Source organism: Parasphingopyxis sp., from assembly GCF_052168275.1.
In the GTDB taxonomy this organism is placed as follows: domain Bacteria; phylum Pseudomonadota; class Alphaproteobacteria; order Sphingomonadales; family Sphingomonadaceae; genus Parasphingopyxis.
In genome coordinates this window covers 1-40,678 of the sequence record NZ_JBQLZM010000110.1, presented here as the reverse complement: position 1 = coordinate 40,678, position 40,678 = coordinate 1, and the positions used below count along the sequence as shown (strand labels likewise).

Sequence of the window (40,678 nt, the reverse complement as noted above, 5' to 3'; positions counted from 1 at the left end):
CCGGAGGTTCGAATCCTCTCTCCCCGACCATTTTTTCGTTCAAGAACGAAAACGCCGCCCGCGCGAACGTTCTACCCTCCCTTTTGCGGGCAAATCAGGAATTTCTCGCCGGTCGTCTTGGCGTAATAGCGTTTGACGATATCGGACTGCAGCGCTTCGGCGAGCGATATTTCGTCCGTGTAATGGCTGGCGAATGTCGTCGTGAGTTCGTCGACGACGCGTTTGCGCAGCCGGTCGGCGACCTCCGGACCGGCCTTGGCGAGGAAATTGGGCAGCAGCCAGCCGCCCACGCCCCAGGCCATGCCATAGCCGCGCGTCAATATGGTCGGCGAGACGTCGAGCCCGCCATACAGATAGACCTGCTTGTGGGCGACGGAGCCGTAGATGCTGTACGCGCCCGGCGTGCGCGCGGCCGCCGCTTCCATGGCAGTCAATATCCTGGACGCAAGATCGCCGCCGCCGGTTGCGTCGAAGGCGAGGGTGGCGCCGGTTTCGTGCACCGCGTTGGTCAGCTCGGCGGCGAAATTCTCGCTGCTGGAGTTGCAAACATGTTTTGCGCCCATGGCGCGAAGCATGTCGGCCTGTTCTTCGCGGCGCACGATATTGACCAGTTCCACGCCGTCGTCCTGGCATATCCGGTTCAGCATCTGGCCGAGATTCGACGCCGCTGCCGTATGCACGAGCGCGGTGTGGCCTTCCATCCGCATCGTTTCGAGCATCGACAGGGCGGTGAGCGGATTGACGAAGCTGGAGGCGCCGTCCCTGGCCGTATGCTCCGGTTTCAGCGGCAGGCACATCGCGGCAGGCAGGCAGCGATAATGGGCGTACATCCCTCCGCCCATGACGGCGACCACCTTGCCGAGCAGCGCCTGTGCGCCCGCACCGTTGCCGGCGGCGACGACGGTTCCGGCGCCCTCGTTCCCGACCGGCAACGACTGGCCGATCCGGGCTTTCATGACCGCCATTCCCTGCGGCGATACGGGCGCGGTGAGAACGGTGTCATCTCCTTCGCCCGTCGAGCTGCACTCGGCCATATTGGCCCAGCCAAACATGACGCCGTGATCCGACGGGTTGATGGGCGTGGCCTCGATCTCGACGACGACCTCGTCCTCGCCGGGTGTCGGCATCGGGCGCTCCGTCAATTCCAGGCGGAGTTCCGCGTCCTCGGAAACGGTGGACAGCATCTGGCGGTAGGTCTGCGGCAGCGACATGAGATTCTCCTGGATGAGCCGGTCGGCGATACCGGTCCCGACATACAGCTTTCCGCCCTGCGCGCCACGGTCGATTCCGGAGCATCGTTCAACGGCCGGTTGACCCAAGTGTATTATAATAGTAACACACTGGGGCATCTCAAGCATGTGCCGATGCGCAGAGTGCCGATCGAGAAGAAGGAAAACCGTCCATGGAATCCGCCGAAGCGCTTCATACCGGGACCATCGGGCGGTTCGTCGGCTGGTCGCTGATCGGGACGATCGTCATCGGTATCGTCACCGCGCAGTTCTTGGGATCGGATATCAACATCAACCTCTCGGCCGATGTCGCCGCGGTCGCCGAAAGCATGCTCGAGGCGGAGCAGCGTTTGCGGGCCAGGGCCTGGATTGCCGCCCTGGCGTTCGCGCTGGAGGCCCTTGCCAGCGTTGGTTTCTTCCTCCTTCTTCGCAGATTCGGGCCGTTGCTGGCCGGCTGGAGCCTGTTCGTCGGCCTTGCCGCATCGCTGCTCATGCTGCTCGGCGCGGTATTCGCGCTCAACGCTGCCGAGATTGCCGGCGATTCTGCCTATGGCGCGATGGGCGGCGAAACCCGAACAATGCTCGCAAGCTTGCAGGCGACGTCGGATTACACGTCATTCCATCTGGGGTTGGTCCTTTCCGCGACGGCGAAAGCGGGGTTTTTCGCGCTGTTCCTCAAATCGAACCTGATCCCGAAGATCATCGCGGGCTGGGGCTTGTTTGCCTCGCTGTTCGTGGCCGTGACGATCGTCGCGCGCGATTTCATTCCGATGCTTGGACATGGCACGATCACCATGGCGTTCATGCTTTCGAACCTGATCGCGCTGGTCTCCACCGGGCTCTATCTGGGCATACGCGGTGTCCGGACCGGCTGAGCGGGCCCGCGTCAAAGGCTCGCCAGTCTCGCCCGCCAGTCTCTCGCCGGATGCGCCGCCTCGAATTCCGCGGCCAGCGTGTCGACCAGATCGGCCACGGGCATCACGGCGTCGATCAGCCCGACGCTCTGCCCGGCGCTCCAGATGTCCAGCCACGGCATGACGCCTTCGGGCATCTCGGTGCGTTCCTGCGGCAGCGTTTTGGGGTCGAGGCCGACGCGTTCGATCGAGGCGCGCATCCAGTTGGCGGGCACCCCGTTCATCGCCGCCGAGACGACGATTTCGTCGATCCCGGATTCCGGAATCATCGTGCGATGGCCGTCCGGCACGCCCGATTCCGGCGTCGCGATGAAGCGTGTGCCCATGCAGGCGATGTCGGCGCCGAGCGCCAGCGCGCCGGCGATGCCGTATCCGTCAGCGATGCCGCCGGCGACGATCAGCGGGCCGTCGAATATCCGCCGCACGGCCGGCACGAAGGCGAAGGGCGTGATGAAACCCGTATGCCCGCCGGCGCCCGAACAGGTCAGCATCAACCCGTCGGCGCCGACGTCGAGCGCCTTTTTCGCGTGGCGCATCGTCGTCACGTCCTGGATCACCTTGCCGCCCCAGCCATGTGCGCGCTCGATCACCGCGCTGGGATCGCCGAGGCTCGACAGGATCAGCGGCGCGCGATGCTTTTCCAGCAGGTCGAGCTTGGCCGGGCCGGTCGGTTCGGTCGCGATCCGGGCGGGCAGGTTGACGATCGGCGATGCGCCGTCGACGCCGTCGAGCGCGTCTAGATAGGCCTCGAACTCGTCCATCGGCGTATAGGTGCCGCCCTGCCATCCGCCGAGCACGCCGGCCTTGCAGCATGCAACGGCGAGCGGCACGGCGCTGGCGATGGACATCGGCGCGCACATGAGCGGCAGGCGGAGATTGTCGAACAGGCCGGACTGGGTCATGCAAATCCTTGGGACGAGGGCGGAAGGTGTCCGCGCGATTGCGCGGGGTGCGGACAAGTGGCGGTCGGGGCTATCCCTGCTGCGCGGCGATCCAGCGCCGCATTTCGGATTCGAGCGTGCTGAGCGGGACCGAGCCGAGCGCGAGAATCGCGTCGTGGAAGGTCCGCCGGTCAAAATCCTCGCCCAGCGCCTCCTCCGCCTCGCCGCGCAGCCGGCGGATCGTCAGTTCGCCCAGCTTGTAGGCCAGCGCTTGGCCGGGCCAGCTGATATAGCGGTCGATCTCGGTCCCGACTTCATGATCGGACAGCGCGGTGTTGGACGCCAGATAGTCGATCGCCTGCTGGCGGGACCAGCCATAATGATGGAGGCCGGTATCGATGACGAGCCGCGCCGCGCGCCACATCTCGTAGGTCAGCCGCCCGAAATTCTCGTAGGGCGTGCGGTAGATGCCCATCTCGATGCCGAGATATTCGGTATAGAGCCCCCACCCTTCGCCATAGCCCGAGAAATAGGTGTAGCGGCGGAATTCGGGACCCGATTCCCGCTCTTCGGCGAGCGCCGCCTGCATCGAGTGGCCTGGCGCGCATTCGTGCAGGGTCAGCGCGGGGAGGTTGTAGAGCGGGCGGCTGGGCAGGTTGTAGGTGTTCATCAGGCAGCTTTCGAGCCCGCCGCGCCCGGCTGTGTAGAAGGGCGCGATCTCGTCCGGCACCGGCAGGATCGTGAAGCGCCGGCGGGGGAGCAGGCCGATCACGTCGCCCAAGGTCGCATTGGCCCGCACCGCGACATAGGCGGAAAACATCATCAGCTCTTCGGGCGTCTGGGCATAGAATTGCGGATCGGTGCGCAGGAAGGTCAGGAATTCCTCGAACGATCCCTCGAAACCGGTTTCGGCGATCGTCGCGTCCATCTCGGCGCGGATGCGGGCGACTTCGTCGAGGCCGATCTGGTGGATTTCCTCGGCCGACAGGTCGAGCGTCGTATATTCGCGGATCTGCGCGGCATAATAGGCCGGGCCGTCGGGCAGGCTGCTCGCGCCGGTTTCCGTCCGCGCGCCCGGATAATAATCCTCGCGATAGAAGCGCAGCAGATCGGCGAAGGCCGGGGCGACCGCATCGCGGATCACGGTCCGCGCTTCCGCCCGAAACGCCTCCTGCTGGTCCGCCGGGATCGTCACCGGCATCTCGGCGAAGCGCGCGAAGAAGGGATTGGCCTCCGGATCGGTCTCGGCATAGGGCGCGATCGCCGCGTCGCGGCCGGCGAGCGTCACCTGCGGGACGGTAAATCCGCGCGCCAGGCCGGCCCGCATATTGGCGATATTCTCGGCGAAGTAGCGCGGAAGGTCGCGGAGCCGGCCCAGGAACCGGCGATAGTCGGCTGCCGTCGTCAGCTGGCCCGGCCGCGGGTTGAGGCCCGTCCAGAAGGCGCTGTCGCTGTTGAGCGGCATTTCCCATTCGCGATATTCGGCATCGGCGATGGCGATCTCCAGATTGGTCCGGAACACCGAGGCGTTGATCCGTTCGGCATCGGACAGCGCCTCCACGGGAATCGCGTCCAGCCGGGCCAGCATGTCGCGGCGATGGACGAGGCGGCGCTGCTGGGTCTCGGGATCGGCGGCGGGCAGCCGGTCGCCGCGGACGAGCTCGCCATCTTCGTCGCGAACCTGCGCGAACTCCTCCATCCGCCATGCCCAGTCCGCCTCGTAGAGCGCGCGGAGTTGCGCGTCAGCGCTGGCCGGGGGGGCTTCCGTCTGGGCGGCTGTCGCGCCCCCGGTCGGTACGGCGAGCAGGGCGCAGCAGAGAGCGATGGCGAACGGCGAATGGTGGGCGGTCATGTCGGGATATCCTCGCGCAGTGGTGGGCGGGATGGGCTTAGCGCGTCGTTTCGAGTGTATCAAACCGGTCGCGCGTCATCACATAGCGCAACCCCGCCATGTCCCGATGGCCGAACTCGCCTTCCGCGGCGGCGCGTTCGACGGGGCCAGCGCAGGAGAAGCCGAGACCTTCCAGGAGCCGTATCGACGCCAGATTGTCCTCGACGGTGTCGGCGTTGAGCCGTTGGATCCCGAAATTGCCGAACAGATAGTCTATCAGCGCGCGCATGGCGTCGGCGGCGTGACCGCGACCCTGCGCTTCGGGCAGCAGGGTGACGAATACTTCCAGCGTGCCGTTGCCCGAATCGGCCGCACCGGCGGCCCCGAGATAGGCGTCGGTATCCGGATCGGCGATCGTCAGCGAGAATACCGGTTCTTCCGTCGCATAGCTGTCGATCACGGCCTCCATCATCGCCGCCGCGCCGTCCGGAGTCTTCTGTTCGGCGGTGAATCCCATATAGCGGGTCGCCTCGGGGTCGGTAACGAACGCCTCGAATGCGGGCAGGTCGGACGGCCGATGGGGACGCAGACAGACGCCGTTGCCGTGGATGACGGCGGGTATCCTCAGCATGATGGCGTCCCAGCATGGACAATCCGTACCGGCGTCCACGGGACGGAACACATCCTCGATCCGGGCCGCGAAAACGCGGGCGATATCGAACGCCAGCGGCAGGCTCGGATCATAGCGGCCATTTTCGATCGCGTTGACGGTTTGCCGCGAAACGCCGAGCAGTGCGGCCAGATCCTGCTGGGTGAGGCCACGTGTCTTGCGGAGCGTGCGGACGCGGTTTTCGATTCGATTGCGATCGTCATCCAACGCCGACCTCCGGACTCTCGCGTACGCCGGTCCCGGCGCTGCCTTCTCCATAGCCCAGGTGGCGCATGGCATTTCCCCTCAAACAGTCCGCAGAACGCGTTATGCCGTTGGGTCAAATTTGTAAAGGAAGCTTTCCATTTTGCGGCCACAGCCCGGATTTGCGGTCTGGACGCGTCCCCATGGCCACGTTACGCCTCCGTAAAGTCTCCGGACGAAAATATGGGATGCAGCGATGGGCGAGAAAGCGATCAGCGCCGAGGGCGTGGCCGAGAAGGACCGGCTGAACGAGGACAATCTCGAGGCCTGGATGCGCGAGCATGTCGACGGTTTCGCCGGGCTCGCCGCTTATACGAAATTTCCCGGCGGCCAATCCAACCCGACCTACCGGATCGAAGACGAGGCGGGGCGCGCCTATGTGCTGCGTCGCAAGCCGTTCGGCCCGATCCTGCCCTCGGCCCATGCGGTCGACCGGGAATTCCGGGTGATCTCCGGTCTCCATCCGGCGGGCTTTCCGGTCGCGCGGCCCTATGCGCTGTGCGAGGATGACGCCGTCATCGGCGCGGCCTTCTACATCATGGAGATGGTCGAGGGCCGGACCTTCTGGGACGGGATGCTGCCCGAACTCGAGCCGACCGAGCGGACCTCCGTCTACCGTTCGATGATCGGCACGCTCGCGCGCCTGCACAACCTGGATCATGTCGAGCTCGGCCTCGAGAATCACGGCAAGACCGGCAATTATTTCGAACGCCAGATCAACACCTGGACCAAACAGTATCGCCGCGCCGAGACCGAGACGATCGAAGAAGTCGAGAAGCTGATCGAATGGCTGCCCGAAACGGTGCCCGAGCAGACGCGCACCTCGGTCATCCATGGCGACTATCGCATCGACAACATGATTTACGCGCCCGACCGGCCCGAGGTCGTCGCGGTGCTCGACTGGGAACTCTCGACGCTCGGCGATCCGCTGGCCGATTTCACCTATCTCGCAATGAACTGGGTGATGGAGGGCACGGGCACCGCGTCGCTCGGCGGGCAGGATCTCGAGGGAACGGGCATCCCGACCTTGGAAGAGGCGACGGCGCTTTATTGCGAGCTCACGAACCGCGACGCGGTGCCCGATCTCAACTGGTATTTCGCCTATAACCTGTTCCGGCTGACCGGCATCCTGCAGGGGATCAAGAAGCGCTGGCTAGACGGCACGGCCTCCTCCGCCGAAGCGGAGGAGCGGTCGAAGCGCGTGCCCGAACTGGCGGCGGCGGCCTGGGGCTTCGCCCGCGCCGCCGGCGCTCCGGAATAGGAGGAGGAAACCATGTCGCTCTTCGATCTGGACGGCAAGGTCGCGATCATCACCGGTTCCTCGCGCGGCATCGGCAAGGCCACGGCGGCGGAGATGGCGGCCAATGGCGGCCGGGTCGTCATCTCGAGCCGGAAGGCGGCGCCCTGCGAGGAGGTCGCCGCCGCGATCAATGCCGAGCATGGCGAGGGGACGGCGATCGCCGTCCCGGCCAATATCTCCTCCAAAGAGGATCTGCAGACTCTCGTCGACGAAACGCGCAAGGCCTTCGGCCGGATCGACATCCTGGTCTGCAACGCGGCGACCAATCCGCATTTCGGGCCGATGGCGACGATCGAGGACGCGCAGTTCCGCAAGATTCTCGACAACAATATCCTCTCCAACCACTGGCTGATCCAGATGGTCGCGCCCGAGATGCGCGAGCGCAGGGAAGGCTCGATCATCATCGTCTCCTCGATCGGCGGTTTGCGGGGCTCGGTCGACATCGGCACCTATTGCATCTCGAAGGCCGCCGACATGCAGCTGGCGCGCAATCTCGCGCACGAATTCGGGGACGACAATATCCGCGTCAACTGCATCGCACCCGGGCTGATCCGCACCGACATGGCGCGCGCGCTGTGGGAAAACCCCGAAATCGAGAAGCATGTGACGTCGACGACGCCGCTGCACCGCATCGGCGAACCGCACGAGATTGCAGGCGCCGCCGTCTATCTCGCCTCTTCCGCTTCGACCTATACGACCGGACAGGTCATCGTCGTCGATGGCGGCCGCACGATCTAGCCCAAAGGAAATGCAATGAACCGCTTCGAAGGAAAATCGATTATCGTCACGGGCGCGGGCTCCGGCATCGGACGCGCGACGGCCAGGCGTTTCGCGGCGGAAGGCGGCAAGGTCGTGTGCGCCGACAAGATGCCGACCGTGCACGAGACGGTGGAAGAGATCGCGGCCGATGGCGGCACGGCGATCGGCGTCGAGATGGACGCCGGCAGCGAGAGCGAGGTGCAGGCGCTGGTCGAGCGGGCGGTCGGCGAGTTCGGCGGGCTCGATATCCTGTTCGCCAATGCCGGGATCACCGGCGGCCTGCAGGGCGGCCTGTTCGACAGCGATGCGGACAGCTGGGCCGAGGTGCTGCGCGTCAACCTGATCGGCCCGTTCCTCGCGATCAAATATGGCGCGCCGGAGATCGAGAAGCGCGGCGGCGGCGCGATCATCTGCACGGCGTCTGTCGCCGGCATCCGCTCGGGAGCGGGGCCGAGCAGCTATTCGGCGTCGAAGGCGGGCGTCATCAACCTGGTGAAGACGGCCGCGCAGCAGATGACCGGCAGCAACGTCCGGATCAACGCGGTCTGCCCCGGCATCATCGAGACCGGGATGACCAAGCCGGTCTACGACTATGCGCGCGAAAAGGGCGTCGAGGGCAAGATCGGCCAACTCAACCCGCTGAAGCGCGGCGGGCAGCCGGAGGAACTGGCGGGCGCCGTCACCTTCCTCGCCTCGGACGACGCCAGCTATGTCAACGGCCAGGCGCTCGCGGTCGATGGCGGGCTGTCCTCCTCGCACCCGGTCACGCGGCAGATGCCGAAACAGGCGGCGGTCTGATGGCGGGCGATTTCTTCGACGGGAAGGTAGCGATCGTCACCGGCGGCAGCCGGGGCATCGGCGCCGCCACGGTGGAGAAGCTCGCCGGGCGCGGCGCGAAGGTCGCGATCAACTATTCGTCGAGCAGGGACGAGGCCGAGGCGATGGCCGCCGGGATCGGCGACCATGCTATCGCCGTGCATGCCGATCTGGCGGCGGGCGAGGCGGGCAAGCTCGCCGAGGCGACGCTTGCCGAATGGGGCCGGATCGACCTGCTCGTCAACAATGCCGGCACGACCAAATTCGCCAATCACGAGGATCTCGACGCGCTGTCGGCCGAGGATTTCACGGACATCTACCGGCTCAACGTCGTCGCGGCCTATGAGATGATTCGCGCCTGCGCGCCCGCGATGCGCGAGGCAGGGCCCGGGTCGGTCGTCAATGTCGCGTCGATTGCCGGGACGCACGGGATCGGTTCGTCGGTCGCCTATGCCGCGTCCAAGGGGGCCATGGTCACCATGACCAAGTCGCTGGCCCGCGCCCTGGCGCCGGATATCCGCGTGAATGCAGTATGCCCCGGCTATGTCGGAACCGGCTGGTTCGCGGACCGGCTCGGCGAGGACGGGCTCAAGGCGATGAACGAGATGGTCGCGAGCAAGGTGCCGCTGGCAAGGGCCGGGCAGGCCGAGGACGTTGCGGACGGCATCCTGATGTTCCTCGACGATGCGACGCGGCTGGTGACGGGCGAGACGCTGCTGCTCGATGCGGGCTCGCATCTCGACCTCCGGCTTTCGCGGCGGCCCGGGCAGGAGATTTGATCGCATGAAATATCGCAAACTTGGATCGAGCGATCTCGAAGTTTCGGAAATCTCGCTGGGCACCTGGCTGACCACCGGCGTCGGAATCGAGAAGGAAACGGCGATCGCCTGCATCGACCGCGCGTTCGATCTCGGGATCAATTTCATCGACACCGCCAACGCCTATGGCCGGGGCGCCTCGGAGCGGGTGATCGGCGCGGCGCTGAATGACCGGCCGCGCGACAGCTATGTGCTCGCTACCAAGGTCTATTTCCCGATGTCCGACACCGATCGCGGGCTCTCGCGCGAACAGATATTGAAGCAGGTCGACGCCTCGCTCGAGCGGCTGCAGACCGATCATGTCGATCTCTACCAGTGCCACCGCTATGATGAGGACACGCCGCTCGAAGAGACGATGACGGCGCTGACCGATATCGTGAAGGCGGGCAAGGTCCGCTATATCGGCTTTTCCGAGTGGGAGCCCGATCATATCCGCGCGGCGCTGGACATGGTGCCCGAAGTCGAGAAGTTCGTTTCGAGCCAGCCGCAATATTCGCTGCTCTGGCGGCGCCCCGAAAAGGCCGTGATCCCGCTCTGCGCGGCAAACGGCATTTCGCAGATCGTCTGGTCGCCGCTGGGCCAGGGCGTGCTGACCGGAAAATATGACGCCGACCGCCCGCCGCCCGAGGACAGCCGCGCGGCGAGCGACGATATGGGCGGCTTCATGGAGCGGTTGATGAAGCCCGAAGTCATTCGCGGTGTCGAGCGGATCAGGCCGCTGGCCGAACAGGCGGGCTGCACAATGGCCCAGTTCGCGCTCGCCTGGGTGCTGCGCGAGCCCAATGTCGCCTCTGCGATCGTGGGTGCGAGCCGGCCCGACCAGCTCGACGACAATGCGGCCGCGAGCGGGCTGGAGATCGATCCGGCCCTCTTCGCGGAAGCCGAAAAAATCGTCGCCGCCATTCCCCGGGATTGAGCGGCCTGTCTAGTCTCAAAACACGTTAGTCCTGAGCTTGTCGAAGGACGTCTATCGGCGGAGAAGCGCCCTTCGACAGGCTAGGGCTAACGGACTCTTTGTAAAACGAAGATATGCAAATGAACCTACAGCAAATTCTAAAAAGCTTCTCGCCGACCGGCGAAGGCCATAGCGTCGAAATCCCCTTGACCTGGATGCAGGGGCGGACGGCCTATGGCGGGCTCAGCGCCGCGCTCGGCCTGCACGCCGCGCAGCAGTCGGAGGAGGGCCTGCCGCCGCTTCGCTCGGCGCAGATATCCTTTATCGGCCCGCTGGCGGGCGCGGTGACGATCACCACCAAGCTGCTCCGGCGCGGGCGGACGGCCGCCTTCATCCAGTCCGATATCCATTCGGAAAAGGGACTGGGGCTGCGCGCGATCTACGTCTTCATGCAGGCGCTCGAATCCGAGGTCGATTATGCGCATCACGACGCACCCGATATCGGCCCGCCGCCGCCCGACGAGGAATTGCGCTCGGGCCCGCCCGAATTCTTCACTCATCATTTCCAGTATCGCGAGAGCCGCCACCCCGACGCGGACGGCAAGCCGCGCTTCACCCGCTGGATGCGGCTCGCCGAGCGCGGCGGGATCGATCCGATGGTCGAACTGATCCTGATGGGCGATTCCCTGCCGCCGGCGGCCGTCGCGCTGCAATCGCGGGGCGCGCCGGTCAGTTCGATCAACTGGTTCGCCAATATCCTCGAGCCGGCGCCGGTGACGGACAGCGGCTGGTGGCTCGTGCGCAGCGAATCCGATCTCGCGCGGCACGGCAACAGCAGCCAGCAGATGGGACTCTGGTCGACCGACGGCACGGCGGTGCTCGCCGGGATGCAGAGCGTCGCGCTGTTCAGCTAGGCGCGTCTATTCGGCGTAGAGCGGCTCGAAGCCGAAGACCCAGGGCGTCTCGGTATCGACCGTGACGCGGACCGCGCGGATCTGCGGCGCGCCGTAGACCTGGAGCCGGGTGATATTGTCATAGAGCGGCGCTTCGCCTTCCCCGCGTTCGATCATGAACGGTCGGTCGATCACGAACTCGTGGAAATCGCCGTTGATCAGCAGGACGGGCTTGCCGAAGTGCGCCGCATAGTCGCGGACGGCGAAGACGATCCAGCCATAGGGCCCGGCCTCGCCGCCGCGGATCGCGGACCCGGTCAGGTTGCCGCCCTCGCCGTCGACGAACATGCCGGCGTGCAGCGCGATGACGACCGCGGGCGCGTCCTGCTCCTCGGCCCGTTCGAAGGTTTCCCGGAGCCAGGCGATATTCGCCCGGTTGCGCTGCGCGGCGGCCCGGAAGCGCGCTTCGTCGTTGATCCGGAAATCGGCATCGGAACCGGGCATATGGACGGTCGCGAAGACGACGCCGTCCCGTTCCCATCGCGCATTCTCGACCATCTCGGAGAATTCGCCGCCGCCATCCGACTGGCGCATCAGCGGCATGGGATCCGCGCCCAGGCTTTGCGGCGCGGCGAAGAATACCGAGCGCAAGGTGGAGAGCGCGGCGAGCACATCGACATAGCTGGAATTGGCGAAAGCGTTTTCGAACCGATAGGCCTCGGCCAGCGCCTGCCGGTCGTCCTCGCTGCCGATCCCGGCGAAGGCGCGCAGGATTTCGACGCGGCGGCAATCGGTCCACTCATTGTCGCCGGGCGTATAGACGACCGGGTGGTCGTAGCGGCCGAACCAGCCCAGCGCGTCGCGATAGCTGTCTTCGGTGCAGGGGCGGGCGCCCCAGATATCGCCGACATGGATGGTGAAGGCTGGATCGGCGGCGTTTATGGTCTGGATCAGCCGGTCGTAGCGCGGCAGGTCGTCGGGCAGGTTGTACGCCGTATCGCCGAGCGCGACGAAGCTGAACCGTTCGGCCGCCGCGGGCGCGGCGAGCAGCGCCAGACCCGCGACCAGCCATCGCACCGGATTGATGAACCGCCCCCTCATGCTCCGCTCCTTCTGTCTACGCGATCGCTTCCTCTTTCTCGTCGACGCCGAAATAGAGGTTCGGCAGATCCTTTTTGAGGATCTTGCCATTGGCGTTGCGCGGCAGCGTGTCCTCAACGAACACGATCTTGACCGGTACCTTGAACTTGGCGAGCCGCTCCGCGACCCAGGCCTGCAGCTCCGCTTCGCTGACCGCGTGCCCGGGCGCCAGATGGACGACGGCGGCCGGTTCCTCGCCGAGTTGCTTGTGCGGAATGCCGACCAGCGCCGCATCGGTCACGGCCGGATGATCGTACAGCACGTTTTCGACCTCCGACGAATAGATATTCTCGCCGCCGCGGATGATCATGTCCTTGGCGCGGTCGCAAATATAGCAGAACCCTTCCTCGTCGAGCTTGGCGAGATCGCCGGTGCGGATCCAGCCGTCGACGAAGGTTTCCGCATTAGCTTCCGGCTTGTTCCAATATTCGCGGACGACCATCGCGCCATAGGCCCAAAGCTCGCCGATCTCGCCGGTCGGCAATTCGCGCGTGCCGTCCTCGGACATGATCTTGAGCTTGGCGACCGGAACGGGCGGGCCGCAGCTGTCGGGTCGGTTGAGATAGTCTTCCGCGCTGTGACCGGTCACGGTTCCGGAGGTTTCGGTCATCCCCCAGCCCATGGCGGGCGAGGATTTGAATTCGCTCTTGATCTTCCGAACCAGGTCCGGCGAGGCGGGCGCGCCGCCATAGGTGATGCTGTTGAGGCTCGACAGATCATATTTGTCGCGATCCGGGTGTTCGAGAATCTGCCAGGCGATCGTCGGAACGCCGCCGGTCAGCGTGACCTTTTCGCGCTCGATGATCTCCATCGCGCGAACCGTGTCCCATTTCCGCATCATGACCAGTTTCGATCCGCCGGCCATGATCGGGCCCATCATCGCCGTGCATCCGGTCACGTGGAACAGCGGGATGACGAGGAGCACGCACATCGGCTCGGGCAATGTGCCGGGCGGCGGCAGCTCTTCGCCCCGCCGCAATGCGCCGCGCGTCGTCGCGAAGGCCGACGAGAGCAGATTGGTCAGCGAGTTGCGATGCGTGGCGACCGCGCCTTTCGGCTGGCCCGTCGTGCCGCTGGTATAGAGGATGGAGGCGTCGGTCTCGGGGCCGATGTCCGCCTGGGGAAAGTCGGTATCGGGCAGATCGGGCCATTCATGGCTCGTGCCGATCAGGTCGGCCAACGCGACGATGCCGTCGTCCAGCTCTCCGCCCGGCCGCGTCACGATGATCGTCTCGATGGCGGGCAGGTTTTCGAGATGCGGTTTTATCCGCTCGTAAAGCTGGCCATCGGCGATCAGCGCCTTCGCGCCGGAATCCTGCAGGCCATATTCGAGTTCGCCGCCCGTCCACCAGCCGTTGAGCGGCACCGCGATCGCGCCCAGCGAGAGCGTCGCGAAATAGGTCACCGGCCATTCGGGCAGGTTGCGCGCCGCAAGCGCGACCCGGTCGCCCTTCTCGACGCCCAGCTCGCGCAGCTTGTGCGCCAGGGTGGCCGCTGCCTTGAACCAGGCGTCGTAGGTTACCCGCTCGTCTTCGAAGACGATGAATTCGCGTTCGCCGAAGGCCGCGCGGGCGAGCCGGGCGAAATCGGCGAAGGTGGGCGGAATGCTCTTCCACACGGTCGTCGGACGGCCGTTGATCTCGACCTCTTCGGTGGCGAACGGACTGCCCTCGGACGTCAGGATCGCGTTCGCCTGGGCAAGCGACATGACCGGCCAGTCGGGATGGTCGGGATTCAGGTTGATTTCCGTCACGTAAACTCTCTCCACAGGAATAGGCCGGTAGATTCGCGAATCCCCGGCTTCTGGCTTTTGTTCTAGCTATGGCGCGCAGGGACTAATCTCAAGGGCGCAGGCAGGTTTCCGCAACGACAGCCTTGCCAGCGCCCCGGGCGATGCGCGACAAGCGAAAGAAAAAACCCTGCAGGAGTCTCCTCCATGTCCGTGATCACCACCGAACGTCATGGCGACGTGTTCGTCATCATCTCCAACAACCCGCCGGTCAACGCCTTGGGTCAGGCCGTCCGGGCCGGGCTGGCGGAAGGCATCGAGGAGGCACTGGGCGACGACGGCGTCCAGGCGGTGGTCATCCGCTGCGACGGACGGACCTTTTTCGCCGGCGCCGACATCACCGAATTCGGCAAGCCGCCTCAGGGCCCCGGCCTGGGCGAGGTGCTCGACAGGATCGAGGCGAGCGACAAGCCGGTCGTCGCCGCGATCCACGGCACCGCGCTCGGCGGCGGCTGCGAGGTTGCGCTGGCCTGCCACTATCGGGTGGCGGTGCCCTCGGCGAAGCTCGGCCTGCCGGAGGTCAAGCTCGGGCTGATACCGGGCGCCGCGGGAACGCAGCGCCTGCCGCGCATCGTCGGCGCCGAAGCGGCGCTGCCGATGGTCGTGGTCGGCGACCCGATTCCGGCGAAGAAAGCCGAAAGCATCGGTCTCGTCGATGCGATCGTCGGCGAGGACAGCCTGGCCGAGGATGCGATCCGCTTCGCCCGCGGCCAGATCGGCAAGCCCGTCCCGCGCTCGAGCGAGGGCACCGCGAATCGCGACGGCGTCGAAAACCCCGCGATCTTCGACGAATTCCGCGCCAGGCACGGCCGCAGGCTCCGCGGCTTCGACGCGCCCGAGGCGGGAATCCAGGCGGTCAAGGCGGCCGGCGAAATGTCGTACGAGGACGGCGTCGCCAGGGAACGCGAACTCTTTATGGGCCTGATGGCCGGCACCCAATCGGCGGCCATGCGCCACTATTTCTTCGCCGAGCGCGCCGCGAACAAGATCGAGGGAATCGCCAAGGATATCGAACTGATCCCGATCCGGAAGGTCGGCGTGATCGGCGCGGGCACGATGGGCGGCGGCATTTCGATGAACTTCCTCTCGGCCGGCATCCCGATCACCATTCTCGAAATGGAGCAGGAAGCGCTCGATCGCGGCACGGGCGTGATGCGCAAGAATTACGAGCGCACGGCCAAGCGCGGCCGGATGACCGGCGAGCAGGTCGAGCAGGCGATGGGCCTGCTCACGCCGACGCTCGACTATGCCGATCTCGCCGATTGCGATCTCGTGATCGAGGCCGTGTTCGAGAATATGGATGTGAAGAAACAGGTGTTCGCGAAGCTCGACGCGACCGTGAAGCAGGGCGCGATCCTCGCCTCCAACACGTCGTATCTCAACGTCGACGAGATCGCGACGGCGACGCAGCGGCCCGAAGCCGTTCTCGGCCTGCACTTCTTCTCGCCCGCCAATGTCATGAAGCTGCTCGAGGTGGTGCGCGGCGACAAGACCTCCGACCAGGTCCTGGCGACCTGCATGAAGCTGGCGAAGAAGATCGGCAAGATCGCCGTGGTCGCCGGGGTGTGCGACGGCTTTATCGGCAACCGGATGCTCAGCCCGCGCCAGCAACAGGCCAATGCGCTGATCATGGAAGGCGCCAATTACTGGGAGGTGGACGAGGTGCTGCTCGATTTCGGCTTCCCGATGGGGCCGTTTCAGATGTCCGATCTCGCCGGGCTCGATATCGGCTGGCATCGCGATCCGACGCGGATCGAAAGCGTCCGGGACGCGCTGTGCGCGATGGACCGGCGCGGCCAAAAAACGGGGGCGGGCTTCTACGACTATGACGAAGCGCGCCAACGCACGCCGTCCGATACGGTAAAGGATGTCATCGCCGAATTCGCCGAGAAGCAGGGGGTCGAGCGGCGGGAGATTTCGAGGGACGAGATTCGGGAACGGCTGCTCTACCCGATGGTCAACGAGGGCGCGCTGATCCTTGAGGAGGGCATGGCCCAGCGCGCGAGCGATATCGATGTCGTCTGGATCAACGGCTATGGCTGGCCGCTCTATACGGGCGGCCCGATGTTCTGGGCCGACACGATCGGGCTCGATACGGTCGTCGCGGGCCTCGAAAAGCATCGCGACCGGCTCGGCGGGAATTTCCGGCTGTCGCAGCTGCTTGCGGATAAGGCGGAAAAGGGTGATCGGTTCAATTAGCCGTCTCTTGTCCCGTTAGCCCTGAGCCTGTCAAAGGGCGTTTTCGGACGGATAATCGGGCTTTGACAGGCTCAGCCCTGACGGTTCATGGAGAAAAGACGTGATCGAAACCACCGAGCGCACCGCCATCGAAACCGCCCGGGCGATCACCAGGGGCGAGACCAGCGCCGTCGCCGAGTGCGAGGCGGCGATCGCACGGATCGAGGAGCGCGACGCCGATATCAACGCCGTCGTCGTCCGCGATTTCGACCGCGCGCTGGATGCGGCGCGTGCGGCCGATGCGGCGCGCGCGGCGGGCGAGGCGAAGCCGCTGCTCGGCGTGCCGATGACGATCAAGGAATCGCACGATATCGCCGGACTGCCGACGACCTGGGGCGTCGAGGCGGCGAAGGATTTCATCGCGCAGAAGGACTCGCTGGTCGTGCAGCGTCTGAAATCCGCAGGAGCCGTTTTTCTGGGCAAGACCAATGTGCCGCCGATGCTGGCCGACTGGCAGTCCGACAATCCGGTTTACGGCCGCACCAGCAACCCGCACGACCTCTCGCGCGTCGTTGGCGGCTCGTCGGGCGGTTCGGCGGCGGCGCTGGCGGCCGGGATGGTGCCGCTCGAATATGGGTCCGATATCGGCGGATCGATCCGCATCCCGGCCCATTATTGCGGGGTCTACGGTCTCAAGCCCAGCTACGGCGTCGTTCCGCTGGAGGGCCATTATTTCCCCGGAACCGACGGTGCGGACGTGCCGCTTTCGGTGACGGGGCCGATGGCGCGGTCGGCCGAGGATCTCGCGCTGGCGCTCAATCTGACCTCCGACATCGCGCTGCCGGGCGCGCCATCGCGCTCGCTCGCCGATTATCGGCTGCTCGTCGTCACCGAAACCGATCTCGCGGTTGCCGACGAAGCGATCGTCGCGGCGGTCGAACGGGCCGCGGATCGCTGCGAAAAGGCCGGCGCGACGGTGTCGCGGGCGAGCGACCTGCTGCCCGATCTCGCCGCGCTGCACGGCCAGTATCTGCACATGCTGCTGACGGTCCTCGCGGTGCGCGATCCCGCGTCCGACTATCCGCTCCCCGATCTGCCGGCCTGGTGCGACATGCTCGACCAGCAGGCGCGCGCCCGGCGGCAGTATCGCGCATTGTTCGAGCAATTCGACGCGATCCTTTGCCCCAATGCCGGCAACACCGCTTTCGAACACAGTGCGGTGCCGATGGCCGACCGCACGCTCCCGATCAACGGCGAAGAGATCGAGTTCGGCCGGCAGTTCGGCTGGGTCAGCGTCGCCACCTATCCGGGGCTTCCCGCGACCAGCGTACCGATCGGCGAGGATGCGGACGGGCTGCCGATCGGGCTCCAGATTATCGGCGGCATGCACGCCGATCACACGGTCGTCGAGCTGGCGCGGCTGATCGGGGGGCTTTGTTTGTCAGACTCGACCTAGCGGCCGGTGCGGCGAACTTTCGCCAGAAAGTTTCTGACAAAGAAGCGCCCCTTGCCATAGCCCATCAGCTATGCTTGACGTTAACGGAAACCAGCCGCGTGGTGCGGCCAGCGAAAGAGGATGGCAATGGCAGGGCTGAGCGACGAACAGGCGATGCTGCGCGACATGGCGCGCGAATGGTCGGACAAGGAAAACCCGGTCAGCGCGTTCCGCAAGATGCGCGATGCGGGCCATGAGGAAGGCTATGATCCGGCGGTCTACCGGCAGATGGTCGAGATGGGCTGGACCGGCATCGTCATTCCCGAGGACCATGGCGGCAGCGGCTTCGGCTTCACCGGGCTCGGCCTCGTGCTCGAGGAACTCGGGCGCAATGTGGCCGCGGCGCCGCTCGCCGCGTCTTCGGCGGCGGCGGTCGCCATCATGCTCGGCGGGTCGGACGAACAGAAAGCCAGATATCTGCCCCGGATCGCCAGCGGCGAACTCGTCGCCGCGCTCGCCATCGACGAGGGCGCGCATCACGATCCCGACAAGATCGAGACCGCGGTCGAAGGCGGCAGGCTCAACGGCACCAAGGCGTTCGTGGCCGAGGGCGACAGCGCGGGACTGTTCGTCGTCGCGGCGAAAGACGGCCTCTATCTGGTCGATGGCGACGCGGACGGGGTATCGCGGTCGAACCGCAAGATCGTCGACTCGCGCAGCCATGCCGAGATCAGGCTGGAGGACGTCGCGGTCGGCAATGATTCGCGGCTGGCCGAAGGCGGCGACGATCTGCGCGACAAGGTGCTGGATTGCGCGCGCGTGATCGCCTGTGCCGAGATGCTGGGCCTTGCCGTCCAGGCGTTTGCGACGACGAACGAGTATCTCAAGACCCGCGTCCAGTTCGGCCAGACCCTGTCGAGCTTCCAGGCGCTCCAGCATCGCATGGCCGAGATGTTCGGCGATATCGAGATGATGCGCTCCGCCGTCGAAGCGGCGCTCGCCGCGCTCGACGCCGATATCGGCAGCGCGGGACAGGCGGTGGCCATCGCCAAGGCGACGGCGAACGATGTCGTCCATCGCATCACGCACGAGATGATCCAGCTGCATGGCGGGATCGGCATGACCGACGAGCATGATGCGGGCTTCTATTTCAAGCGCGCGCGCGTGCTCGAGAACCAGTGGGGCAATGCGGGTTTCCATCGCGAGCGCTTCGCCCGGTTCAACGGCTATTGATCGGCGCGCTGCCTCCCCGCCGGACGTGACCGGCGATCGGCCCGATACGCGCCGGGCGGAGGCAGACTATGAGCGGTTCGTCGAGGACAATCTCCGCCGCAACTATATAGCGCATTTCGCGCACGGCATGCTGGGGATGACGGGTTTCCGCATCCTGATGGCGCCGACCTTCCTGCCGGCCTATCTGTTCGCGTTGACCGGGTCGAACGCGCTGGTCGGCGTCGGCCAGGCCCTGCTCCAGGCGGGCGCGGCGGTCTCGCCCGTGATGAGCGCATCCAATATCGAGCATCGCAGGCGGGTCATGCCGGTGGCGCTCTGGATCGGCATCGCGATGCGCGTCCAGATTCTGGGCATGGCGCTCGCCGGCTATTTCCTCACCGGCTCGCCGCTACTCCTGGCGACGTTCCTGTTCCTCTTCCTGCTCGGCTTTTTCCAGGGCCAGCAGCGCGTCGTCTTCCAGATGCTGCTCTCCAAGGTGATCCCGATCGCGCGGCGCGGGCGGCTCCAGGCCTATCGCAACGTCGCGGGGGCGGGGATCGCGGCTTTGCTCTCCTATTTCGCCGGGGCCTGGTTCATCGAACAGGATGTGCTCGGCAACGGCTATGCGACGACCTTCCTGCTCTCCTTCGTCCTGACCAGCCTCGGCCTGTTCGTCCTCTACCGCTTCGTGCGCGAGCCCGAGCCGCCGACCGTCCGGCCGCAAATGCCGATGCGCGAGCGGCTGCGCGACATTCCCGAACTGCTGGCGGACCGCGACTATCGCTGGTTCCTGATCGCCCAGCTGTTCGCCGTCGCGGCGCGCATCTCGATGCCCTTCTATATCCTCTATGCCGCCGATGTGATGGAGCTGAGCGGCGCGGCGATCGGGCTGCTGACCGTCGCCTTTCTCGGCGCGGACACGGTCTCCAACCTGCTCTGGGGGCATCTGGGCGACCGGTTCGGGTACCGGCTGACGATGATCCTCGCGCTGCTCGTCTGGCTCGCCGCGCTGGCGCTGCTGCTCGGCGCGAGCGGTCCGGTGCCCATCTTCACCGCCTTCTTCGGGATCGGCGCCTCGCTTTCCGGCTATATGATGAGCGCCACGACGATCGTGCTCGAGTTCGGCAGCCGCGAGGATCTGCCGATGCGGCTGGCCTTCTCGACCTCCGCCGAAACCACGATGGCCGCGATCGGCCCGCTGCTCGGCGGCGTCATCGCGGCGGCGTTCGGCTATATCCCGCTATTCTGGATCTCGATCGGGCTGATCCTCGTCGCACTCGCGATCATGCTGTTCCGCGTGCGCGAACCGAGGACCCGGAGCTAGTCGATCTGCGCCTTGTCGAACCCGTCCCAGCAGCCGTCATAGTCGAGCTGCAACAGCGGGGTATCCATCGCGAAGCGCGTCGGCCGGATCGGCAGGCAGCTTTCGAACATGAATGCCATGGTGTCGTCGATCTTCTGCGGTTTCAGGTCGGCGGCCATCGCATTTTCGGTCGAGACCTTGTCGGGCCCGTGCGCGCTCATGCAATTGTGCAGGCTCGCCCCGCCCGGCGCGAAACCGCCGGCCTTGGCGTCATATTTGCCATGCACCAACCCCATGAATTCGCTCATGATATTGCGGTGGAACCAGGGCGGGCGGAAGGTGTCCTCGCCGACCAGCCAGCGCGGCGGGAAGATCACGAAATCGCAGTTCGCGACGCCCGAAGTTGGCGAAGGGGACGTGCATACGGTGAAAATCGAGGGGTCGGGATGGTCGAAGCTGATCGAACCGATCGTGTTGAAGCGGGAAAGCTCGTATTTGACCGGCGCGAGATTGCCGTGCCAGGCGATAACGTCGAACGGCGAGTGCCCAAGCGCCAACTTCCACAACCTTCCGGCAAACTTCTGGATCACTTGCGTCGGCGCATCGCCATCCTCGTGCCACGCGACGGGGCTCAGGAAATCGCGCGGATTGGCGAGCCCGTTCGAGCCGATCGGCCCGAGATCGGGGAGGCGGAACGGCGCCCCGTAATTCTCGCAGACATAGCCGCGCGCCGCCCCGTCCAGAAGGTCGACCCGGAACCGCAGCCCGCGCGGCAGGATCGCGATCTCGTTCGGCGCGACGTCGAGCAGGCCCATCTCGGTCGCGATCCGCAACCGCCCCTGCTGCGGCACGATCAGCATCTCGCCATCGGCGTTGAAAAAGGCGCGGCCCTCCATCGAGCGGTTGGCCGCGTAGAGATGGATCGCGATGCCGGCCTGGGCCGCGGCGTCGCCGTTCGCCGCCCAGGTGACGAGCCCGTCGACCCAGTCGAGTTCGGCCTCGGGCATCGGCAGCGGGTCCCAGCGCATCCGGTTGGGATCGAAATCCGCGCCCGATAGCGGCGCGGTCTCGATCCGCTCGCCGCCGCCATAGGGTTCGAACCGGCCGTGCATGGCGCTCGGCCGCATCCGGTAGAGCCAGCTGCGCCGGTTCTGGTCGCGCGGCACGGTGAAGGCGGTTCCCGAAAGCTGCTCGGCATAGAGGCCGAAGGCGGGCCGCTGCGGGCTGTTGCGGCCCTCGGGCAATGCGCCCGCCATCGCCTCGGTCGCGAACTCGTTGCCGAAGCCGGATTGATATTCAAGGTCGGTCATTTTTCTGTCTCCCAACCCCTCCCTTTCGAGGGAGGGGCACGGGGTGGGGGACGGAGAAGCCGGTTCGATACCGGTTTCGGAGTTTCGCAGCCGAAGCGCCGGCCCCACCCCAACCCCTCCCCCTCAAGGGGAGGGGCTTTCGATTACGCCTCTTCCTTCGCCGGGATCACGCCGCGGTTGATCTGGTCGAGCTCGATGCTCTCGAACAGCGCCTTGAAATTGCCCTCGCCGAAGCCGTCATTGCCCTTGCGCTGGATAATCTCGAAGAAGATCGGCCCGACCATATTCTCGGTGAAGATCTGGAGCAGCAGGCCGCCGCCGGTCTCCGGCGCGCCGTCGATCAGGATCTTGCGCTTGCGCATCTCCTCGACATTGTGGCCATGGCCCGGAAGCCGCTCGTCGAGCAGGTCGTAATAGGTGTCGGGCGTGTCCTGGAAGCGGACGCCGCGCTCGCGCAGCGCATCGACGGTACCGAAGATATCGTCGGTCGAGAGCGCGATATGCTGGATGCCTTCGCCCTTATAGTCGCGGATGAACTCCTCGATCTGCGAATGCTCGTCCTGGCTCTCGTTCAGCGGAATGCGGATCTTGTCGTCGGGCGCGGTCATCGCGCGGCTGAAGAGGCCCGTCGACTGGCCCTCGATGTCGAAATAGCGGATCTCGCGGAAGTTGAAGATGCGCTCATAATATTCGGACCAGACGTCCATCTGGCCGCGCTTGAGATTGTGCGTCAGATGGTCGAGCGTGTGCAGGCCGACGCTGTTGTCGTCCGCCGCCGCGCCCTCGACCGGCTCGAAATCGATATCGTAGATCGACGCCGCGCCGCGCCGGTCGACGAGGTAGAGATTGGCGCCGCCGATCCCCTCGATCGCCGGGATGTTGAGCTCGGCCGGGCCGACCTTGCCCTCGACCGGCGTCGCGCCGCGCTCGACGGCGAGCTCCAGCGCCTTGGCCGCATCTTTCACGCGGAACGCCATCGCATTGGCCGAGGGGCCGTGGCTCTCGCGGAACGTCGCGGCCTGGCCGTCCGGCTCCATGTTGAGGATGAAATTGATGTCGCCCTGCCGGTAGTGGCGGACATTCTTCGAGCGGTGATTGCCGACATGGGTGAAGCCGAGCTTCACGAACAGATCGGCGAGCGCATCGGGATCGGGGCCGGTGAATTCGACGAATTCGAAGCCGTCCAGGCCCATCAGGTTTTCAGGCGGGTTTTCGGGTGTCTCGGTCATGTGACTATTCCTGTAAAGGCGAATGGGATTGGGGTTCGCCAGCCTTTTTCGTGGCATAGAGCCCGCTGGCGTGGGGTGCGCGCGGCCCGTCGAATGCCGGGTCCGCGCGAAAGGCTAGCGCGCGAGCGAGCGGCTCAGCCGGTGGACCGTCCAGTAAGCGTTGGAATAGCAAAGTCGGTTCATGGCACCGGATATAGCGCAAGAATCGCGCTTTGTCAGGAGGTGTGAGGTGTGGGGAGTGTTCCGGTTTGAATGTCCGCTAGCGGCCCAGATTGCGCCGAGATTGGTAGCAGGGCTGTGCAATGGATGGCTGAGATTCAATGCGCGCAATTCGTGCAAATTTGTAGCGGTTGTGGCTTGAGTACAAACGCCTATGCTCTCAACAGCAATCATGCGAAGCAAGGAGAGGCGCGATCGGTAAGCAATACGCGATAAGATTTCCCGAAGAAACCAGTTATGAACTCGGCCAGAATGAGGCCTTCTTCTATCTCGATGAAGGCGACGATCCGGAAAAGGTTCGTTTCCATGATTACAGCGCTATTTACGAACGTGCCGGCCTATATGAGCAATTGTTCTATGAGCGGCTGCAATGCCGCTCGCCGGAAGTGGTGGTCTCGCGCCTAGAGCGCGCATTGAGCAACGCCGGCCAGTCTCTTTCGACCATGCGGGTGCTCGATCTTGGCGCCGGCAACGGCATCGTCGGCGAGGCGCTGCGCGCGCGCGGGATCGCCAGGGTAGTGGGTCTCGATATCATTCCCGCCGCACACGATGCCGCAGCCCGCGACAGACCCGGTGTGTATGACGACTATTTCGTCGCCGACATAACCGATCTGCCCAAACCGCAAGAGGAGGCGCTGGGCAGGTGGAACGCGACGTGCCTGACCTGCGTCGCAGCTTTGGGTTTCGACGACATTCCCGCGCCCGCCTTCATCGAGGCGATGAACCTCGTATCCAAACAAGGGTGGCTCGCCTTCAACGTGAAGGCGGACTTTCTCGGATCGGCTAGTCCCTTTGCGGAACTGGTAAAGGCCATGCTGATGGAGAACCTCGTGGATCTTCATCTCATCGAGCGATATTGGCACCGCCTCTCGATCGACGGTGATTGGCTTGAATATTTTGTAGTTGTCGCGAAGAAGCGCGGCCATCTGCCGGAAAAGATTGTCCGACGCTTTAATGGCGAATGATACTTAGACTGCAAGTCTGCTGAGAACCACATATCTCAGGACTACATTACGCCGCCGGGACTTCCCGATCTTTAATCACAGTCAATTGGCAATGTGCAAGCTTTCATTACTGGCATACGGGCAGGTAAAGTCGTACGTGCAATCAGCGAGTTGGAAGCCGAATGGCCCCTTTCTTGATCGGGAACACCGAAAGCCGACCGACTGCTGACGGCCCAAACACAGTTATTCCCGCACGTTCCGATCGATGTCCGTTTTCCACTATCCGCCCACATTCAAACTGAGTCACGAGCCAAACCAGCCCCCTCAATCCCGCCCCAGCTACCAGCGCTGTTCGCACCCCGCGACGTCGGGCACGGCCTCGCCGCGCGCGTTTCGGGTCGGCTCTTAACGGAAAAGCGCGCGGATCAGGCGGTAGGTGGTCGTGTCGAGATCGGCTCGTATCGATCCAATTGCGGACGTTTCGAACTGTATTTGTGTTGCCCCCATGTGGCAGTTCCATACAGCCTTAGAGCTTCGCGATCCTGTCGGATGGTCAGTCGATCCTAATCCATGTCGTGTGCAGGTAGCCCTTCGATGCTGTCGACCCAACTCGCTGCCGATCGACGCCAAATCTGCGATGATGGCGAAAGGTTCTGACGCTGGGAGATGCTGCCCCAGCGTATGCCCCAGACTGCGGCATCCTCCCCCTCACCAGTGGTGAAGAGCGGAGATCCGCATTCGCCGCAGAAGTACTGGAGCCTTTTGCTGCCATTGTCGCCAAACCTCGTGTAAACCTTCGGCGTGCCCGCGGTGATGGTGATATCCTCCTTCGCTGCACGAACGGTGACGCGATAGGCGGAGCCAGTTAACGACTGGCAATCTACACAATGACAAATTCGAACGAAGGCCGGGTCCACCGTCGCCTCGTAAGTCACGCGACCACAATGGCATCGTCCGTCTATGTTCATCGTCCCTGCCTCGCCATATCCAGAGCGCTTCAGGCATCCACTTTACCATCTTTTCGCCGAAATGCAGCCGTTCCGCCTCCCGCCCTTTTCCGGCATTCAAGCCGAGGCGCTACCGATGCGGAGCCCTCACTCCCTCCCCAGCCACCAGCGTTGTTCGCGCCCGGCGACGTCCGGCACGGCCTCGCCGCGCGCGTTGCGGGCCGGTTCGTAGCGGAAACGCTCGCGGATCAGGCGGCAGGTCGTCGTGTCGAGATCGGCATTGCCGCTGCTGGCGACGACGACGCAGCGCGTGACGCGGCCGTCCGCGCCGACATGGACGCGCGCGCCGACCGTGCCCTCGATGCGCGCCCGGCTGGCGGCGCGGGGATAGTCGCGCGGGGTGATGTCGCCGGCGATCCGGCGCGCGCGGGAAACCAGAGCGCCGCCGCCGGGGCCGGTGCCGCCCGCGCCGCGGCCCGTTCCCGTGCCTTCGCCGCCCGCGCCGGTTCCGGGGCCCGGCGTTTCGGCGGCGCCCTGCGTGCTCGCCGCGCCCTGATTGGGGTCCGGCGATGCGGCGATGGTCGGCGGCGTGGGCAGGCGGATCACGGGGTCGGGCGCGACGATGGGGGTGGCCTCGGCGCGCAGGTCCGGCGGAGCCGCGCCGCCTTCTTCCTCGGGGTCCGGCAATTCCCGGCTTTCGGGCGGCGGCGCGGGCGAGCGGAATTCCCGCATCTCGACGATGTTGAGCCGCTCGCCCGCGTCGCGCAGGATCTCGACGCTCAATCCCGTGACGAGCGCGACGCCGAGCGCGAAATGGACGATGAAGACCGCCAGCATCGCCGTCCAGCTGGGACGTTTCCGGGATCGGGGCCGAACCATGCCCGACCGGATACACGAAAAAGCTGAACTTCGGCTGAGGGCGAAACGGCGGGGGCGGGCCCCTTATCCGGCAATCCGGGACATGATGGCGAGCGGCCGGCCCTCATTGTCCTCGAAAAAGGCCATCCATTCCTCGGTGCCGTCCTCGTGGCGATGGATCATGTGCGGGGCGTTGGTGAACGCGATGCCGCGGTATTCCATGTCCGCGCTCGCCGCCCGGATATCGTCGACGCGGAAATAGAGGATCGAGTCGGCCGCTGCGCTTTCGCCTTCGGATAGGAAGAGCCGCAGCCCGCCGCAATCGAAAAAGGCCAGATCGCCGAACGAGTAGAGATGCGGAAGGCCCAGGACGTCCCCATACCATCGGCGGGCCGCCTCGATATCTTTCACCGTGCGGCCGATCTGGCCGACCGGCCCGAGCGCGAATTGCTGCGTCATGACGGGGTCCTTTGCATTGAGTTGGCTGTTGCGCCGGACGCCGGTCCAGCGGCGCAGGTCGGCGCGGCTCGAAAAGCCGAGCTTCTGCAGCGCATTGGCGACATGATATTTGACGGCGTCGGTGCTGACGCCCTGGCGGCGCGCGATGGCAGGATTGGTCAGGCCGTGGCGGACCGCCTCGACGACGCGCCATTCGGCGGGCGTCAATATGTCCGCATGAGGCGGCCGGCCGCGTTTTCCGTTTGTCGCCATGCACGCCGATTAGCACGGCCGATCGCGATTTTCCCTACCCGCTAGCCGAGCACGCCATCGTCGCGCAGCGCCCGGCGCCTTTCGGCCGACAGGCCCAGCCGCTCGGCGAGTACCGCATCCGTATCCTGCCCCAGCGCCGGCGGCGGCGTTGCGCCGTCCATCGGCGAGGCGGCGAGCCGGAGCGGGCTCGCGACCTGCGGCATGCCGTCGATCTCATGGCTGAGCCCGCGATGGATCGCCTGGGGCTCGGCGAAGGCCTCTTCGATCGTGTTGATCGGGCCGTGGGGGACGTGGGCGGCGATCAGCGCCTCGGTCCATTCGGCGGTCGTGCGCGCCTTCATCGCATCGGCGAGCGGCGGGATCAGCGTGTCGCGATGTTCGGCGCGCGCGCCGTTGGTGCGGTAGCGTTCGTCTTCGGCCATTGCGCCATGGCCGAGCAGTTCCGCGAAGCGCGCGAACTGATTGTCGTTGCCGACCGCGACGATGATCCAGCCATCGGCCGTCTCGAACGGCTGGTAGGGCACGACATTGGGATGGGCGTTGCCCGTGCGGCCCGGGGCCTTGCCCGAGACGAGGTAATTGAGCGCCTGGTTGCCGAGCGACGATAGCGCGACGTCGAACAGCGCGATATCGATATGCTGGCCTTCGCCGGTCCGTTCGCGCTGGTAGAGCGCGGCGAGGATCGCGGCGGCGGCGTTCATGCCGGTCGTGAGGTCGACCATCGCGACGCCCATCCGCCGCGGCGGGCCCTCGGCGTTGCCGGTGATCGACATGAAGCCGCTCATCGCCTGGATCATCAGGTCGTAGCCCGGCTTGTCCGCATCGGGGCCGTCCTGCCCGAAGCCGGTGATCGAGCAGTAGATGAGCTTCGGATTGACCGCCTTGAGGCGCGGATAGTCGAGCCCGTATCTGGCGAGGCCGCCGCGCTTGAAATTTTCGACGACGATATCGCTCTGCGCCGCCAGATCGCGGATCAGCGCCTGTCCCTCCGGCCTGGCGATGTCGATCGCGACCGATTTCTTGTTGCGGTTCGCGGCCAGATAATAGCCGGCCGTGCGCGCCGCATCCCCGCCCCCCTGCTCTTCGAACCAGGGCGGGCCCCAGCCGCGGGTGTCGTCGCCGACGCCCGGCTTTTCGATCTTGAGTATCTCCGCGCCGAGATCGCCGAGCATCTGCGTCGCCCAGGGCCCGGCGAGCACGCGCGACAGATCGAGGACGCGGACGTCGGACAGCGCCTTGGCCATTATGCTGCGGCAAGCTCCGCGACGCGCTTCGCCAGCGGCCCGCGCACCTGGCGCTTGACCGCGCGGAACGCGCCCTGCGCGGCGAGTTCGCGCGCGCGCTCGAAGGCGAGATCGACCATCGTACCGCTCGATGCGAGCTCGTCGAAGATCCGGGCTTCCGCCAGGGGCGCCGCCGGATAGCGGCGGCTCGTCAATGCCAGGTTGCGCAGCCAGCTCGGCGGCAGGTCGGCCGCGATGACCGCCTCGGGCCCGGCCGGGAAGGCGACGCCGGCGGCGGCCTCGGTCAGGCCGAACTTGGCGTCGGGATCGTCGGTCGCGATCCGGTAGTCGGTGCACAGCAGGATGACGAGCCCGCCGCCGATCGCATGGCCGTTGGCCGCCGCGACGAGCGGGGCGGGATGGGCGAGCAGCGCCGCGGTGAGCCGGGTGATCGCCGGTCCGAGCGCGTTGCGCGTCGCCTCGTCATAATCGGGCAGCGCCTTGATATCGACGCCCGCCGAGAAGGCCTTGCCCGCGCCGGTCAGGACGACCGGCCGTTCGGGATCGGCATCGGCGACCGAGGCGGCGAGATCCTCGACCAGCGCGAGATCGAGCGCGTTGAGCGGCGGCCGGTCGAGCGTGACCAGCCGGATTCCGTCGCGTTCCTCGATCCTGAGTCCGGTCATCGCCGCGCCGCTCAGCCGGTAAAGGCCTGGATGCCGGTGATCGCGCGGCCGAGGATCAGCGCATGGATATCGTGCGTGCCCTCATAGGTGTTGACCGTTTCGAGATTCACGAGGTGGCGGATCACATGATATTCGTCGGCGATCCCGTTGCCGCCGTGCATGTCCCGCGCGTTGCGGGCGATGTCGAGCGCCTTGCCGCAATTGTTGCGCTTGATCAGGCTGATCATCTCGGGCGCCCAGGTGCCGGCGTCGATATTGCGGCCGACGGTCAGCGCCGCGTTGAGGCCGAGCGCGATCTCGGTCTGCATATTGGCGAGCTTGAGCTGCACGAGCTGCGTCGCGGCGAGCGGACGGCCGAACTGCTGGCGCTCCAGCGTGTAGCCGCGCGCCCGGTGCCAGCAATCCTCGGCGGCGCCCATCGCGCCCCAGGCGATGCCGTAGCGCGCCTTGTTGAGGCAGCCGAACGGGCCGCCCAGGCCCTTCGCGTTCGGCAGCCTGTTCTCCTCGGGCACGAACACCCCGTCCATCACGATCTCGCCGGTGATCGAGGCGCGGAGGCTCATCTTGCCTTCGATCTTGGGGAAGGAGAGGCCGTCCATCCCGCGCTCGAGGATGAAGCCGCGGATCACGCCGTCATCGTCCTTGGCCCAGACGACCGCGATATCGGCGATCGGCGAATTGGTGATCCACATCTTCGCGCCGGTCAGGCTGTACCCGCCATCGACCGATTTCGCGCGGGTCTTCATGCCGCCCGGGTCGGAGCCCGCATCGGGTTCGGTCAGCCCGAAACAGCCGACCATCTCGCCGGTGGCGAGCTTCGGCAGATATTTCTCGCGCTGGGCTTCGGTGCCATACGCATGGATCGGGTGCATGACGAGCGAGGACTGGACGCTCATCGCCGAGCGGTATCCCGAATCCACGGCCTCGACCGCGCGGGCGACGAGGCCGTAGGCGACATGGGAGACGCCGGCGCAGCCATAGCCGTCGATCGTCGCGCCGAGCAGGCCCAGTTCGCCCAGTTCGGTCATGATTTCGCGGTCGAACCGCTCCTCGCGGGTCGCGCTGAGCACGCGCGGCAGGAGCCTGTCCTGCGCATAGCTGCGCGCGGTCTCGTAGACCATCTTCTCTTCGTCGGTCAGCTGTTCCCCGAGCAGGAAGGGATCGTCCCAGCGATAGGTGAATCCCGGCTTTTCGGCGGACTTGACGGGGGTTTCGATATTCACGGCAATGCGGTCCTCGGATTGATGTGCGGGGGCATTAGCACAGTCGGCCCGCCGGCGCGACACAATGTGCGGGCGCGGGAGTCGCGCAAATGGGTGACCTGTGTCACACACGGTTCATGGGAATTGCGCCATAAGGACATCACCCGGACAGGGGCGCATATGCGGTTTTGTTCGGCACAAGCCATCATGGGATGCCCCGGTTTATGCGACCCGGCCGGGCTTTCCATGGTGGCTTGACCATTTTTGGGCGTTGTTTGTCAGACTCGACCATTCGGTCGAGCGCCACAGCTATGCCTCGACCAATATGGTCCGCCGCGCGGCGGATTCGCCGGTTGGCTGGCAGGCGCTGGCCAGCCATGTGTCGGGTGTCGTGTGTAGGGTGGGTGAGGGCGAGTGAATCTTCCTGAAGCGTTGAACTGTTTCACGAGGCCAAGGAAGGGGCCGACACGCCATCTACGTCATTGCGCGGAGCCTCAGGCGACGAAGCAATCCAGAGCGTTTCGCGCTGGCGAAACTCCGACCAACAGACTTCCCTAGACCAGCTCCACCGCGACCGCCGTCGCTTCGCCGCCGCCGATGCACAGGCTCGCGACGCCGCGCTTGAGGCCGCGTTTTTCGAGCGCGTTGAGGAGCGTCGCCATGATCCGCGCGCCCGAGGCGCCGATCGGATGGCCGAGCGCGCAGGCGCCGCCATTGACGTTGATCTTGTCGTGCGGGATGCCGAGCTCCTGCATCGCGATCATCGCGACCACGGCAAAGGCTTCGTTGACCTCGAACAGGTCGACATCGTCGATGCTCCAGCCGGCCTTGTCGAGCACCTTGCGGATCGCCGGGACCGGGGCCGAGGTGAACTTGCCGGGTTCCTGTGCATGGGCCGCATGGGCGACGATCCGCGCCTTGACCGGCATGCCCTTTTCGTTCGCCACGCTTTCCCGTGTCAGGACGAGCGCCGCCGCGCCATCGGAAATGGAAGAGGCGTTGGCCGCCGTAACCGTGCCGTCTTTCGCGAAGGCCGGGCGCAGCGTCGGGATCTTGTCGGGTCGCGCATTGCCGGGCTGCTCGTCTGTCGTGAAAGTTTCGCTGCCTTTGCGGGTTTGCACCTCTACCGGTACGACCTCGCCGTCGAACGCGCCGCTTTCGATCGCGGCATTGGCGCGGGCGAGGCTCTCGATCGCATATTCGTCCTGCCGCTCGCGGGTGAACTGATATTCCTGCGCGGCTTCCTCGGCGAAGCTGCCCATCAGCCGGCCTTCCTCATAGGCGTCCTCGAGCCCGTCGAGGAACATCGAATCCTTGATCGCGTCATGGCCGATCCGCGCGCCGCCGCGATGCTTCTTCAGGAGATAGGGCGCGTTGGTCATGCTCTCCATGCCGCCCGCGACGATGATGTCGGCGGTCCCGGCCTTGAGCGCGTCGTGCGCCATGATCGCGGCCTGCATGCCGCTGCCGCACATCTTGTTGACGGTCGTCGCCTCGGTGGAGATCGGCAGGCCCGCGCCCATCCCGGCCTGGCGCGCCGGAGCCTGGCCGAGTCCGGCGGGCAGGACGCAGCCCATGAAGATCTGCTCGACATCCTCGCCCGACACGCCGGCGCGCTCGATCGCGGCCCTGACGGCGGTGGCGCCCAGCGCCGGCGCTTCGACGGCGGAGAGGCTGCCCTGGAAACCGCCCATCGGCGTGCGGGCATAGGAGGAAATGACGATCGGATCGGTCATGGTCGGTATCTTTCGTTCGAGGGCGGGAATGCCGCTTGGCGCTCAATTGTGATTGGTCAAGAATGAATCCGTTAGCCCTGAGCCTGTCGAAGGGCGCTTCTCCGCCGATAGACGCCTTTCGACAGGCTCAGGGCTAACGGAAATACAAAATCATATGCTCTTCCCAATTAAGCCTTCGACGAACGGCTTTCCAGAGCCGATGCCCAACCTTTCATATCGCCCGCTTTATGCTAGCTATCGCGCGGGAAATTGCTTTCAGGGGAAATATCATGTCGCGCGCCATTCTCTTTCCGTTCGCCGCCAGCGCCCTGGCGCTCGCTCTCGCCAGCCCGGCGGTTGCGCAGGAAGGGGGCGGCGAAACCGCCGAATGGGACGTCTCGAACCCGCCGCTGCCGACCCGGCCGGTGACCATCGACGTGACCGAAGGCACCTGGATGAATGTCGATGTCAGCCCGGACGGGAGCCGGATCGCGTTCGACCTGCTCGGCGATATCTACACGATGCCGATCACCGGCGGCACGCCGACCCGCATCGCGAGCGGCCTCGCCTGGGAGGCGCAGCCGCGCTTCTCGCCGGACGGCACCCGGATCGCCTTCACCTCGGATCGCGGCGGCGGCGACAATATCTGGATCATGGACGTCAACGGCGCGAACATGCGCCAGGTCACCAACGAGGATTTCCGCCTCTTGAACCAGCCCGACTGGTCGCCGGACGGGCAGTATATCGTCGCCCGCAAGCATTTCACGACCGGGCGGTCGCTGGGAACCGGCGAGGTCTGGCTCTACCATGTCTCGGGCGGCGCCGGCGTCCGGCTCGTCGAACGGCCGAACGAGGAATTCCAGAAGGATCTGGGCGAACCGGTCTTCGCGCCGGACGGCACCGGCGTCTATTTCAGCCGCAACACGACGCCCGGCAACCAGTTCATCTACGCCCAGGATTCCAACACCCAGCTCTTCGCGGTCGAGCGCTACGACATGGAGAGCGGCGAACGCGAGACCGTGGTCGACGGCGAGGGCGGCGCGCTCAACCCGCGCCCCTCGCCCGACGGCCGCTATATCGCCTTCGTCCGGCGCGACCGCACCGAGTCCCAGCTCTGGGTGAAGGATCTGCGCAGCGGCGAGGAGCGGGCCGTCTATACCGATCTTGATCGCGACATGCAGGAGACCTGGACCGTCTACGGCACCTATCCGCGGATGGACTGGACGCCCGACAGCCGGAGTCTCGTCTTCTGGGCCGGCGGGCAGATCCGCCGCGTCCACGTGGCGAGCGGCGAGGCGCAGACCATCCCGTTCCGGGTGTCCGACACGCGCGACGTGATCGATCCGCCGAGGCCCGAGATCGAGGTCGCGCCCGCCCAGTTTACGACCCGCATGCCGCGCTTCGCGAGCGTTTCGCCCGACGGCCGGCAGGTCGTCTTCGAAAGCCTCGGCCGGCTCCATATCCGCGATACCGGCGGCGGATCGCCGCGCCGGCTGACGAGCGGGACCGACGCGTTCGAGCTGTTCCCGAGCTGGTCGCGCGACGGGCGGCGGATCGCCTATGTCCGCTGGACTGACGCAGGGCTCGGCGAGGTTCGCGTGATGAACGCCAATGGCGGCGGCGACCGCGCGGTGACGAGCGAACCCGGGCATTACCGCAATCCGCGCTTCTCGCCCGACGGCTCGACGATCGTCTTCGAGAAAGGCGAGGGCGGCTTCCTGACCTCGGGCAACTGGTCCGAGCGCGCCGGCATCTACCGGATATCCGCCTCGGGCGGCACCGCCGAACGGGTGACCGAAACCGGCTCCAATCCCCATTTCGGCGCGAGCGGCGACCGGATCTTCCTGACCGTCAGCGAGGAGAACAGGCAGCGGCTGGTCAGCGTCGACCTGTCGGGCGGCGACCGGCGCGTCCATGCTTCGGGCGAGATGGTGACCGGCTACGCGGTGGCCCCGGACGGCGATACGCTGGCCTTTACCGAGAATTACAACGCGTTCGTCGTGCCGATGCTGCCGGGCGCGCAGAATATCGAACTCCAGGCCGATGCGACGGCGTTGCCCATCGTGCGCGTCAGCGGCGACGGCGCGTCCTATCTGAGCTGGAGCAACAATGGCGACCGGCTGCACTGGTCGCTGGGCCCGACGCTCTATTCGGTGGCGGCCGACACCGTCTTCGCGGCCGCGCCGGTTGCCGAGGACGAGGAACGGCCCGATTTCGCGCCGCCCGCGACCGGCGTTTCGCTCGCCGTTCCGGTCCAGGCCGCGCGGGCGGACAGCCGCGTCGCCTTTACCGGCGCGCGGATCGTCACGATGCAGGGCGAGGATGGCGGGATCATCGACAACGGCACGATTATCGTCGACGGCGACCGGATCGCCGTGGTCGGCCCGGCGGACTCGACCGCCATCCCGGCCGGCTACCAGACCGTCGATGTGGGCGGCGCGACGATCATTCCGGGGCTCGTCGACGCGCACGCCCACGGCCCGCACGGGGTCGGCGACATCATTCCGCAGCAGAACTGGCACACGATCGCGCATCTCGCCTTCGGCGTGACGACGGTCCACGATCCGTCGAACACCGCGAGCCACGTCTTCCCCGCCGCCGAGATGCAGCGGGCCGGGCTGATCCTCGCGCCGCGCATCTTCTCGACGGCCGAGATCGTCTATGGCGCGCGGGCGCCGAACCGCTACGCGCTGATCAACGATCTGGAAGATGCGCAGCAGCATGTCCGCCGCCTCCGGGTGCAGGGCGCGCACAGCATCAAGAATTACAACCAGCCGCGGCGCGACCAGCGTCAGCAGGTCGTCGCCGCCGCGATCGAGCAGGATATCGCGGTCGTCGCCGAGGGCGGCTCGCTGTTCGGCATGGACATGGCGCTGATCGCCGACGGCAACACGACGCTCGAGCACAATATCCCGCAGGCCGTGCTCTACGAGGATGTACTGAGCTTTTTCGGCCAGACCAATGTCGGCTACACGCCGACCCTGGTCGTCACCTATTCGGGCCTCGCCGGCGATCCCTATTGGCGCGCGCATACCGATGTCTGGCGCCATCCGATCCTCTCGCGCCATGTCCCGCCGCGGCTGCTGCAGGCCAATTCGGTCCGCCGGACGATCGCGCCCGAAGAGGATTATGTCGACGACGAGGCGGCCGCGGCCGCGCACGCGCTGGCCCAGCGCGGCGTGCCGGTTTCGATCGGCGCGCACGGCCAGGAAGAGGGGCTCGCCGCCCATTGGGAGATGTGGAGCTTCGTGCGCGGCGGGATGAGCCCGCTCGAGGCGCTGCGCGCGGCGACGATCGTGCCGGCCCAGGCGCTCGGCTTCGCGCGCGACATCGGCAGCCTCGAGCCCGGCAAGCTGGCCGATCTCGTGGTCCTGGACGCCGATCCGACCGCCGACATCCGGAACAGCGACGATATCCGCTATGTGATGATCGGCGGCCGGCTCTACGATCCGATGACGATGAACGAGACGATCACCGGCAACCGCACCCGCAATCCCTATTTCTGGGAGTAATCCGGAGGTTAACGCTTTCGGATTACGACGAAACGACTCACAGGTGCGGCGCGCCGATGCGATGCCACGGCTTCGCTCATTCGCGCGCAAGCAAGTGCGGCCTATACTCGCCAATCACGGCGGGCGGGGGCTTGCCGAATGTTCGCGAGGGAAATGTTCGTCATGCGTATGCAGAATTGGATAGCGAAATCATCGATCTGGCGCCGCGCGGCGCTCGCCGCGATGGTCGCGATACCGGTCGCGGGGTGTGCGGGCATCATCCCCCAGGCTGCCGCGCAGACGAGCCCGTCGAGCGCGCCCTATATCGCGCCTCCGCCGTCCGAGACGCGCGCAGCGCCCGAGCGCGAACGCGCCCAACCGCCGCAGGGCCCCTCGCGGCAGCTCACCGATTCGATCACTTCGCTCGGCCGGGCGTTCAACGGCGAGGTCGGCATCGCCGTCCGCGACGTCGAGGAAGGCTGGACGGTCTCCTGGAACGGCGAGCGCTATCTGCCGCAGCAGAGCGTCAGCAAGACCTGGGTCGCGATGACCGTGCTCGACCAGGTCGATCGCGGCGAAATGTCGCTCGACCGGATGGTCGATGTCCGCCCCGAACATGCGGTCGTGTTCCACCAGCCGATGCTGGCGCGGATGGGCAATGACGGGTTCCGCGCGCCGATCCGCGAACTCTTCACCCAGGCGATGACGCGCAGCGACAATCTCGCCAACGACCGGCTGCTGTGGCTGGCCGGCGGCCCTGAGGCCGTGCGCGCCTTTTTCGAGCGCAACGATCTCGAAGGGCTGCGGTTCGGGCCGGGCGAGCGCGAGCTGCAGGCCGGGATCGCCGGGCTGACCTGGCAGCAGTCGATGGCGCGCGGCCGCGCCTTCTACAATGCGCGATCCAGCCTGTCGCAATCGGTGCGCCGGGCGGCGATGGACCGCTATCTCGCCGATCCCGTCGACGGCGCGACCGCCAACGGCATGGTCGAGGCGCTGGCCCGGCTGGCGCGCGGCGAGCTGCTCTCGGAGCGCTCGACCGAGCTGATGCTGTCGACGATGCGCGCCTCGCGCACCGGTCCGCAGCGGCTGCGCGGCGGCGTGCCGAGCGGCTGGCAGTTCGGCCACAAGACCGGAACCGGCCAGAATCTCAACGGCATGGTCGCCGGCTATAACGATGTCGGCATCGTCACGGCGCCGGACGGGCGCAACTATGCGGTCGCCGTGCTGATCGGCAATACGCGGGCCGGCATTCCGGCCCGGCAGGAGCTGATGCAGCGGGTGATGGGGCAGGTCGTCAGCCACCATCTGCGCCGCCGCTACGAGCTGTTCACCGGCGGCATCCGGACCTCCGACTAGGCCCCGGCGCTAACCGACGAACGTCCGCGCGCCGTGCGCGACCTGCATCCTATGGGTCCGCGCGATGGCGGTCGAGCGCTCGCGGATCGTGTCGAGGAACAGCCATTCGCCGCGCGCCGCCTCGGGGGTCAGGGTGACGGTCAGATAGCCGCGGCCCGACGTGTCGGCCCAGCGCATGTCGGGGCTGGCCGCGACCATCGAGGCCGCCAGCGCCTCGGGCGGGACCTGGGGCACGAAGCTCTCGAAACCCGGCGAGGTGACGCTGTGCCCGGCCATCTCGACGCCGACGGGCGCGCCGTCCCGCTGCAGGTCATAGGCCCAGCCATTATGGCTGTCGCCGCTCAGCACGAGGAGGTTGGCGTCGGCGTCCTGCGCGGCGTTCAGCACTCGCGCGCGCGCCGCCGGATAGCCGTCCCAGGCGTCGAGGTTGAGCGGCAGGCCGGCCTGGGTCGCCGCGGCGAACAGGGCGGCGCGCTGGCGGACGAGCTCATTGTCGCTGCTTGCGATCTGCTCGGCGAGCGGCAGCGGGAAATAGGTGCGGCCCATGATGACCTGCTGGGCGAGGATCTGCCAGCGCGTGCCCGACGCCGTGGACGCCGCGAGCTGCCCGGCGACCCAGGCTTCCTGCTCGGCGCCCATGATCGTGCGCGCTTCGTCCGACCAGGCGTCGTCGCGGAAGGCGGCGAGGCTTTCGGCCACCGCGCTGCCGTCGCCGACCGCCACTGCATAATCGAGCTGTTCGCTGCGCGCCGTGATCCGCGTCTCGGGCAGGATGATCGTCGCCAGATCGCCGATCCGGTAGCTGTCCCAGGGCGCGTCGGAGACCGGCATCCAGTCCCGATAGGCCTGCAGCGCCGCGCGCTTGCGCGCTTCCCAGTCGCCCTCGTCGGGCTGGTGGTTCTCCGCGCCGCCGACCCAGGGATCGTTGGTGATCTCGTGATCGTCCCAGCGCGCGATCATCGGGAAATTGCGATGGAGCGCGGCAAGGTCCGGATCGGCGCGATAGGTGGCGTAGCGCAGCCAGTAGTCTGCGAGCGCGAGAATCTCGTAAGACGGCATCAGATCGCGCCCGGCCAGCGCCTGCTCCTCGGACGGGTAACGCCCCATCTCATATTCGTAGAAATAGTCGCCGGTATGGATGATGAGATCGAGATCGTTGCGCGCCGCGGCATGCGCATAGGCGTTGAAATGGCCGAAGCGGAAATTGGAGCAGGAGAAGACGCCGAGCGTGAATCGACCCACCGGCCCCGCGGGCAGGGTCCGGGTGCGGCCGACCGGCGAGGCCGTGCCGTCGGGCGCGACGAAGCGGTAGAAATACCAGCGGCCCGGCGCGAGCCCGTCGACCGTCACCTTGGCGGTGAAGTCGTGCGCGTTGCGGGCCGGCGTCTCGCCGCGCGCGACGATCCGCCCGAACTCCGCGTCCTCGGCGACTTCGGCCCGCAGCATCGGTGCGCCCTCGGAAACGTAGCGCGTCCAGAGCAGCACCGAGCTCTGCGTCGGCTCGCCCGAAGCCACCTGGTGGGTGAACCCCTGCGCCGACAGCAGCCGCGCCGCGCCCGGCGTCGCCAGCGCGCCGAGCCCGAAAAGCCCGGTCTGGAGCAGCAGCCGCCTGTCCATCGTGATCGTCATCGCAAATCCCTCCCTGTTTCCCGCGCTTATCCCCGCCCGGTGTTGCAGCGCCGTGACGATGGCGCGTCAAAGCTGCGTGCGCAAACTCCATAGTTCGGGAAAGGCGCGTTTCGACAGCGTCGATTGCAGATAGGGCACGCCCGCCGTGCCCCCGGTCCCGCGCTTGCCGCCGATCACGCGCTCCACCGTCACCACATGCTTGTGTCGCCAGCTCGCCATCGCATCGTCGACATCGACGAGCTTTTCAGCGAGCTGGTAGAGTTCCCACCAGCGCTCGGTGTCGCGATAGACCTCGGCCCAGGCATCCTCGACAGCAGCGCTCGGCGCATAGGGGGTTGCCCAGTCGCGCTCGACCGCTTCGGCCGGAATGGCGAGGCCGGCGCGCGCGGCGGCCTTATTGGCCTCGTCCCACAGGCTCGGCGCATCGAGCGCGGCTTGCATCGCGCGTTGCTCGTCGCTCCCTTCGGCCTGGTGCTTGAGATGGCTCGCATCCTTGAGGCCGAGCATGAACTCGACCTGGCGGAACTGGGCGGACTGGAAGCCCGAACTGGTGCCGAGCACGCTGCGGAAGCGGGTATAGTCGGCCGGCGTCATCGTCGCGAGCACGTCCCAGCTCAGGGTCATCACCGCCTGGATCCGGCTGACCCGCGCCAGACCTTTGTAGGCCGGCACGAGCGCGTCGTCCCGGATCAGCCCCAGCGCCTGTTCCAGCTCGAAGATGATCTGCTTGAGCCACAACTCCTTGGTCTGGTGGATGATGATGAACAGCATCTCGTCATGCCGCCCGGAAATCGGGTGCTGGGCCGAGAGCAGCGGATCGAGCGCCAGATAGCGCCCATAGGTCATGGTGTCGGGGGGGTGAGTCATGGGGCCGGAGTAGCCGATTGCGGTCGGGCACCCAAGCCTTCTCCGGTCGAGCGGGAAGGAAGGGCGCATCGAGTCTGTTTTGCCCGGCTGACGCAGTCGGCGGCGCGCGGGGCGGCGATCAGCTCGCGACAATGGCGTACAGGCTGGTCGCGATCAGCACCGCCGCGACCGCGAACAGGAGGAACCGGGGGCTGACCCGCTTGACGATGATCGCGCCGAACGGCGCCGCGAGGATGCCGCCGATGATCAATCCCACGACCGGTCCGCCGAACGAGGAGACGCTCAGGGTCAGGACGAATGTCAGCGATATGGTGACCGCGAGCAGGAACTCCGTCGCATTAACGGTGCCCACCGTCAGGCGCGGATCGCTGCCCTGGACGAGCAGGCTCGAGGCGACGACGGGGCCCCATCCGCCGCCGCCGGCCGCATCGAGAAAGCCGCCGACCAGGGCCAGCGGCCGGGTCGCCTTGGGATCCCTGAGCACGATCGGCCGGCGCATCCGGATCGCGCGGATCAGCAGCAGGACGCCGATGACGACCAGATAGGCGAGCACCAGCGGCCTGGCGACCGATGCGTCGAGGTTGGAGATGATATAGGCCCCGGCGATGCCGCCGGCGACGGCAAACGGCGCGAGGCGGCGAAACAGGCCCCAGTCGATATTCCTATGCCAGGCATGGCTGGCCCCGGACGCGCCGGTCGTGAAGACCTCGACCAGATGGACGGTGGCGGACGCGCTCGCCGGTGACATTCCGAACAGCCCGACGAGCAGCGTCTGGGCGACGACGCCGAACGCCATGCCGAGCGCGCCGTCGACGATCTGCGCCGCGAATCCGATGAGGATGAAAGGCGCGATATCTTGCAGCGCCTGCAAGGCGAAATCCGGCACGGATCCCTCGGCAGCGTCGAACGGGCGTCAGCCGCGGAGGATCAGCGCGATTATGAGCGCCGCGAAGAACAGACCGTACACGACGAGCGACGCATTGGCGTCGCCCCATCGCCTGATCCGCTTCCGGAACTGGTGGGTGAAAGCGGCGATGTTCGCCCTGATCTCGTCGTCGCAGGTCAGGAGCGCCGTGTCGACGGCCGGGGCCGTGCGATAGAAGGCGACGAGCTCCTCGATTTCGGAATCGTCGAGATGCGGGTACCGCTTGAGCAATGCCGTGATTCGCGCGCGATCGTGCGGATTGCCGTCCAGGGAATTGGGTGAAGAGACCGTCATGGCCATAGTCCGGGGGAACAATGAGCGGTCCCCCACGCCTCATCGCGACCGCGATGCACGGCCGATATACTCCCTTCGATTTCGCAGTGGAATGGGAAAAATCGCCGCCGGACATCCGATCCGCGGGGCGCCTCCGGGCGGCCGGAACGGCGCTGCCGATCCCGCCGCCCGGCCGGATCCGTCCCGCGGGCGCCGGCGGACGGGTCCTAGACCCGCTCCGCCTGGCTGACGCAGTCGGCGGCACGCAGGGCGGCGAGGATACGCATCAGATGGGCGCGGTCATGGACCTCGATATCGACGCAGAAACTGTGGAAGCTGCCGTCACGGTTTTCGAGCTTCACGTTGAGGATATTGGCGCCATGGGTGCCGAAGATGCCGGCCATCACGGCGAGTGAACCGGGTTCGTTCTTGAGCACGACGCGCAGCGAGGCCGTGCCGCCGTCCGATCCGTCGCCCCAGTTGACCGCCAGCCAGTCGGCGTCGTTGCCGTCGGCCAGCGTATCGCAGTCGATCGTGTGGATCTCGATATCCGCGCCCGTCCGCCGGATGCCGACGATCCGGTCGCCGGGAATCGGATGGCAGCATTCGGCCAGCTGGAAGGCGACGCCGGGCGTCAGCCCCTTGATCGAGATCGCCTGGCCCTTGGGCGGCACGGCGCTGTGCAGGTCGCCGCTGCCCATGCCCGGCATCAGCGCCTCCATCAGCGCGCGGTCGTCGATCTCCTTGCGCGCGATCTTCTCCATCAGCGCCTCTTCCTTGGCGAGCT

The 40,678-nt window shown here is 66.2% G+C and carries 35 protein-coding genes and 1 pseudogene; 15 read left to right on the top strand and 21 right to left on the bottom strand.

Features of this window, described 5'->3' with window-relative positions; all coding sequences use genetic code 11:
* Positions 1 to 71: 71 nt before the first annotated feature.
* Complete coding sequence (locus ACTS1X_RS09785; RefSeq protein ID WP_442614203.1) at positions 72 to 1,211, bottom strand: zinc-binding dehydrogenase; 1,140 nt, start codon at positions 1,209 to 1,211, stop codon at positions 72 to 74.
* Positions 1,212 to 1,402: 191 nt separating this feature from the next.
* On the opposite strand from ACTS1X_RS09785, the gene ACTS1X_RS09780 reads away from it, so the two are divergent.
* On the top strand, positions 1,403 to 2,104 hold the full coding sequence (locus tag ACTS1X_RS09780; RefSeq protein ID WP_442614202.1) for a DUF4386 domain-containing protein: 702 nt from the start codon (positions 1,403 to 1,405) through the stop codon (positions 2,102 to 2,104).
* A gap of 11 nt (positions 2,105 to 2,115) precedes the next feature.
* On the opposite strand, the gene ACTS1X_RS09775 is transcribed toward ACTS1X_RS09780, so the two are convergent.
* The 4 genes and pseudogenes from ACTS1X_RS09775 to ACTS1X_RS09760 form a co-directional block, all read right to left on the bottom strand.
* A complete protein-coding gene (locus ACTS1X_RS09775) occupies positions 2,116 to 3,045 on the bottom strand; it encodes an NAD(P)H-dependent flavin oxidoreductase (protein ID WP_442614201.1) in 930 nt (309 codons plus the stop codon).
* 70 nt (positions 3,046 to 3,115) lie between these two features.
* Entirely contained in the window at positions 3,116 to 4,876 is a 1,761-nt protein-coding gene (locus tag ACTS1X_RS09770) for a DUF885 domain-containing protein (RefSeq protein WP_442614200.1), read from the bottom strand.
* Positions 4,877 to 4,913: 37 nt separating this feature from the next.
* Positions 4,914 to 5,486 (bottom strand): GNAT family N-acetyltransferase, encoded by a 573-nt coding sequence (locus tag ACTS1X_RS09765; RefSeq protein WP_442614205.1) that lies wholly within the window; start codon positions 5,484 to 5,486, stop codon positions 4,914 to 4,916.
* Between the two features lie 45 nt (positions 5,487 to 5,531).
* Positions 5,532 to 5,711: pseudogene (locus tag ACTS1X_RS09760) on the bottom strand (helix-turn-helix transcriptional regulator); the annotation flags it as partial.
* 253 nt (positions 5,712 to 5,964) lie between these two features.
* Between ACTS1X_RS09760 and ACTS1X_RS09755 the strand changes: the two are divergent.
* The 6 genes from ACTS1X_RS09755 to ACTS1X_RS09730 all read left to right on the top strand — a co-directional run bounded on the left by ACTS1X_RS09755 (position 5,965) and on the right by ACTS1X_RS09730 (position 11,270).
* Positions 5,965 to 7,029: a phosphotransferase family protein gene (locus ACTS1X_RS09755; RefSeq protein WP_442614199.1), complete on the top strand. Its 1,065-nt coding sequence runs from the start codon at positions 5,965 to 5,967 to the stop codon at positions 7,027 to 7,029.
* 12 nt (positions 7,030 to 7,041) lie between these two features.
* Complete coding sequence (locus ACTS1X_RS09750; RefSeq protein ID WP_442614198.1) at positions 7,042 to 7,806, top strand: SDR family NAD(P)-dependent oxidoreductase; 765 nt, start codon at positions 7,042 to 7,044, stop codon at positions 7,804 to 7,806.
* A gap of 15 nt (positions 7,807 to 7,821) precedes the next feature.
* Complete coding sequence (locus ACTS1X_RS09745; RefSeq protein WP_442614197.1) at positions 7,822 to 8,625, top strand: SDR family NAD(P)-dependent oxidoreductase; 804 nt, start codon at positions 7,822 to 7,824, stop codon at positions 8,623 to 8,625.
* A complete protein-coding gene (locus ACTS1X_RS09740; protein WP_442614196.1) occupies positions 8,625 to 9,422 on the top strand; it encodes an SDR family NAD(P)-dependent oxidoreductase in 798 nt (265 codons plus the stop codon). The genes ACTS1X_RS09745 and ACTS1X_RS09740 overlap by 1 nt, the downstream gene beginning before the upstream one ends.
* Before the next feature lie 4 nt (positions 9,423 to 9,426).
* Complete coding sequence (locus tag ACTS1X_RS09735; RefSeq protein ID WP_442614195.1) at positions 9,427 to 10,377, top strand: aldo/keto reductase family protein; 951 nt, start codon at positions 9,427 to 9,429, stop codon at positions 10,375 to 10,377.
* A 119-nt stretch (positions 10,378 to 10,496) separates the two neighbouring features.
* Positions 10,497 to 11,270: a thioesterase family protein gene (locus ACTS1X_RS09730; RefSeq protein ID WP_442614194.1), complete on the top strand. Its 774-nt coding sequence runs from the start codon at positions 10,497 to 10,499 to the stop codon at positions 11,268 to 11,270.
* Positions 11,271 to 11,276: 6 nt separating this feature from the next.
* Here the strand turns inward: ACTS1X_RS09730 and ACTS1X_RS09725 are convergent, their stop codons facing one another.
* Together ACTS1X_RS09725 and ACTS1X_RS09720 are read right to left on the bottom strand one after the other, a co-directional pair.
* A complete protein-coding gene (locus tag ACTS1X_RS09725; RefSeq protein WP_442614193.1) occupies positions 11,277 to 12,350 on the bottom strand; it encodes a hypothetical protein in 1,074 nt (357 codons plus the stop codon).
* A 16-nt stretch (positions 12,351 to 12,366) separates the two neighbouring features.
* On the bottom strand, positions 12,367 to 14,097 hold the full coding sequence (locus tag ACTS1X_RS09720; protein ID WP_442614204.1) for a class I adenylate-forming enzyme family protein: 1,731 nt from the start codon (positions 14,095 to 14,097) through the stop codon (positions 12,367 to 12,369).
* A gap of 228 nt (positions 14,098 to 14,325) precedes the next feature.
* On the opposite strand from ACTS1X_RS09720, the gene ACTS1X_RS09715 reads away from it, so the two are divergent.
* The 4 genes from ACTS1X_RS09715 (at position 14,326) to ACTS1X_RS09700 (ending at position 20,327) form a co-directional block, all read left to right on the top strand.
* Entirely contained in the window at positions 14,326 to 16,377 is a 2,052-nt protein-coding gene (locus tag ACTS1X_RS09715; RefSeq protein WP_442614192.1) for a 3-hydroxyacyl-CoA dehydrogenase NAD-binding domain-containing protein, read from the top strand.
* Between the two features lie 100 nt (positions 16,378 to 16,477).
* On the top strand, positions 16,478 to 17,812 hold the full coding sequence (locus ACTS1X_RS09710) for an amidase family protein (RefSeq protein ID WP_442614191.1): 1,335 nt from the start codon (positions 16,478 to 16,480) through the stop codon (positions 17,810 to 17,812).
* Between the two features lie 126 nt (positions 17,813 to 17,938).
* On the top strand, positions 17,939 to 19,024 hold the full coding sequence (locus ACTS1X_RS09705; protein ID WP_442614190.1) for an acyl-CoA dehydrogenase family protein: 1,086 nt from the start codon (positions 17,939 to 17,941) through the stop codon (positions 19,022 to 19,024).
* Positions 19,025 to 19,049: 25 nt separating this feature from the next.
* On the top strand, positions 19,050 to 20,327 hold the full coding sequence (locus ACTS1X_RS09700; RefSeq protein ID WP_442614189.1) for an MFS transporter: 1,278 nt from the start codon (positions 19,050 to 19,052) through the stop codon (positions 20,325 to 20,327).
* On the opposite strand, the gene hmgA is transcribed toward ACTS1X_RS09700, so the two are convergent.
* Positions 20,324 to 21,616, bottom strand: a complete 1,293-nt coding sequence (gene hmgA / locus ACTS1X_RS09695; protein ID WP_442614188.1) for a homogentisate 1,2-dioxygenase — start codon at positions 21,614 to 21,616, stop codon at positions 20,324 to 20,326. The genes ACTS1X_RS09700 and hmgA overlap by 4 nt on opposite strands.
* A 143-nt stretch (positions 21,617 to 21,759) precedes the next feature.
* Entirely contained in the window at positions 21,760 to 22,845 is a 1,086-nt protein-coding gene (gene hppD, locus ACTS1X_RS09690) for a 4-hydroxyphenylpyruvate dioxygenase (protein ID WP_442614187.1), read from the bottom strand.
* Positions 22,846 to 23,195: 350 nt separating this feature from the next.
* Between hppD and ACTS1X_RS09685 the strand changes: the two genes are divergently transcribed.
* Positions 23,196 to 24,029, top strand: a complete 834-nt coding sequence (locus tag ACTS1X_RS09685; protein ID WP_442614186.1) for a class I SAM-dependent DNA methyltransferase — start codon at positions 23,196 to 23,198, stop codon at positions 24,027 to 24,029.
* A gap of 542 nt (positions 24,030 to 24,571) precedes the next feature.
* Here ACTS1X_RS09685 and ACTS1X_RS09680 read toward each other — a convergent pair.
* From ACTS1X_RS09680 to ACTS1X_RS09655, 6 genes are all read right to left on the bottom strand, one after another.
* Positions 24,572 to 24,976: a GFA family protein gene (locus ACTS1X_RS09680; protein ID WP_442614185.1), complete on the bottom strand. Its 405-nt coding sequence runs from the start codon at positions 24,974 to 24,976 to the stop codon at positions 24,572 to 24,574.
* Between the two features lie 126 nt (positions 24,977 to 25,102).
* Complete coding sequence (locus ACTS1X_RS09675; RefSeq protein WP_442614184.1) at positions 25,103 to 25,834, bottom strand: energy transducer TonB; 732 nt, start codon at positions 25,832 to 25,834, stop codon at positions 25,103 to 25,105.
* Positions 25,835 to 25,897: 63 nt separating this feature from the next.
* Positions 25,898 to 26,524 (bottom strand): LuxR C-terminal-related transcriptional regulator, encoded by a 627-nt coding sequence (locus ACTS1X_RS09670; RefSeq protein ID WP_442614183.1) that lies wholly within the window; start codon positions 26,522 to 26,524, stop codon positions 25,898 to 25,900.
* A gap of 41 nt (positions 26,525 to 26,565) precedes the next feature.
* Positions 26,566 to 27,768 carry a CaiB/BaiF CoA transferase family protein gene (locus tag ACTS1X_RS09665; protein ID WP_442614182.1) on the bottom strand — a complete coding sequence of 401 codons (1,203 nt, stop codon included), beginning with the start codon at positions 27,766 to 27,768 and terminating at the stop codon, positions 26,566 to 26,568.
* On the bottom strand, positions 27,768 to 28,433 hold the full coding sequence (locus tag ACTS1X_RS09660; RefSeq protein ID WP_442614181.1) for an enoyl-CoA hydratase/isomerase family protein: 666 nt from the start codon (positions 28,431 to 28,433) through the stop codon (positions 27,768 to 27,770). The genes ACTS1X_RS09665 and ACTS1X_RS09660 overlap by 1 nt, the downstream gene beginning before the upstream one ends.
* 11 nt (positions 28,434 to 28,444) lie before the next feature.
* The gene (locus ACTS1X_RS09655; protein ID WP_442614180.1) at positions 28,445 to 29,656 is read right to left on the bottom strand and encodes an acyl-CoA dehydrogenase; all 1,212 of its coding nucleotides are present in this window, start codon (positions 29,654 to 29,656) and stop codon (positions 28,445 to 28,447) included.
* A gap of 250 nt (positions 29,657 to 29,906) precedes the next feature.
* Between ACTS1X_RS09655 and ACTS1X_RS09650 the strand changes: the two genes are divergently transcribed.
* Positions 29,907 to 30,053, top strand: coding sequence for a hypothetical protein (locus ACTS1X_RS09650; RefSeq protein WP_442614179.1), 147 nt, complete (start codon positions 29,907 to 29,909; stop codon positions 30,051 to 30,053).
* A gap of 136 nt (positions 30,054 to 30,189) precedes the next feature.
* Here ACTS1X_RS09650 and ACTS1X_RS09645 read toward each other — a convergent pair whose 3' ends face one another.
* Positions 30,190 to 31,371, bottom strand: a complete 1,182-nt coding sequence (locus ACTS1X_RS09645; RefSeq protein WP_442614178.1) for an acetyl-CoA C-acyltransferase — start codon at positions 31,369 to 31,371, stop codon at positions 30,190 to 30,192.
* A 269-nt stretch (positions 31,372 to 31,640) separates the two neighbouring features.
* Here ACTS1X_RS09645 and ACTS1X_RS09640 point away from each other — a divergent pair, with 269 nt between their 5' ends.
* Positions 31,641 to 34,862, top strand: a complete 3,222-nt coding sequence (locus ACTS1X_RS09640) for an amidohydrolase family protein (RefSeq protein ID WP_442614177.1) — start codon at positions 31,641 to 31,643, stop codon at positions 34,860 to 34,862.
* Positions 34,863 to 35,024: 162 nt separating this feature from the next.
* A complete protein-coding gene (gene bla / locus ACTS1X_RS09635) occupies positions 35,025 to 36,197 on the top strand; it encodes a class A beta-lactamase (RefSeq protein ID WP_442614176.1) in 1,173 nt (390 codons plus the stop codon).
* A 9-nt stretch (positions 36,198 to 36,206) separates the two neighbouring features.
* On the opposite strand, the gene ACTS1X_RS09630 is transcribed toward bla, so the two are convergent.
* From ACTS1X_RS09630 to ACTS1X_RS09610, 5 genes are all read right to left on the bottom strand, one after another.
* A complete protein-coding gene (locus ACTS1X_RS09630) occupies positions 36,207 to 37,826 on the bottom strand; it encodes an alkaline phosphatase D family protein (protein WP_442614175.1) in 1,620 nt (539 codons plus the stop codon).
* Positions 37,827 to 37,892: 66 nt separating this feature from the next.
* The gene (locus tag ACTS1X_RS09625; RefSeq protein WP_442614174.1) at positions 37,893 to 38,693 is read right to left on the bottom strand and encodes a tryptophan 2,3-dioxygenase; all 801 of its coding nucleotides are present in this window, start codon (positions 38,691 to 38,693) and stop codon (positions 37,893 to 37,895) included.
* Between the two features lie 118 nt (positions 38,694 to 38,811).
* Entirely contained in the window at positions 38,812 to 39,564 is a 753-nt protein-coding gene (locus ACTS1X_RS09620; protein WP_442614173.1) for a sulfite exporter TauE/SafE family protein, read from the bottom strand.
* 42 nt (positions 39,565 to 39,606) lie between these two features.
* A complete protein-coding gene (locus ACTS1X_RS09615; protein WP_442614172.1) occupies positions 39,607 to 39,912 on the bottom strand; it encodes a hypothetical protein in 306 nt (101 codons plus the stop codon).
* A 206-nt stretch (positions 39,913 to 40,118) separates the two neighbouring features.
* Positions 40,119 to 40,678, bottom strand: a 560-nt coding sequence (locus tag ACTS1X_RS09610) for an ACT domain-containing protein (protein ID WP_442614171.1), incomplete at its 5' end; no start/stop codon positions are given.

Excerpts from the sequence above, each read along its gene's own strand:
- hmgA (WP_442614188.1), bottom strand. The coding sequence starts at position 21,616 with ATGACCGACCTTGAATATCAATCCGGCTTCGGCAACGAGTTCGCGACC.
- ACTS1X_RS09715 (WP_442614192.1), top strand. The coding sequence starts at position 14,326 with ATGTCCGTGATCACCACCGAACGTCATGGCGACGTGTTCGTCATCATC.
- ACTS1X_RS09730 (WP_442614194.1), top strand. The coding sequence starts at position 10,497 with ATGAACCTACAGCAAATTCTAAAAAGCTTCTCGCCGACCGGCGAAGGC.
- ACTS1X_RS09640 (WP_442614177.1), top strand. The coding sequence starts at position 31,641 with ATGTCGCGCGCCATTCTCTTTCCGTTCGCCGCCAGCGCCCTGGCGCTC.
- ACTS1X_RS09630 (WP_442614175.1), bottom strand. The coding sequence starts at position 37,826 with ATGACGATCACGATGGACAGGCGGCTGCTGCTCCAGACCGGGCTTTTC.
- ACTS1X_RS09625 (WP_442614174.1), bottom strand. The coding sequence starts at position 38,693 with ATGACTCACCCCCCCGACACCATGACCTATGGGCGCTATCTGGCGCTC.
- ACTS1X_RS09765 (WP_442614205.1), bottom strand. The coding sequence starts at position 5,486 with ATGCTGAGGATACCCGCCGTCATCCACGGCAACGGCGTCTGTCTGCGT.
- ACTS1X_RS09720 (WP_442614204.1), bottom strand. The coding sequence starts at position 14,097 with ATGTCGCTTGCCCAGGCGAACGCGATCCTGACGTCCGAGGGCAGTCCG.
- ACTS1X_RS09770 (WP_442614200.1), bottom strand. The coding sequence starts at position 4,876 with ATGACCGCCCACCATTCGCCGTTCGCCATCGCTCTCTGCTGCGCCCTG.
- ACTS1X_RS09665 (WP_442614182.1), bottom strand. The coding sequence starts at position 27,768 with ATGGCCAAGGCGCTGTCCGACGTCCGCGTCCTCGATCTGTCGCGCGTG.
- ACTS1X_RS09780 (WP_442614202.1), top strand. The coding sequence starts at position 1,403 with ATGGAATCCGCCGAAGCGCTTCATACCGGGACCATCGGGCGGTTCGTC.
- ACTS1X_RS09705 (WP_442614190.1), top strand. The coding sequence starts at position 17,939 with ATGGCAGGGCTGAGCGACGAACAGGCGATGCTGCGCGACATGGCGCGC.
- ACTS1X_RS09615 (WP_442614172.1), bottom strand. The coding sequence starts at position 39,912 with ATGACGGTCTCTTCACCCAATTCCCTGGACGGCAATCCGCACGATCGC.
- ACTS1X_RS09745 (WP_442614197.1), top strand. The coding sequence starts at position 7,822 with ATGAACCGCTTCGAAGGAAAATCGATTATCGTCACGGGCGCGGGCTCC.
- ACTS1X_RS09750 (WP_442614198.1), top strand. The coding sequence starts at position 7,042 with ATGTCGCTCTTCGATCTGGACGGCAAGGTCGCGATCATCACCGGTTCC.
- ACTS1X_RS09645 (WP_442614178.1), bottom strand. The coding sequence starts at position 31,371 with ATGACCGATCCGATCGTCATTTCCTCCTATGCCCGCACGCCGATGGGC.
- ACTS1X_RS09680 (WP_442614185.1), bottom strand. The coding sequence starts at position 24,976 with ATGAACATAGACGGACGATGCCATTGTGGTCGCGTGACTTACGAGGCG.
- ACTS1X_RS09755 (WP_442614199.1), top strand. The coding sequence starts at position 5,965 with ATGGGCGAGAAAGCGATCAGCGCCGAGGGCGTGGCCGAGAAGGACCGG.
- ACTS1X_RS09735 (WP_442614195.1), top strand. The coding sequence starts at position 9,427 with ATGAAATATCGCAAACTTGGATCGAGCGATCTCGAAGTTTCGGAAATC.
- ACTS1X_RS09740 (WP_442614196.1), top strand. The coding sequence starts at position 8,625 with ATGGCGGGCGATTTCTTCGACGGGAAGGTAGCGATCGTCACCGGCGGC.
- ACTS1X_RS09785 (WP_442614203.1), bottom strand. The coding sequence starts at position 1,211 with ATGTCGCTGCCGCAGACCTACCGCCAGATGCTGTCCACCGTTTCCGAG.
- ACTS1X_RS09775 (WP_442614201.1), bottom strand. The coding sequence starts at position 3,045 with ATGACCCAGTCCGGCCTGTTCGACAATCTCCGCCTGCCGCTCATGTGC.
- ACTS1X_RS09660 (WP_442614181.1), bottom strand. The coding sequence starts at position 28,433 with ATGACCGGACTCAGGATCGAGGAACGCGACGGAATCCGGCTGGTCACG.
- ACTS1X_RS09675 (WP_442614184.1), bottom strand. The coding sequence starts at position 25,834 with ATGGTTCGGCCCCGATCCCGGAAACGTCCCAGCTGGACGGCGATGCTG.
- ACTS1X_RS09670 (WP_442614183.1), bottom strand. The coding sequence starts at position 26,524 with ATGGCGACAAACGGAAAACGCGGCCGGCCGCCTCATGCGGACATATTG.
- hppD (WP_442614187.1), bottom strand. The coding sequence starts at position 22,845 with ATGACCGAGACACCCGAAAACCCGCCTGAAAACCTGATGGGCCTGGAC.
- bla (WP_442614176.1), top strand. The coding sequence starts at position 35,025 with ATGCGTATGCAGAATTGGATAGCGAAATCATCGATCTGGCGCCGCGCG.
- ACTS1X_RS09725 (WP_442614193.1), bottom strand. The coding sequence starts at position 12,350 with ATGAGGGGGCGGTTCATCAATCCGGTGCGATGGCTGGTCGCGGGTCTG.